Source organism: Pseudocitrobacter sp. RIT415 (assembly GCF_003057695.2).
In the GTDB taxonomy this organism is placed as follows: Bacteria; Pseudomonadota; Gammaproteobacteria; order Enterobacterales; family Enterobacteriaceae; genus Pseudocitrobacter; species Pseudocitrobacter faecalis.
Map to the genome: position 1 here is coordinate 1 of NZ_QBJC02000011.1, position 57671 is coordinate 57671.

General features: G+C 54.1%; 53 protein-coding genes and 1 pseudogene (1 of these 54 running past the window's edge). 40 read left to right on the top strand and 14 right to left on the bottom strand.

Annotated elements, in window-relative coordinates; all coding sequences use genetic code 11:
- The first annotated feature begins 233 nt into the window (after nucleotides 1-233).
- The 6 genes from DBY68_RS12440 to otsA all read left to right on the top strand — a co-directional run bounded on the left by DBY68_RS12440 (nucleotide 234) and on the right by otsA (nucleotide 6998).
- Nucleotides 234-791 carry a DJ-1/PfpI family protein gene (locus DBY68_RS12440; RefSeq protein ID WP_108475261.1) on the top strand — a complete coding sequence of 186 codons (558 nt, stop codon included), beginning with the start codon at nucleotides 234-236 and terminating at the stop codon, nucleotides 789-791.
- Nucleotides 792-1082: 291 nt separating this feature from the next.
- Complete coding sequence (locus DBY68_RS12450) at nucleotides 1083-2063, top strand: arabinose ABC transporter substrate-binding protein (protein WP_108475263.1); 981 nt, start codon at nucleotides 1083-1085, stop codon at nucleotides 2061-2063.
- A 65-nt stretch (nucleotides 2064-2128) separates the two neighbouring features.
- Nucleotides 2129-3643 (top strand): L-arabinose ABC transporter ATP-binding protein AraG, encoded by a 1515-nt coding sequence (gene araG / locus DBY68_RS12455; RefSeq protein ID WP_108475264.1) that lies wholly within the window; start codon nucleotides 2129-2131, stop codon nucleotides 3641-3643.
- 14 nt (nucleotides 3644-3657) lie between these two features.
- Entirely contained in the window at nucleotides 3658-4638 is a 981-nt protein-coding gene (araH, locus tag DBY68_RS12460; protein ID WP_108475265.1) for an L-arabinose ABC transporter permease AraH, read from the top strand.
- A gap of 163 nt (nucleotides 4639-4801) precedes the next feature.
- Nucleotides 4802-5602 (top strand): trehalose-phosphatase, encoded by an 801-nt coding sequence (gene otsB, locus DBY68_RS12465; RefSeq protein ID WP_108475266.1) that lies wholly within the window; start codon nucleotides 4802-4804, stop codon nucleotides 5600-5602.
- The gene (otsA, locus tag DBY68_RS12470) at nucleotides 5577-6998 is read left to right on the top strand and encodes an alpha,alpha-trehalose-phosphate synthase (RefSeq protein WP_108475267.1); all 1422 of its coding nucleotides are present in this window, start codon (nucleotides 5577-5579) and stop codon (nucleotides 6996-6998) included. Before otsB ends, otsA begins: the two co-directional genes overlap by 26 nt.
- A 48-nt stretch (nucleotides 6999-7046) precedes the next feature.
- Here the strand turns inward: otsA and uspC are convergent, their stop codons facing one another.
- The gene (gene uspC / locus DBY68_RS12475) at nucleotides 7047-7466 is read right to left on the bottom strand and encodes a universal stress protein UspC (protein ID WP_108475268.1); all 420 of its coding nucleotides are present in this window, start codon (nucleotides 7464-7466) and stop codon (nucleotides 7047-7049) included.
- A 780-nt stretch (nucleotides 7467-8246) separates the two neighbouring features.
- Here uspC and flhD point away from each other — a divergent pair.
- From flhD to cheW, 6 genes are all read left to right on the top strand, one after another.
- A complete protein-coding gene (gene flhD / locus DBY68_RS12480) occupies nucleotides 8247-8597 on the top strand; it encodes a flagellar transcriptional regulator FlhD (RefSeq protein WP_108475269.1) in 351 nt (116 codons plus the stop codon).
- Nucleotides 8594-9178, top strand: coding sequence for a flagellar transcriptional regulator FlhC (flhC, locus tag DBY68_RS12485; RefSeq protein WP_189623065.1), 585 nt, complete (start codon nucleotides 8594-8596; stop codon nucleotides 9176-9178). Before flhD ends, flhC begins: the two co-directional genes overlap by 4 nt.
- Nucleotides 9179-9296: 118 nt before the next feature.
- Complete coding sequence (gene motA, locus DBY68_RS12490) at nucleotides 9297-10187, top strand: flagellar motor stator protein MotA (protein WP_108475271.1); 891 nt, start codon at nucleotides 9297-9299, stop codon at nucleotides 10185-10187.
- Complete coding sequence (gene motB, locus DBY68_RS12495) at nucleotides 10184-11104, top strand: flagellar motor protein MotB (RefSeq protein WP_108475272.1); 921 nt, start codon at nucleotides 10184-10186, stop codon at nucleotides 11102-11104. Before motA ends, motB begins: the two co-directional genes overlap by 4 nt.
- Nucleotides 11105-11108: 4 nt before the next feature.
- Complete coding sequence (cheA, locus tag DBY68_RS12500; RefSeq protein ID WP_108475273.1) at nucleotides 11109-13055, top strand: chemotaxis protein CheA; 1947 nt, start codon at nucleotides 11109-11111, stop codon at nucleotides 13053-13055.
- Nucleotides 13056-13072: 17 nt separating this feature from the next.
- A complete protein-coding gene (gene cheW / locus DBY68_RS12505) occupies nucleotides 13073-13576 on the top strand; it encodes a chemotaxis protein CheW (RefSeq protein WP_015963995.1) in 504 nt (167 codons plus the stop codon).
- A gap of 294 nt (nucleotides 13577-13870) precedes the next feature.
- On the opposite strand, the gene DBY68_RS12510 is transcribed toward cheW, so the two are convergent.
- The gene (locus DBY68_RS12510) at nucleotides 13871-15142 is read right to left on the bottom strand and encodes a dicarboxylate/amino acid:cation symporter (protein ID WP_108475274.1); all 1272 of its coding nucleotides are present in this window, start codon (nucleotides 15140-15142) and stop codon (nucleotides 13871-13873) included.
- Between the two features lie 243 nt (nucleotides 15143-15385).
- On the opposite strand from DBY68_RS12510, the gene tar reads away from it, so the two are divergent.
- The 11 genes from tar (at nucleotide 15386) to DBY68_RS12565 (ending at nucleotide 28411) form a co-directional block, all read left to right on the top strand.
- Complete coding sequence (gene tar / locus DBY68_RS12515) at nucleotides 15386-17029, top strand: methyl-accepting chemotaxis protein II (RefSeq protein ID WP_108475275.1); 1644 nt, start codon at nucleotides 15386-15388, stop codon at nucleotides 17027-17029.
- A 39-nt stretch (nucleotides 17030-17068) separates the two neighbouring features.
- The gene (locus DBY68_RS12520; RefSeq protein ID WP_108475276.1) at nucleotides 17069-18670 is read left to right on the top strand and encodes a methyl-accepting chemotaxis protein; all 1602 of its coding nucleotides are present in this window, start codon (nucleotides 17069-17071) and stop codon (nucleotides 18668-18670) included.
- Between the two features lie 20 nt (nucleotides 18671-18690).
- Complete coding sequence (gene cheR / locus DBY68_RS12525) at nucleotides 18691-19545, top strand: protein-glutamate O-methyltransferase CheR (protein WP_108475277.1); 855 nt, start codon at nucleotides 18691-18693, stop codon at nucleotides 19543-19545.
- Nucleotides 19542-20591 (top strand): chemotaxis response regulator protein-glutamate methylesterase, encoded by a 1050-nt coding sequence (locus DBY68_RS12530; RefSeq protein WP_108475278.1) that lies wholly within the window; start codon nucleotides 19542-19544, stop codon nucleotides 20589-20591. The genes cheR and DBY68_RS12530 overlap by 4 nt, the downstream gene beginning before the upstream one ends.
- 14 nt (nucleotides 20592-20605) lie before the next feature.
- Nucleotides 20606-20995, top strand: a complete 390-nt coding sequence (cheY, locus tag DBY68_RS12535; RefSeq protein WP_108475279.1) for a chemotaxis response regulator CheY — start codon at nucleotides 20606-20608, stop codon at nucleotides 20993-20995.
- 10 nt (nucleotides 20996-21005) lie between these two features.
- Nucleotides 21006-21650, top strand: coding sequence for a protein phosphatase CheZ (gene cheZ, locus DBY68_RS12540; RefSeq protein ID WP_108475280.1), 645 nt, complete (start codon nucleotides 21006-21008; stop codon nucleotides 21648-21650).
- A gap of 167 nt (nucleotides 21651-21817) precedes the next feature.
- Nucleotides 21818-22966, top strand: coding sequence for a flagellar biosynthesis protein FlhB (gene flhB, locus DBY68_RS12545; RefSeq protein ID WP_015964003.1), 1149 nt, complete (start codon nucleotides 21818-21820; stop codon nucleotides 22964-22966).
- The gene (gene flhA / locus DBY68_RS12550; RefSeq protein WP_108475281.1) at nucleotides 22959-25037 is read left to right on the top strand and encodes a flagellar biosynthesis protein FlhA; all 2079 of its coding nucleotides are present in this window, start codon (nucleotides 22959-22961) and stop codon (nucleotides 25035-25037) included. Before flhB ends, flhA begins: the two co-directional genes overlap by 8 nt.
- Nucleotides 25037-25429 (top strand): flagellar protein FlhE, encoded by a 393-nt coding sequence (locus DBY68_RS12555; RefSeq protein WP_108475384.1) that lies wholly within the window; start codon nucleotides 25037-25039, stop codon nucleotides 25427-25429. Before flhA ends, DBY68_RS12555 begins: the two co-directional genes overlap by 1 nt.
- A gap of 253 nt (nucleotides 25430-25682) precedes the next feature.
- Nucleotides 25683-27266 (top strand): MFS transporter, encoded by a 1584-nt coding sequence (locus tag DBY68_RS12560; protein ID WP_108475282.1) that lies wholly within the window; start codon nucleotides 25683-25685, stop codon nucleotides 27264-27266.
- Between the two features lie 5 nt (nucleotides 27267-27271).
- Entirely contained in the window at nucleotides 27272-28411 is a 1140-nt protein-coding gene (locus tag DBY68_RS12565; protein WP_108475385.1) for a glycoside hydrolase family 105 protein, read from the top strand.
- A gap of 133 nt (nucleotides 28412-28544) precedes the next feature.
- Here DBY68_RS12565 and argS read toward each other — a convergent pair whose 3' ends face one another.
- Nucleotides 28545-30278, bottom strand: a complete 1734-nt coding sequence (argS, locus tag DBY68_RS12570) for an arginine--tRNA ligase (RefSeq protein ID WP_108475283.1) — start codon at nucleotides 30276-30278, stop codon at nucleotides 28545-28547.
- A 232-nt stretch (nucleotides 30279-30510) separates the two neighbouring features.
- Here argS and DBY68_RS12575 point away from each other — a divergent pair, with 232 nt between their 5' ends.
- From DBY68_RS12575 to DBY68_RS12590, 4 genes are all read left to right on the top strand, one after another.
- Nucleotides 30511-31077: a VOC family protein gene (locus DBY68_RS12575; protein ID WP_108475284.1), complete on the top strand. Its 567-nt coding sequence runs from the start codon at nucleotides 30511-30513 to the stop codon at nucleotides 31075-31077.
- Between the two features lie 75 nt (nucleotides 31078-31152).
- Complete coding sequence (cutC, locus tag DBY68_RS12580; protein WP_108475285.1) at nucleotides 31153-31896, top strand: copper homeostasis protein CutC; 744 nt, start codon at nucleotides 31153-31155, stop codon at nucleotides 31894-31896.
- A gap of 195 nt (nucleotides 31897-32091) precedes the next feature.
- Nucleotides 32092-32493: an MbcA/ParS/Xre antitoxin family protein gene (locus DBY68_RS12585; protein WP_108475286.1), complete on the top strand. Its 402-nt coding sequence runs from the start codon at nucleotides 32092-32094 to the stop codon at nucleotides 32491-32493.
- On the top strand, nucleotides 32490-33185 hold the full coding sequence (locus DBY68_RS12590) for an RES family NAD+ phosphorylase (RefSeq protein WP_108475287.1): 696 nt from the start codon (nucleotides 32490-32492) through the stop codon (nucleotides 33183-33185). Before DBY68_RS12585 ends, DBY68_RS12590 begins: the two co-directional genes overlap by 4 nt.
- 258 nt (nucleotides 33186-33443) lie before the next feature.
- On the opposite strand, the gene cmoB is transcribed toward DBY68_RS12590, so the two are convergent.
- The 5 genes from cmoB to DBY68_RS12615 are packed head-to-tail and all read right to left on the bottom strand — an operon-like array spanning nucleotide 33444 to nucleotide 37022.
- Nucleotides 33444-34412 (bottom strand): tRNA 5-methoxyuridine(34)/uridine 5-oxyacetic acid(34) synthase CmoB, encoded by a 969-nt coding sequence (gene cmoB / locus DBY68_RS12595; RefSeq protein ID WP_108475288.1) that lies wholly within the window; start codon nucleotides 34410-34412, stop codon nucleotides 33444-33446.
- The gene (gene cmoA, locus DBY68_RS12600) at nucleotides 34409-35152 is read right to left on the bottom strand and encodes a carboxy-S-adenosyl-L-methionine synthase CmoA (protein WP_108475289.1); all 744 of its coding nucleotides are present in this window, start codon (nucleotides 35150-35152) and stop codon (nucleotides 34409-34411) included. The genes cmoB and cmoA overlap by 4 nt, the downstream gene beginning before the upstream one ends.
- 40 nt (nucleotides 35153-35192) lie before the next feature.
- On the bottom strand, nucleotides 35193-35588 hold the full coding sequence (locus DBY68_RS12605; protein WP_108475290.1) for an MAPEG family protein: 396 nt from the start codon (nucleotides 35586-35588) through the stop codon (nucleotides 35193-35195).
- Between the two features lie 52 nt (nucleotides 35589-35640).
- Nucleotides 35641-36459: a DUF72 domain-containing protein gene (locus DBY68_RS12610; RefSeq protein ID WP_108475291.1), complete on the bottom strand. Its 819-nt coding sequence runs from the start codon at nucleotides 36457-36459 to the stop codon at nucleotides 35641-35643.
- Nucleotides 36456-37022 (bottom strand): hydrolase, encoded by a 567-nt coding sequence (locus DBY68_RS12615; protein WP_108475386.1) that lies wholly within the window; start codon nucleotides 37020-37022, stop codon nucleotides 36456-36458. Before DBY68_RS12615 ends, DBY68_RS12610 begins: the two co-directional genes overlap by 4 nt.
- Nucleotides 37023-37266: 244 nt before the next feature.
- On the opposite strand from DBY68_RS12615, the gene aspS reads away from it, so the two are divergent.
- From aspS to ruvC, 4 genes are read left to right on the top strand one after another with little or no spacing between them, the layout of a single operon-like run.
- Nucleotides 37267-39054, top strand: coding sequence for an aspartate--tRNA ligase (aspS, locus tag DBY68_RS12625; RefSeq protein ID WP_108475293.1), 1788 nt, complete (start codon nucleotides 37267-37269; stop codon nucleotides 39052-39054).
- A gap of 1 nt (nucleotide 39055) precedes the next feature.
- Complete coding sequence (gene nudB, locus DBY68_RS12630) at nucleotides 39056-39499, top strand: dihydroneopterin triphosphate diphosphatase (RefSeq protein ID WP_108475294.1); 444 nt, start codon at nucleotides 39056-39058, stop codon at nucleotides 39497-39499.
- 27 nt (nucleotides 39500-39526) lie between these two features.
- Nucleotides 39527-40267: a YebC/PmpR family DNA-binding transcriptional regulator gene (locus DBY68_RS12635; RefSeq protein WP_108475295.1), complete on the top strand. Its 741-nt coding sequence runs from the start codon at nucleotides 39527-39529 to the stop codon at nucleotides 40265-40267.
- Between the two features lie 33 nt (nucleotides 40268-40300).
- Nucleotides 40301-40822, top strand: a complete 522-nt coding sequence (gene ruvC, locus DBY68_RS12640; RefSeq protein ID WP_006176048.1) for a crossover junction endodeoxyribonuclease RuvC — start codon at nucleotides 40301-40303, stop codon at nucleotides 40820-40822.
- On the opposite strand, the gene DBY68_RS12645 is transcribed toward ruvC, so the two are convergent.
- Nucleotides 40823-41425 carry a YebB family permuted papain-like enzyme gene (locus DBY68_RS12645; protein WP_108475296.1) on the bottom strand — a complete coding sequence of 201 codons (603 nt, stop codon included), beginning with the start codon at nucleotides 41423-41425 and terminating at the stop codon, nucleotides 40823-40825.
- 272 nt (nucleotides 41426-41697) lie between these two features.
- Between DBY68_RS12645 and ruvA the strand changes: the two genes are divergently transcribed.
- Both ruvA and ruvB read left to right on the top strand, forming a co-directional pair.
- Nucleotides 41698-42309 carry a Holliday junction branch migration protein RuvA gene (gene ruvA / locus DBY68_RS12650; RefSeq protein ID WP_108475297.1) on the top strand — a complete coding sequence of 204 codons (612 nt, stop codon included), beginning with the start codon at nucleotides 41698-41700 and terminating at the stop codon, nucleotides 42307-42309.
- Between the two features lie 8 nt (nucleotides 42310-42317).
- Nucleotides 42318-43328 (top strand): Holliday junction branch migration DNA helicase RuvB, encoded by a 1011-nt coding sequence (gene ruvB / locus DBY68_RS12655; RefSeq protein WP_108475298.1) that lies wholly within the window; start codon nucleotides 42318-42320, stop codon nucleotides 43326-43328.
- Between the two features lie 98 nt (nucleotides 43329-43426).
- Here the strand turns inward: ruvB and znuB are convergent, their stop codons facing one another.
- Both znuB and znuC read right to left on the bottom strand, forming a co-directional pair.
- Nucleotides 43427-44212, bottom strand: a complete 786-nt coding sequence (gene znuB, locus DBY68_RS12660) for a zinc ABC transporter permease subunit ZnuB (RefSeq protein WP_108475299.1) — start codon at nucleotides 44210-44212, stop codon at nucleotides 43427-43429.
- Entirely contained in the window at nucleotides 44209-44964 is a 756-nt protein-coding gene (gene znuC, locus DBY68_RS12665; RefSeq protein ID WP_108475387.1) for a zinc ABC transporter ATP-binding protein ZnuC, read from the bottom strand. The genes znuB and znuC overlap by 4 nt, the downstream gene beginning before the upstream one ends.
- A gap of 77 nt (nucleotides 44965-45041) precedes the next feature.
- On the opposite strand from znuC, the gene znuA reads away from it, so the two are divergent.
- The 3 genes from znuA to lpxM all read left to right on the top strand — a co-directional run bounded on the left by znuA (nucleotide 45042) and on the right by lpxM (nucleotide 48421).
- Nucleotides 45042-45998, top strand: coding sequence for a zinc ABC transporter substrate-binding protein ZnuA (gene znuA / locus DBY68_RS12670; protein ID WP_146745458.1), 957 nt, complete (start codon nucleotides 45042-45044; stop codon nucleotides 45996-45998).
- A 15-nt stretch (nucleotides 45999-46013) separates the two neighbouring features.
- Nucleotides 46014-47324 carry a murein DD-endopeptidase MepM gene (gene mepM, locus DBY68_RS12675; protein ID WP_108475300.1) on the top strand — a complete coding sequence of 437 codons (1311 nt, stop codon included), beginning with the start codon at nucleotides 46014-46016 and terminating at the stop codon, nucleotides 47322-47324.
- Nucleotides 47325-47455: 131 nt separating this feature from the next.
- Entirely contained in the window at nucleotides 47456-48421 is a 966-nt protein-coding gene (lpxM, locus tag DBY68_RS12680) for a lauroyl-Kdo(2)-lipid IV(A) myristoyltransferase (RefSeq protein ID WP_108475301.1), read from the top strand.
- Nucleotides 48422-48550: 129 nt separating this feature from the next.
- On the opposite strand, the gene pyk is transcribed toward lpxM, so the two are convergent.
- Nucleotides 48551-49993 carry a pyruvate kinase gene (gene pyk / locus DBY68_RS12685; RefSeq protein ID WP_108475302.1) on the bottom strand — a complete coding sequence of 481 codons (1443 nt, stop codon included), beginning with the start codon at nucleotides 49991-49993 and terminating at the stop codon, nucleotides 48551-48553.
- A 120-nt stretch (nucleotides 49994-50113) separates the two neighbouring features.
- A pseudogene (locus DBY68_RS12690) lies at nucleotides 50114-51018 on the bottom strand (MurR/RpiR family transcriptional regulator).
- A gap of 311 nt (nucleotides 51019-51329) precedes the next feature.
- Between DBY68_RS12690 and zwf the strand changes: the two are divergent.
- The 3 genes from zwf (at nucleotide 51330) to DBY68_RS12710 (ending at nucleotide 55528) form a co-directional block, all read left to right on the top strand.
- Nucleotides 51330-52805, top strand: coding sequence for a glucose-6-phosphate dehydrogenase (zwf, locus tag DBY68_RS12700; protein WP_015964037.1), 1476 nt, complete (start codon nucleotides 51330-51332; stop codon nucleotides 52803-52805).
- 232 nt (nucleotides 52806-53037) lie between these two features.
- A complete protein-coding gene (edd, locus tag DBY68_RS12705; protein WP_108475305.1) occupies nucleotides 53038-54849 on the top strand; it encodes a phosphogluconate dehydratase in 1812 nt (603 codons plus the stop codon).
- A 37-nt stretch (nucleotides 54850-54886) separates the two neighbouring features.
- Entirely contained in the window at nucleotides 54887-55528 is a 642-nt protein-coding gene (locus tag DBY68_RS12710) for a bifunctional 4-hydroxy-2-oxoglutarate aldolase/2-dehydro-3-deoxy-phosphogluconate aldolase (protein ID WP_108475306.1), read from the top strand.
- A 153-nt stretch (nucleotides 55529-55681) separates the two neighbouring features.
- Here DBY68_RS12710 and purT read toward each other — a convergent pair whose 3' ends face one another.
- On the bottom strand, nucleotides 55682-56860 hold the full coding sequence (gene purT, locus DBY68_RS12715; RefSeq protein ID WP_108475307.1) for a formate-dependent phosphoribosylglycinamide formyltransferase: 1179 nt from the start codon (nucleotides 56858-56860) through the stop codon (nucleotides 55682-55684).
- A gap of 180 nt (nucleotides 56861-57040) precedes the next feature.
- Here purT and DBY68_RS12720 point away from each other — a divergent pair, with 180 nt between their 5' ends.
- On the top strand, nucleotides 57041-57671 hold the 5' portion of the coding sequence (locus tag DBY68_RS12720; RefSeq protein WP_108475308.1) for a tellurite resistance TerB family protein. It continues 11 nt past the right edge of the window; 631 of the gene's 642 nt are visible here — the first part of the coding sequence; it begins with the start codon at nucleotides 57041-57043; its stop codon lies beyond the right edge, outside the window.

A 57671-nucleotide genomic window follows, 5' to 3' on the forward strand; every position in this document is an offset into this window, starting at 1 on the left:
GATCGCATTAACATTTTTTGGCGGGATCGCAAAAAACCACTTCACTGTTTGTCAGGCATTACGTACTCTTCACATAATAAAATGAAATAGTGGTTTATTTTTGTTTGGTTTTTGGGTAAACAATTACTTCAATAACCAGGAAATTGTTTTAGATCATTTTTGCCAATATGAGGTCGATCGGTTCACGCGCAATTATTTGGCAAATCCCCGCTTACGATAAAACAGGAGTTATCATGAAACAGGTTGCCGTGCTGTTAGCACCCGGATTCGAAGAAGGTGAAGCGATTGTCACAATTGATATTCTGCGTCGTTTGCATATTCACGTTGAACTGGTGTCCTGCGCTGAATCTCGTGCGGTGGTGAGCTACCACGATATCCCGATGGTAGCAGATGCGACACTTGCAGAACGTAGGGATAAAATCTACGACGCCGTGGTTCTGCCGGGTGGGCCGCAGGGCAGTGTCAATCTGGCTGCGAATAAAGATGTCGTGAAATTTGTCGCCGCGCATGATGAGGCGGGGAAATATCTCTGCCCGATTTGTTCAGCTGCTGCTCGCGTGCTGGCAGGTAATGGTTTGCTTAAAGGGCGCCGCTATGTCTGTTCCGGCGACTTATGGCAGGATATTACTGATGGCGTGTATATCGACGCCCCGGTCGTGGAAGAGGGGAATCTTATCAGCGGTAAAGGTTTTGGTCATGTATTTGATTTTGCCTTTATTGTGGCGGCGCGCTTATTAGGTGACGAAGCGCCAGTACGCGAACACGCAGACCACATTTACTATTCGTGGTAACCCCTGAACAAGGATGAGTTAGCTAACAATATAGATTATCATGCTATTACCGGGGCAAATTGTCAGACAATTCGCCCTTTCTGTATGTCATTTTCTGCTAAATCCATGCATGCAACTACTGTAATTCTGCGGTGTGATGCGGCTCTCTTATGGATAAATATTTTCCCGCTATTAATGTGCTAACAACCGTAATGCCGTTAACGAAACGGCTAATATGTTGTTTTATGTCCTAATTAAAATTTTAAACCGATTATTTCCCTACAAATAAAAGCACTAAGGCTGGAGTATACCATGCACAAATTCACTAAAGCGCTGGCCGCCATCGGCCTGGCAGCGGTTATGTCACAATCAGCTATGGCGGAAAACCTGAAGCTCGGTTTTCTGGTGAAGCAGCCGGAAGAGCCGTGGTTCCAGACCGAATGGAAGTTTGCTGACAAAGCCGGTAAAGATCTGGGTTTTGACGTTATTAAAATTGCCGTGCCCGACGGCGAGAAAACCCTGAACGCCATCGATAGCCTGGCGGCTAACGGCGCGAAAGGGTTTGTTATCTGCACACCGGATCCGAAACTGGGCTCGGCGATTATGGCGAAGGCCCGCGGTTACGACATGAAAGTGATCACCGTCGATGACCAGTTCGTTAACGCTAAGGGCAAGCCGATGGATACCGTTCCGCTGGTGATGATGGCGGCCAGCGAAATCGGCGCGCGTCAAGGGCAGGAGCTCTATAAAGAGATGCAAAAACGCGGCTGGGACGTGAAAGAGACCGCCGTGATGGCGATCACTGCCAATGAGCTGGATACCGCGCGTCGCCGTACCACCGGCTCGCTGCAGGCACTGAAAGCCGCGGGCTTCCCGGAAAAACAGATTTATCAGGTTCCAACCAAATCGAATGATATTCCCGGCGCGTTTGATGCCGGTAACTCCATGTTAGTTCAGCATCCAGGCGTGAAACACTGGCTGATTGTCGGCATGAACGATAACACCGTTCTGGGCGGCGTGCGCGCGACGGAAGGCCAGGGCTTTAAAGCGGCAGACGTCATCGGTATCGGCATTAACGGTGTGGATGCGGTGAACGAACTGTCGAAGGCGCAGGCCACGGGCTTCTATGGTTCTCTGCTGCCAAGCCCGGACATTCACGGCTATAAAACCAGCGAAATGCTCTACAACTGGGTCGAAAAGGGCGTTGAGCCGCCGAAATTTACCGCAGTCACCGACGTGGTACTGATTACCCGCGATAACTTTAAAGAAGAGCTGGCGAAAAAAGGTCTCTAAGTCGTGACGCCTTCCCCCCGACCAGCGTGTCGGGGGAGAAGTGACCCTGCAATTCAGGAGTGGTTATGCAACAGTCAACCCCTTATCTCTCGTTTCGCGGCATTTCCAAAACCTTCCCGGGCGTGAAAGCATTATCCGATATCAGCTTCGACTGCTATGCCGGACAGGTACACGCGCTGATGGGTGAAAACGGTGCCGGGAAATCTACGCTGCTCAAGATCCTAAGCGGCAACTATGCGCCGACGGCGGGCACCCTAACGCTGCGTGGGCAGGATGTCGCCTTTGCTGATACCACCGCCGCGCTGAATGCTGGCGTAGCGATTATCTATCAGGAACTGCATCTGGTGCCGGAAATGACCGTCGCGGAAAACATCTATCTCGGTCAGTTGCCCAGCAAAGGCGGCATTGTGAACCGCTCGCTGCTGAACTACGAAGCCGGGCTGCAATTACAGCATCTGGGGCTCGATATCGACCCCGATACGCCGCTGAAGTACCTTTCAATCGGGCAGTGGCAGATGGTGGAAATTGCTAAAGCACTGGCGCGTAACGCCAAAGTCATCGCCTTCGATGAACCGACCAGCTCACTCTCTGCACGCGAAATCGAAAATCTGTTCCGCGTGATCCGTGAGCTACGCAACGAAGGCCGCGTGATCATCTATGTGTCTCATCGCATGGAGGAAATTTTTGCCCTGAGCGACGCTATCACCGTTTTTAAAGACGGGCGTTATGTCTGCACCTTCAGCGATATGGAAAAAGTGAACCACGACAGCCTGGTGCAGGCGATGGTTGGGCGTGATATTGGCGATATTTATGGCTGGCAGCCACGCGAACACGGCGCGGAACGCCTGCGGCTGGAAAAGGTAAAGGCGCCAGGCGTGCGAACACCCATTTCCCTCACGGTACGCAGCGGCGAAATCGTTGGACTGTTTGGTCTGGTTGGGGCCGGGCGCAGCGAACTGATGAAGGGGTTGTTTGGCGGCAACAAAATATCCAGCGGTCAGGTCTATATCGATGGCGCACCAGTCACCATTGATAAGCCCGCCCATGCCATTCGTGTAGGCATGATGCTGTGCCCGGAAGATCGCAAAGCCGAAGGGATTATTCCGGTTCACTCCGTACGCGACAACATCAACATCAGCGCGCGCCGCAACAATATTCACGCCGGGTGCCTCATCAACAAGGGTTGGGAAGCGCGCAACGCGGATCATCATATTCAATCTTTGAATATTAAAACGCCGGGTGCTGAGCAACTGATTATGAATCTCTCCGGCGGTAACCAGCAGAAGGCGATTCTGGGGCGTTGGCTGTCGGAAGAGATGAAAGTCATTCTGCTTGATGAGCCCACGCGCGGCATCGATGTAGGGGCGAAGCACGAAATTTATAACGTCATTTACGCCCTGGCGGCGTCCGGCGTAGCGGTGCTGTTCGCCTCAAGCGACCTGCCAGAAGTGCTCGGCGTTGCGGATCGTATCGTGGTGATGCGCGAAGGCGAAATTGCCGGTGAACTGCTGCATGGCAGCGCGAATGAACAGCAGGCGTTAAGCCTCGCTATGCCTAAAGTGAGTCAGGCCGTCGCCTGAGAAAGGAGTTTATGATGTCTTCTGTAACGACTTCCGGCGCACGCCGACCATCACTCAGCTTTGGCCGTATCTGGGATCAATACGGCATGCTGGTTGTCTTCGCGGTACTGTTTATCGGCTGCGCGATTTTTGTGCCGAACTTCGCCTCCTTTGTCAACATGAAGGGGCTGGGGCTGGCGATATCCATGTCCGGGATGGTCGCCTGTGGAATGCTGTTCTGTCTGGCTTCCGGCGATTTTGACCTCTCCGTCGCCTCAGTGATTGCCTGCGCTGGCGTCACCACTGCGGTGGTGATCAACCTGACAGAGAGTTTGTGGATTGGCGTCTTCGCTGGGCTGATGCTGGGCGTGCTGAGCGGTCTGGTCAACGGTTTTGTTATTGCCAGACTGAAAATCAACGCGCTGATCACCACGCTTGCCACCATGCAGATTGTGCGTGGCCTTGCCTATATCATCTCTGATGGTAAAGCGGTAGGGATTGAAGATGAGCGTTTCTTTGAACTTGGGTATGCCAACTGGCTCGGTTTACCAGCACCAATCTGGCTAACTGTCGCCTGTTTAATCATTTTCGGATTATTACTGAATAAGACCACTTTTGGGCGCAATACCCTGGCGATTGGTGGGAACGAAGAGGCTGCGCGTCTGGCGGGTGTTCCCGTGGTTCGCACCAAAATTATCATCTTTATTCTTTCAGGCCTGGTGTCGGCGGCCGCGGGGATTATTCTGGCCTCGCGCATGACCAGCGGACAGCCGATGACCTCTATCGGTTATGAGCTGATCGTCATCTCAGCCTGCGTGCTGGGCGGCGTGTCGCTGAAAGGCGGTATCGGAAAAATCTCCTACGTCGTGGCCGGGATCCTGATTCTGGGAACAGTGGAAAACGCCATGAACCTGCTGAATATTTCGCCATTCTCGCAGTATGTGGTTCGCGGTTTAATTCTGCTGGCGGCGGTCATTTTCGACCGTTATAAACAAAAAGCGAAACGGGCCGTTTAAAAAACAGACTCAATTTTTAAGTGTATGTACTGACAACGCCGGTGGCTAATCCCCCCGGCGTTTTCATTTGAAAATGGCGAGCCGTGTCACACTGTCTATACTTAAGTTGCTAACTTTTTGATAACACATTACTGAATCATTCACTGATAAGGAGGAACCCAGGGTGGCTGACCTGATATCTGTACCCCCTGCACCAACTGAAAATGTCGCTTTTTTCTTTGACCTTGATGGCACTCTCGCTGGGATCCAACTGCATCCCGATCATGTTGCTATACCCGAGCCCGTTCGCGATGCGTTGTCACGGTTATCGCAGGCGCATGACGGTGCAGTAGCGTTGATTTCAGGGCGCTCAATGGTAGAGCTTGACAGGCTCGCCAGTCCGTATCGCTTTCCTCTGGCGGGCGTTCACGGGGCGGAACGCCGCGATATCAACGGGAAAACGCATATCGTTGCGCTCGATGATGAAACGGCACGACGCGTGGAACGACGACTGAGTGAGGCGCTGGCGTTATTGCCAGGGGCGGAGCTCGAAGCCAAGGGCATGGCGTTTGCGCTGCATTATCGTCAGGCACCGCAGCATCAGGCGGCGATCGTGACGCTGGCGCAGGAGATTGTCACGCAGTTTCCCGAACTGGCGCTTCAGCCGGGCAAGTGTGTGGTGGAAATTAAACCCAGAGGCATTAACAAAGGTGCGGCAATTGAGGCCTTTATGCAGGAAGCACCGTTTCGCGGCAAGATGCCCGTGTTTATTGGCGATGATTTAACGGATGAGGCGGGCTTTGCCGTCGTAAACAGACTGGGTGGGTTATCGATTAAAGTGGGGATGGGGGACACACAGGCGAAGTCACGTTTGCCTGATGTGGGGGCCGTTCACCAATGGTTGCAAAACGCGGCTGAAAATCAAAAACAAAACGCGCTTACTAACAGGAGAGATGGCTATGAGTCGCTTAGTCGTAGTATCTAACCGTATTGCAGTTCCGGATGACAAAAAGGCCAGCGCCGGTGGGTTGGCCGTGGGGATTATGGGCGCATTGAAGTCGAAGGGCGGGCTCTGGTTTGGCTGGAATGGAGAAATCGGTGATGAAAATGCCCCGCTGCAAAAAGTGACACAGGGCAACATCAGTTGGGCTTCATTTACGCTGAACGAGCAGGATCACGAACATTATTACAATCAATTTTCCAATGCTGTGCTGTGGCCTGCGTTTCACTATCGACTGGATTTAGTGACTTTCCAGCGTGAATGCTGGGACGGATACCTTAGAGTAAACAGTAAACTGGCAGATAAACTGCTGCCGTTGTTGCAAGACGATGATGACATCTGGGTTCACGATTACCATCTGCTGCCTTTCGCCAGCGAACTGCGTAAGCGTAACGTGAATAACCGTATCGGATTCTTCCTGCACATTCCTTTTCCGACGCCGGAAATTTTCAATGCGCTACCGCCGCACGCTGAACTGCTGGAACAACTCTGCGATTATGATCTCCTGGGGTTCCAGACGGAAAACGACAGACTGGCGTTCCTCGATTGTGTCAGTGCGCAAACGCGTCTTACCACGCGCAGTAAAACGCACACGGCCTGGGGAAAAACCTTCCGCACGGAAGTTTATCCGATTGGGATTGAACCAGAAGAAATCGCCAAACAAGCGCGAGGGCCATTGCCGCCGAAACTCGCGCAGTTGAAAGCCGAGCTGAAAAACGTCAAAAACATCTTCTCGGTCGAGCGACTGGATTACTCCAAAGGCCTGCCGGAACGTTTTCAGGCCTATGAAGCGCTGCTGGAAAAATTTCCACAGCATCATGGCAAAATTCGTTACACCCAGATTGCGCCGACATCGCGTGGCGATGTGCAGGCTTATCAGGATATTCGTCATCAACTGGAAACGGCGGCAGGACGGATTAACGGGCAGTACGGCCAGCTTGGCTGGACGCCGCTCTATTACCTGAATCAGCATTTTGACCGTAAATTACTGATGAAAGTTTTCCGTTACTCCGATGTTGGCCTGGTCACGCCGCTGCGAGACGGAATGAATTTGGTGGCCAAAGAGTTTGTTGCCGCGCAGGATCCGGAAAACCCCGGCGTACTGGTGCTCTCGCAATTTGCCGGAGCCGCCAATGAACTGACGTCTGCGCTGATTGTGAATCCATACGATCGCGACGAAGTGGCAACGGCGCTGGACAGAGCGTTGAATATGCCGCTCGCCGAGCGTATCTCACGCCATGCGGAAATGCTGGAGATCATCACGCGTAATGATATTCATCACTGGCAGGCGCAGTTTATGAGCGATCTGAAGCGCATCACGCCACGTAGCGAAGAGAGTCAGATGGAGAGTAAAGTGGCGGCGTTCCCAAAGCTGGCATAAGGAAAGAATGACGCCGGAGCTGACAAAACCGGCGTCGCATAGGGAGTGTTACAACGTCACAAGCAAAACGTCGGCACAACTGCTGCCGACGATATTCTTCGCTGAGCAGGTGGCTCGAGAGAAAAAGCTTTGATTGTGGTTACCGCAGATAACCAAATCGACCTGATAGTGCTGGCACCAGGATTTAATACTTTCGCACAATTCACCGCTGGCAATTTGGGTTTTCCAGATCGGATAGTCGGCTTGTTCAACCAGCGTATCAAGAAACTGTTGGGTCTCCTCCTGCATCAACTCACGCAGATTCTCCATCATCGGCGCGGCCAGCTGGTTATACATTTCCGGATCGGTTGAAAACGTGATCAGACTGACGCGGGCATTGTGTGGGCGCGCAATCGAAACCGCCTTGCGTAACAGGGCGTGACTTTCTGGGGTAGGCGCAACCGCCACTAACAGGTGAGAGTAAGGCATCAAACCTCCTTGCAGGACACTTCACTAACCATATTTAAGCTCATACTCTTTTTGCGGCCTGACTGCAAGGGTGGTTTCAAATGTAACTGTGAGCGACTTCAATATATGCATTAATTATTCTTAAGTCCGGAATAGTGCAAAAAGCGGTGATGTTGCAAATTCTAGTGTGTATGTAACCGCTTTCGGTAAGTAACAATAATCAATTAACAATTATATATAGGTGATTAACAAATTATGAATGATTTACCTTAGGGATTATATGAATTTAAATTTTATTTAATTGTATGAATTTTAAATATAAATTTATATTATTCGGTGCTAAGTCCTTTATCGGCGCTTCTGTCAATCCTCTGTTCACTATCGTTCCCCTCTTAACGAGTCACCGTTCCTTCTTCTGAATGAATATTCGTCCCTGAAGAATAGAAAAAAGAGTCATTTGGATAATAAATGATCAATTAACAACGTAATCTGATGGATTGAGTGTTAACATTCAGGTATGTTATGTGACATAAATCACATAATTCCTAAATTTACCCTAAGGTCAGATTGTATGTGTCATAGCTGGCGGGTAAAGTTGCGTGGATTTAGGAAAATTCTTAGTCATTTGTAAGAAATGTTTAAAATTGTTGCTTTATAACCTAAAGCGAACTTGCCGATATGTCTGTCATCATCGGCGATGCATTTCGGCTTTTTCTTTTTTTATCGGGATTTCCCGACGACATCACGGGGTGTGCGGTCTAACCGCATTAAAACAATAGTTGGTTATTCGGGATGGGGAAAATGTATACATCCGAGTTGCTAAAACATATCTATGACATCAATTTGTCCTATCTACTCCTTGCGCAACGCCTTATCGGTCAGGATAAAGCGTCAGCCATGTTTCGCCTGGGCATAAACGAAGAGATGGCCACAACGCTCGGTGACCTGACGCTTCCGCAGATGGTGAAACTGGCGGAAACCAATCAACTGGTTTGCCAGTTCCGCTTCGACAGTCATCAAACGATCACCCAGCTCACACAGGATTCCCGGGTCGACGACCTGCAGCAGATCCACACCGGCATTCTTCTTTCTACGCGTTTACTGAACGACGCCAGCCAGACCGCTGATTCCGGCCGTAAGAAAAGGGCCTGAGCATGAGCGAAAAAAGTATTGTCCAGGAAGCCCGCGATATTCAGCTTGCGATGGAGCTGATTACGCTGGGCGCGCGTTTACAGATGCTGGAAAGTGAAACGCAGCTAAGCCGTGGTCGCCTGATTAAACTCTATAAAGAGCTGCGCGGTAGCCCGCCGCCGAAAGGGATGCTGCCGTTTTCCACGGACTGGTTTATGACGTGGGAGCAGAATATCCACTCTTCCATGTTCTGCAATGCCTGGCAATTTCTTCTCAGCACCGGGTTATGCTCGGGCGTTGATGCCGTTATTAAGGCATATCGACTCTACCTGGAACAGTGTCCCGCTCAGGATGAAGCCCCGCTTCTGGCGCTGACTCGCGCCTGGACGCTGGTGCGTTTCGTTGAGAGCGGTATGCTGGAACTGTCGCACTGCAACAGTTGCGGCGGTAATTTTATCACTCACGCACATCAACCGGCGGGCAGCTTTGTTTGCAGTCTGTGCCAGCCGCCATCCCGCGCCGTAAAAAGACGTAAACTTTCCGACAACGCTGCCGATAGTAATCCACAACTGCTGGATGAACAGATAGAGCAAGCTGTTTAGCCGGAACGGTGTGGCAAACACTCCAGCAGCGGGGCCCGTGACCGCTGCTTTTTTTTGCCTGTCGTTCGGCGACGCTTTTATCTGTCCTTCAGCCTGGTCAACAGTGGAAGGATGAAACGTGCTTATCTTAATCGGTTACCTGGTCGTCATCGGGACAGTATTCGGCGGTTATGCCATGACCGGCGGGCACCTTGGGGCACTGTATCAACCCGCTGAGTTGATTATTATCGGTGGCGCCGGCGTTGGTGCGTTTATCGTCGGTAACAACGGGAAAGCGATAAAGGGCACACTTAAAGCCCTGCCGCTACTTTTTCGCCGCTCGAAATATACCAAAACCATGTATATGGACCTGCTGGCGCTGCTCTATCGCCTGATGGCCAAATCGCGCCAGCAAGGGATGTTCTCCCTTGAGCGCGACATTGAAAACCCGGGCGAAAGTGAAATCTTCGCCAGCTATCCGCGTATTCTGGCTGACAGCGTCATGCTGGATTTCATCGTCGATTATCTGCGACTCATCATTAGCGGCAATATGAACACCTTCGAAATTGAAGCGCTGATGGATGAGGAAATTGAAACCTTTGAAAGTGAAAGCGAAGTTCCTGCCAACAGCCTGGCCCTGGTAGGCGACTCGTTACCGGCGTTTGGCATTGTGGCGGCGGTGATGGGGGTTGTTCACGCCCTGGGTTCGGCGGATCGCCCGGCGGCAGAGCTGGGGGCATTGATCGCCCACGCGATGGTCGGTACGTTCCTGGGTATTCTTCTGGCGTATGGTTTTGTCTCGCCGCTGGCCAGCGTGCTCAGACAAAAAAGCGCGGAAACCACCAAAATGATGCAGTGCGTCAAAATTACGCTGCTCTCGAATCTCAATGGTTACGCGCCGCCGATCGCGGTCGAATTTGGTCGTAAAACGCTCTACACCAGCGAGCGTCCGTCGTTTGTTGAACTGGAAGAACATGTTCGGGCGGTGCGTAATCCGACGGCGCAGCAAACCACGACCGAGGACGCATGAAAAATCAGCCGCACCCGATTGTCGTTGTCAAAAGACGCAAAGCCAAATCGCATGGCGGAGGCGGCCACGGGTCGTGGAAGATTGCCTACGCCGATTTCATGACCGCCATGATGGCCTTCTTTCTGGTGATGTGGTTGATTTCCATCTCCAGCCCCAAAGAGCTGATTCAAATTGCCGAATACTTCCGTACACCGCTGGCGACGGCAGTGACTGGCGGCCCGCGAATGTCGAACAGCGACAGTCCCATTCCCGGCGGCGGGGATGACGTCACGCAGCAGCAGGGCGAAGTCAATAAACAGCCCAACATGGATGAACTGAAAAAGCGGATGGAAATCAACCGCCTGAAGCGGATCCGCGGCGAGCTGGACCAGTTGATCGAAGCCGATCCCAAACTGAAAGCGCTGCGCCCGCACCTGAAGATCGATCTCGTTCAGGAGGGATTACGCATTCAGATTATCGACAGCCAGAACCGGCCGATGTTTAAAACTGGCAGCGCCGAAGTGGAGCCGTATATGCGCGATATCCTGCGCGGTATCGCCCCGGTGCTGAATGAAATTCCCAATAAAATCAGTCTCTCCGGCCATACGGACGATTATCCCTATGCGGGCGGCGAGCGCGGATACAGCAACTGGGAACTTTCGGCGGATCGCGCCAACGCTTCCCGGCGCGAGCTGGTGATTGGCGGGTTGAGTGAAGGCAAAGTGCTGCGTGTGGTGGGGATGGCAAATACCATGCGCCTCGCAAGCCATGGTGGCGATGACGCTATCAACCGCCGGATCAGTTTGCTGGTGCTCAACAACCAGGCCGAGCAGGCGATTCTCCACGAGAACGCGCAAAGCCAGAATGAACCGATAAGTGCATTACCGTCGCCACCGGCGACACAAAGCCCAACACCGCCACAACCCGATCAGAGGTGATTGCGTGAGCATGGATATCAGCGATTTTTATCAGACTTTCTTTGATGAAGCCGACGAACTGTTGGCCGATATGGAGCAGCACCTGCTGGATCTGGTTCCGTCCGATCCCGATACCGAACAGATGAACGCCATCTTTCGGGCGGCGCACTCCATCAAAGGAGGAGCAGGCACCTTCGGCTTTTCTGTATTGCAGGAAACCACCCATTTAATGGAGAACCTGCTCGACGACGCGCGTCGGGGGGAATTGCCGCTCAATACCGACATTATCAACCTGTTTTTGGAAACCAAAGATATTATGCAGGAACAGCTCGACGCCTATAAAAGCTCGCAGGAGCCGGATGCCGCCAGTTTTGAATACATCTGCCAGGCGCTGCGTCAGCTGGCGCTGGAAGCCAAAGGCGAGAGCGCGCCGCCAGCCACCCGGCTGACCGTGGTCGAAAAAGCGGTTCCACCGCAGGGAACATTACGGATCACACTTTCACGCCTGAAACCGGGCGAGCCAGAGATGTTGCGCGAAGAGTTGGGCAACCTTGCCACGCTCAGCGAGGTCACCATGAGCGTCGATAGTCTGAGCGCGATCCTTGAAGGCGATGTGAATCAGGACGATATCGTGGCGGTGCTCTGCTTTGTTATCGAGGCGGATCAGATAACGTTCAATAGTGAGCCTGCGCAAGAGCCTGAACAGAGTAAACCCGTCGCCACACCAACGTTGGTGCCTGTTGCCGCTGCGCGCACGGAACGTGAAAAACCGGCGCGTGCCAGTGAATCCACCAGTATTCGTGTCGCGGTGGAGAAGGTGGATCAGCTTATCAATCTGGTGGGGGAACTGGTTATCACTCAGTCAATGCTGGCGCAACGCTCGACGGAACTCGACCCGGTGCAGCATGGCGATCTCATCACCAGCATGGGCCAGTTACAGCGCAATGCCCGTGACCTGCAGGAATCGGTGATGTCTATTCGCATGATGCCGATGGAGTATGTGTTTAGCCGCTTCCCGCGTCTGGTACGCGACCTGGCGAGCAAGCTCGGTAAACAGGTTGAGCTTACGTTACAGGGCAGTTCGACGGAACTCGACAAAAGTCTTATCGAACGGATTATCGATCCGCTGACGCATCTGGTGCGTAACAGTCTGGATCACGGGATTGAACTGCCGGAAACGCGCATCGCCGCGGGGAAATCAGAGGTCGGCAATCTAATTCTGTCGGCGGAACATCAGGGCGGCAATATCTGTATCGAGGTCACCGACGATGGCGCGGGTCTGAACCGCGAACGCATTCTGGCGAAAGCGCTTTCGCAGGGGCTGGCGGTTCACGACAACATGACCGATGACGAAGTGGGCATGCTGATCTTTGCACCAGGATTCTCAACCGCCGAGCAGGTGACGGACGTTTCCGGACGCGGTGTTGGCATGGATGTGGTGAAACGTAATATTCAGGAAATGGGCGGCCACGTCGAGATTCAATCGAAACAGGGCACAGGCACCACCATTCGTATTTTATTGCCACTGACGCTGGCAATCCTCGACGGCATGTCCGTGAAGGTGTGTGACGAAGTCTTTATTTTGCCACTCAATGCGGTGATGGAATCGCTCCAGCCGCGTGATGAAGATTTGCATCCGCTGGCGGGCGGGGAGCGCGTGCTGGAAGTGCGCGGTGAATATCTGCCGCTGGTGGAATTGTGGAAAGTGTTTGATGTGCAGGGGGCCAAAACCGAAGCCACCCAGGGCATAGTGGTGATTTTGCAAAGTGCCGGGCGTCGTTATGCGCTGCTGGTCGATCAACTGATTGGTCAGCATCAGGTGGTGGTGAAAAACCTGGAAAGTAACTATCGCAAAGTGCCGGGCATCTCTGCTGCCACCATTCTCGGAGACGGTAGCGTGGCGCTGATTGTGGATGTCGCGGCCCTGCAAAGTCTTAATCGTGAAAAACGTCTGGCGCATGTCGCCGCCTGAATAAAGAAGGAAATAATATGACCGGTATGAACAGCGTAGCAAAACTGGCGGGCGAGCCCTCGGGCCAGGAGTTTTTGGTTTTCACCCTTGGTGACGAAGAGTACGGCATCGATATTCTGAAGGTGCAGGAAATTCGCGGTTACGATCAGGTGACCCGTATCGCCAATACCCCCGCGTTTATTAAAGGCGTAACCAATTTACGCGGCGTGATTGTGCCGATCGTCGATCTGCGTGTGAAATTCAGCCAGCAGGACGTGGAGTACAACGACAATACGGTGGTGATTGTGCTGAATCTCGGCCAGCGGGTGGTGGGCATTGTGGTGGACGGTGTGTCTGATGTGCTGTCGCTTGCGGCGGATCAAATTCGTCCCGCGCCGGAATTTGCCGTGACGCTATCGACGGAATACCTGACCGGGCTTGGCGCGTTGGGCGACCGCATGCTGATTCTGGTGAATATTGAGAAATTGTTGAGTAGCGATGAGATGGCGCTGCTGGACAGTACGGCGACGCAAGCAGCGTAAAAAATGCCGGATAGGTGTGGTTTGTGCATTGCCGGATGCGGCTACGCCTTATCCGGCCTACGGGTTGGGTGCGGTTTGTGCATTGCCGGATGCGCTTCGCTTATCCGGCCTACGGGTTGGGTGCGGTTTGTGCATTGCCGGATACGCTCCGCTTATCCGGCCTACGGGTTGGGAACGGTTTGTGCATTGCCGGATGCGCTTCGCTTATCCGGCCTACGGGTTGGGTGCGGTTTGTAGGCCGGATAAGGCGTAGCCGCATCCGGCAATCTTACAGCCCGCATAATGCCAGATGCGTTAAGCCTGCACTTCCTGCTGTTCCACTTCTTGCGCTTCGCCGTCGCTCAGCATCCCTTCATTCTGTGACAGCATCGCCGCCGCAACGCCGTTACCCAGCACGTTAATCGCGGAACGCCCCATATCCAGGAAGTGGTCAATTCCCATCAGCAGCAGGATCCCGGCTACCGGAATGTTAAAGCTCGGAATGGTGGCGGCCAGCACCACCAGTGCGGAGCGGGGTACCCCGGCAATACCTTTTGACGCCAGCATCAGCGTCAGCATCAACACGGTAATTTCAGAGAAACCCAGATGAATATTGTAGGCCTGGGCGATAAACATGGATGCAAACGAGCAGTACACCATCGAACCGACCAGGTTGAAGGAGTAACCGATAGGCAGAACAAAAGAAACAATATTCGGCGAGCAACCAAATTTCGCCAGTTGTTCCAGCGTTTTTGGGTACGCCGCTTCAGAGCTGCTGGTGGTGAACGCAACCAACACCGGATCTTTAAGCATATTGACCAGGCGGAAAATCTCTTTTTTCAGCACCATGTAGCCAACGCCTATCAATACCAGGCAGGTGAGCAGAATCGCCAGATAATAACCGCCAATGAAAGAAGCGTAATTCAGCAGAATGCCAAGACCTTCTTTGGCAATAACCGAAGAGATGGCGGCGAAAATGGCCAGCGGAGCCACATACATCACATAGCCCGTCACCTTCAACATAATATGTGAAACCACGTCCAGCGCAGCAACCAGCGGCGCGTTGAATTTCTGCCCCAAAGATGCACCGCCAATGCCGAAGAACATGGAGAAGACCACGATTTGCAGGATCTCGTTATCGGCCATTGCCCCTGCGATACTGGTTGGAATGGTGTGCGCCAGGAAGGCTTTCAGCGACATACCACTGGTGGCGAGCCCCGTTTCAATCGTACCGGTTGGGACAGCCAGGTTCATGCCGCTACCCGGCTGTTCCAGGGTGACAATAAACAGCCCCACCAGGATGGACAGCACGGATGAGGTGATAAACCACACCATGGCTTTCCCGCCAACGCGACCAATCGTCGACGTTTCTCCCAGACGCATAATGCCCACGGTCAGCGTACTGAACACTAACGGCGCAATAACCATTTTAATGAGTCGCAGGAAGATATCGGTGAGGAGGGTGATGTTATCAGACCATGCGGTGATGGAGTCTGCTGATGCGTAGGAATGGATCATTGCGCCGGTGAGTATCCCCGCCAGCATGAAAATCACGATAAATACCGTGAGTTTATTTGCGTTTGCCACTTAAAATTTCCCCGTCATATAACGAATAATTAACATGATGATCAATGATTTTTTATTATGTAATTCCATTAATTCATTCGTAGTATAAATTGAATTAAAGCGGACAGATTTACAACTATTTTTTAGGGTTTATCGGAAACGTTGTAATTTTGCGCATTCGTGCGGAGGATTACTGTTTCTCTGCTTAAAGTTTCACTTCTCCTTGCCGATAACAGCGATATCACGTCATCGAGAAGGTGTTGTATGTTAAACCGTATCCGCGTTGTCACCCTGCTGATGTTGGTGCTGGTCGTATTCGCACTTTTGCAACTGCTCTCCGGGGGATTACTCTTTTCATCGCTTTCGCAAAACCAGCATAGTTTTGTGCTCTCTAACACCTTGCGTACCCAACAGGCCGAACTGACGGATGCCTGGGATCTCATGCTGCAAACGCGTATCAACCTCAGTCGTTCATCGGCGCGCATGATGATGGATACCAGCAATCTTCAAAGCAGCGCCAAAACCGATTTACTGAAGAATGCCAAATCGACGCTGGCGCAGGCTCAGGCGCATATCACGCGATTTAATCAGGCGGCGGTTGACCCGGAAATGGCTCAGGTCAGCCAGCGCGTTGCGCAACAAACGCAGGCCTATTTCGCGGCCCTACAGGAGCTGATTGGTTTCCTGGAACAGGGGAATATGGACGCCTATTTTGCCCAACCTACGCAGGGTAAGCAGAACGCCATGGGTGAGGCGATGGGCGTGTACCGCGCGCAGAGTGAGTCTCTTTATCAGCAGGCCTTTACAACCAGCAGCCACGATTATCAGTTTGCCCGTTGGCAACTGATGATACTGGCGCTGGTACTGGCCGCGGTGCTGCTGGCCGTGTGGTTTGGCATTCGCCGTATTTTGCTGACGCCGCTTAATCATGTCATGACCCACATCCGCCATATCGCCAACGGTGACCTGACGCCCGAACTGGTGCTGAAAGGACGCAATGAACTGACCCAACTGGCGGATACCGTGAACCACATGCAGCACGCGTTAATTGACACGGTTACCCGTGTTCGCGAGGGCACCGATGCCATTTACAGCGGCACCAGCGAAATCGCTGCCGGGAATAACGATCTCTCTTCACGTACAGAACAGCAATCCGCCTCACTGGAAGAGACGGCAGCCAGCATGGAACAGCTCACCGCGACGGTAAAACAGAACGCAGATAACGCGCGTCAGGCATCACGTCTGGCGCAAAGCGCATCGGAAACGGCGCGTCGCGGCGGCAACGTGGTGGATGATGTGGTGAGCACCATGCACGACATCGCCGGTAGCTCGCAGAAAATCGCTGACATCACCAGCGTCATCGATGGCATTGCCTTCCAGACCAATATTCTGGCGCTGAACGCCGCCGTGGAAGCCGCGCGAGCCGGTGAGCAGGGGAGAGGCTTCGCCGTGGTCGCCGGGGAAGTGCGAAACCTGGCCAGCCGCAGTGCCCAGGCGGCAAAAGAGATTAAAGCTCTGATCGACGATTCCGTCGAGCGGGTTGATGCGGGTTCCCGGCTGGTGGAAAGCGCCGGGGAAACCATGCATGAGATTGTCAATGCCGTCACCCGTGTGACCGACATTATGGGCGAAATTTCTTCAGCCTCTGATGAACAGAGCCGCGGGATAGATCAGGTCGCGCTGGCGGTGACTGAAATGGACAAAGTGACACAACAAAACGCCGCGCTGGTTGAAGAATCAGCAGCCGCGGCGGCTGCGCTCGAAGAGCAGGCAGGTAAGCTGAGCGAAGCGGTTAGCGCGTTTCGTCTGGCGTCGTCCACGCGCGCGCTCGTCTCGCCAAAAACAGCGTCAGCCCCTGTCGTTCAGCCAGCGGTCTCGCGGTCAGAAGAAAACTGGGAAACCTTTTAATTTGAGTCAGGCGCGATTGCCTGCGTAACAGGAGTGGTGATGTTTACTCGTATTCGCATTTCGACCACGTTGTTTTTGATATTGATACTTTGCGGCCTGTTACAGATTGGCAGCAACGGCCTCTCTTTCTGGGCCTTTCGCGACGGGCAACAAAACCTTGAGCAAATTGAACACAGTGGCCAGCAGCTTAGTTCGCTGATGGCGGCGCGAGCCGCACTGTTGCAGACCAGCCAGGTGTTGAATCGCACGGGCACGCTGACTGCGCTTGGCTATCCGCTTGATGAAATCAAAGCCGGGATGGTGGACGCGCGCCAGGCGCTCAAACTGGCCGACAGCGAATTTGCTGCTTTTAAGTCGATTGAACAACGCTCTACCGAATCGCGCCAGTTGGGCGAGCGGACAGAAGCCAGCTTCAACGCCTGGCGTAACGGCCTTGAGCATCAGGCCACCTGGCTCGAAACCAATCAGCTTGCCGATTTCCTTGGCTCGCCGGTGCAAAAAATGCAGGCCAGATTTGATGCGGATTACCAGGGCTGGCAGCGCCACATCGACGCGTACATTGATGATGCGCGAGCGGAAAGCCAGCGAGATTATCAGCGCTCACAGCTGATGTTTCTCTCCATGGTGGTGCTGGCGGTGCTGATCACCGCGGGTTCTCTGCTGTGGTCGCGGCGCATGATTGTGTCGCCGTTAAAAATTGTCAGCGATCATTTTGACAGCATTGCCAAAGGTGACCTTGCTCGCCCGATTGCGGTGTACGGAAAAAACGAAATCAGCGCGATTTTTGCCGGGCTGAAGGCGATGCAGGATGCGTTGCGCAACACCGTCAGTCAGGTTCGTCAAAGTAGCTACGCCATGCATACGGGCATTTCCGAAATTGCCGCAGGCAATAACGATCTCTCATCGCGTACCGAACAGCAGGCGGCATCACTGGCGGAAACGGCGGCCAGCATGGAACAGCTTACCGCGACTGTCGGGCAGAACGCTGATAACGCGCGTCAGGCATCCCTCCTTGCCAGCAACGCGGCGCATACCGCGCGGCAGGGGGGCGATCAGGCATTAAACGTCGCCCATACCATGCAAAGCATTGCCACCAGTTCACAGAAGATTGGCGACATCATCAGCGTGATTGATGGCATCGCCTTCCAGACCAACATTCTGGCTCTTAACGCGGCGGTAGAGGCGGCACGCGCGGGTGAACAGGGGCGCGGGTTTGCGGTGGTGGCGGGTGAGGTGCGCAACCTGGCAAGCCGCAGCGCCCAGGCGGCGAAAGAGATCAAAGTATTGATTGAAGAGTCGGTGGCCCGCGTACAGGAAGGATCGGCTCTGGTGGATACTGCCGCCAAAACGATGGGCGAAATTGTTCACTCGGTTACCCAGGTCAACGACATCATGGGCGAAATTGCCTCGGCGTCGGACGAGCAGCGTCGCGGCATTGAACAGGTAGCGCTTGCCGTCAGCCAGATGGATCAGGTGACGCAGCAAAACGCCGCGCTGGTGGAAGAAGGTGCCGCTGCAACGGAACAATTAACCGGGCAGGCCGATACACTCACTTCCCTGGTATCCGTATTTAAGATTGAAGAACTGAATACCGTTTCTCCTGAGCGAGTTGTGCCGAACGCACAGCCTGCGGTTTCCTGAACGTAATGAAAGAAGGCGCTATGACATCACTTCCCTCGTCGTTAACAACATCGATGACGCAGCGTCTCGAACTCTCCGACGCGCAGTTTCGTCGGATAAGCCAATTGATCCACCAGCGCGCGGGTATTGTGCTGGCCGATCATAAACGCGATATGGTTTACAACCGCCTGGTGCGGCGTTTACGCACGCTTGGGCTGGATGACTTTGGTCACTATTTATCGTTGCTGGAAGGGAATACCGAAAGCACCGAATGGCAGGCGTTTATTAACTCCCTGACTACCAACCTTACGGCTTTCTTTCGTGAGGCGCACCATTTCCCGACGCTTGCGGAGCATGCCGCAAAACGGCGTGGCGAATATCGTGTCTGGAGCGCCGCGGCTTCTACCGGCGAGGAACCTTATTCCATCGCTATGACGCTCGCCCAGACGCTCGGCAACGCGCCAGGGCGATGGAGGGTGTATGCCAGTGATATTGATACAGAAGTCCTTAATAAAGCGCAGGCTGGTATCTACCGACAGGAAGAGCTGAAAACCCTGACGCAACAGCAGCTACAAAACTGGTTCATGCGCGGCACTGGCCCGCATGCCGGGCTGGTAAAGGTGCGCCCGGAACTGAGCAATTTTGTTGATTTTTCCAGCGTCAATTTGCTGGAAAGGCATTACAACGTACCGGGGCCATTCGATGCGATTTTCTGTCGTAACGTAATGATCTATTTCGATAAAGCGACCCAGCAGGCAATCCTCCGCCGCTTTATTCCGCTGCTGAAACCGGGCGGATTACTGTTTGCCGGGCATTCGGAGAACTTCAGCCACCTCGTGCATGAATTCAGCCTGCGGGGGCAAACGGTTTACGCGCTGGGTAAGGAAAACGGATGAGTAAAATCAGGGTGCTGTCGGTGGATGATTCCGCATTGATGCGGCAAATCATGACCGAGATTATCAACAGCCACAGCGATATGGAAATGGTTGCCACTGCGCCAGACCCACTGGTGGCGCGCGATCTGATCAAAAAATTTAACCCCGATGTCCTGACGCTTGACGTCGAGATGCCACGCATGGATGGACTCGACTTTCTTGAGAAGCTGATGCGCCTGCGTCCGATGCCGGTGGTGATGGTTTCCTCACTGACGGGGAAAGGATCGGAAGTGACGCTGCGTGCGCTGGAGCTGGGGGCGGTGGATTTTGTCACCAAACCGCAGTTGGGTATTCGCGAAGGGATGCTTGCCTACAGCGAAATGATTGCCGACAAAGTGCGCGCGGCAGCGCGGGCGCAGATTTCCGCGCATAAAACGTTAATCGCGCCGGCGACCTTAAAAAGTGGCCCCTTGCTGAGCTCGGAAAAGCTGATTGCGATTGGCGCATCGACCGGCGGAACAGAGGCCATTCGGCACGTGTTGCAGCCGCTGCCGGTGACCAGCCCGGCGTTGTTGATTACCCAACATATGCCGCCAGGATTTACGCGATCGTTTGCCGATCGACTCAATAAGCTATGCCAGATTGGTGTGAAAGAAGCGGAAGACGGCGAACGCGTCCTGCCTGGACACGCCTATATTGCCCCCGGCGATCGCCATCTTGAACTGGCGCGTAGCGGGGCGAACTATCAAATCAAAATTCACGATGGGCCGGCGGTAAATCGCCATCGCCCGTCGGTGGATGTGTTGTTTCATTCTGTCGCTCAGCATGCGGGGCGTAATGCCGTTGGCGTCATCCTTACCGGGATGGGCAACGACGGGGCGGCAGGAATGCGGGCGATGCACCAGGCGGGTGCCTGGACCATCGCCCAGAACGAGGCGAGTTGTGTGGTGTTCGGCATGCCGCGCGAAGCCATCAATATGGGTGGCGTCAGCGAAGTGGTCGATCTCAGTCAGATAAGCCAGCAAATGCTGGCGAAAATCAGTGCCGGACAGGCAATACGTATATAACAGGAGAGAAGTGAATGGCGGATAAAGAGCTTAAGTTTTTGGTTGTGGATGACTTTTCCACCATGCGCCGCATTGTGCGTAACCTGCTAAAGGAGCTGGGATTTAATAATGTTGAAGAAGCGGAAGACGGTGTTGATGCGCTGAATAAACTGCAGGCGGGCGGCTTTGGCTTCGTGATTTCTGACTGGAACATGCCGAATATGGACGGACTGGAGCTGCTGAAAACTATTCGTAGCGATGGTGCAATGGCCGCGATGCCGGTGCTGATGGTGACCGCAGAAGCTAAAAAAGAGAATATCATTGCCGCCGCACAGGCCGGTGCCAGCGGCTATGTGGTGAAGCCGTTTACCGCCGCGACGCTTGAAGAGAAGCTGAATAAGATTTTCGAGAAGCTGGGCATCTGAGGAGATGACGATGATACACCCCCCCATTAAGCCCGATGACGAACACTCTGCTGCTGATATCATTGCGCGTATCGGCAGCCTGACCCGCATGCTGCGCGACAGCCTGCGCGAACTGGGGCTTGATCAAGCGATAGCTGAAGCGGCGGAAGCGATCCCGGATGCGCGCGATCGTCTGGACTATGTGGTGCAGATGACTGCGCAGGCCGCCGAACGCGCGCTGAACAGCGTCGAGGCATCGCAGCCGCACCAGGATACGCTTGAGAAAAACGCTAACGCCCTGAGTACGCGCTGGGATGTCTGGTTTGAAAACCCCATCGCGCTATCGGACGCGCGTGAGCTGGTCACCGACACGCGCCAGTATCTGCGAGACGTACCAGAGCACACCCGTTTTACCAATGCCCAACTGCTGGAAATTATGATGGCTCAGGATTTCCAGGATCTCACCGGTCAGGTTATCAAGCGGATGATGGATGTCATTCAGGAGATTGAGCGCCAGCTGTTAATGGTGTTGCTGGAAAACATGCCGGAACCGGCGTCACGCACTAAGCGTGAAAACGAAAGCCTGCTCAATGGCCCACAGGTGGACACCTCGAAAGCGGGCGTGGTCGCAAGCCAGGATCAGGTTGATGATTTGCTGGACAGTTTAGGATTCTGATTGATGCTGGGGGCGCTGGGCTCTGGCCGTTATACCTTTACGTATCTGCTGGCGTAATCCCTGCGGCGTAAACGGGGGAGTTCCCCCCGTTTTACGCCGCTTTTCCTCCGATTGTTCTTTCCCTCTCGCGTAATAATGACCGTGGATGAGTCTGTGAGAGCCACTGCGTGTCAGAAGAAAACGACGACAAAACAGAAGACCCCACACCCCAACGGTTAGAAAAGGCTCGGGAAGAGGGGCAAATTCCGCGTTCCCGCGAATTAACCTCGCTGTTGATCCTGCTGGTGGGTGTCTGCGTCATCTGGCTTGGCGGGGAGTCCCTCGCCCGGCGGTTAGCCAGTTTGCTCTCCTCCGGCCTGCGTTTTGATCATTCGATTATCAACGATCCCAATCTGATTCTGGGGCAGATAATCCTGCTACTGAAAGAGGCAATGCTGGCGCTGATGCCGCTGATTGTTGGCGTGGTGGTGGTGGCGCTGGTGGCTCCGGTGATGCTCGGCGGGCTGGTGTTCAGCACTAAATCGCTGGCGTTCAAACTCGACAAACTTAACCCGTTGCCGGGGATTAAGCGCATGTTCTCGGCGCAAACGGCGGCGGAACTGATGAAAGCGGTGATGAAATCGCTGCTGATGGGCAGCATGGCCGGGCTGTTCTTGTGGCTGCACTGGCCGGATATGATGCGGCTTATCAGTGAATCACCGCTGGTGGCGATGGGCAACGCGCTGAATATGGTCGGTTTTTGTGCCCTGCTGGTGGTGCTGGCGATTATCCCAATGGTGGGATTTGACGTCTTCTGGCAGATCTACAGCCACCTTAAAAAGCTGCGCATGTCGCGCCAGGACATTCGCGATGAATTTAAGCAGAGCGAAGGCGACCCGCACGTGAAGGGGCGCATTCGCCAGATGCAGCGCGCAGCGGCGCGGCGGCGAATGATGGCGGACGTCCCGAAGGCGGATGTCATCGTTAATAACCCGACGCACTATTCGGTGGCGTTGCAGTACGACGAAAACAAAATGAGCGCCCCGCGCGTGGTGGCAAAAGGTGCCGGGCTGGTGGCGCTGCGCATTCGTGAACTGGGCGAAGAAAACCGCGTACCGATGTTAGAAGCCCCACCGCTGGCACGTGCGCTCTATCGTCACGCGGAAGTAGGGCAGCAAATTCCCGGTCAGCTGTATGCCGCCGTGGCGGAAGTACTGGCCTGGGTCTGGCAGCTAAAACGCTGGCGTCTGGCGGGCGGAACACCGCCGAAAAAACCTGATAACCTGCCGGTGCCCGAGGCGCTGGATTTTTTGAATGAGAAGGACTCTGATGGCTAATCTGGCTGCAATGCTGCGTCTGCCCGACAATTTTAAATCGACCCAGTGGCAGGTTCTCGCCGGGCCGGTGTTGATCCTGCTGATTTTGTCGATGATGGTGCTGCCGCTGCCCGCATTCGTTCTCGACCTGCTGTTTACCTTCAACATCGCGCTGTCGATTATGGTGCTGCTGGTGGCAATGTTCACCCAGCGGACGCTGGAGTTTGCCGCCTTCCCAACTATCCTTCTCTTTACTACGCTGCTGCGTCTGGCGCTCAACGTGGCATCAACACGTATCATCCTGATGGAAGGGCATACTGGCGGCGCGGCGGCGGGGAAAGTCGTGGAAGCCTTCGGGCACTTCCTGGTCGGTGGTAACTTTGCTATCGGTATCGTGGTGTTCATCATTCTGGTGATTATCAACTTTATGGTGATCACCAAAGGTGCCGGGCGTATCGCCGAAGTGGGGGCGCGCTTTGTGCTGGACGGCATGCCCGGCAAACAGATGGCGATTGACGCGGATCTCAATGCCGGGATTATCGGCGAAGAAGAGGCCAAAAAGCGCCGTAGCGAAGTGACGCAAGAAGCTGATTTCTACGGCTCGATGGACGGGGCAAGTAAGTTTGTGCGCGGCGATGCCATCGCCGGGATCCTGATCATGGTCATTAATATTATCGGTGGCCTGCTGGTGGGGGTTTTACAGCACGGGCTGCCGATGGGCAAAGCGGCGGAATCCTACACCCTGCTGACAATCGGTGATGGCCTTGTGGCGCAGATCCCGGCGCTGGTTATCTCTACCGCAGCGGGCGTGATTGTGACCCGCGTCAGCACCGAGCAGGATGTGGGCCAGCAGATGGTCGGCCAGCTGTTCAGCAATCCGCGCGTGATGATGCTCAGTGCCGCGGTGTTAGGCCTGCTTGGGCTGGTGCCAGGGATGCCAAACTTTGTCTTCCTGCTGTTTACTGCTGCACTGCTCGGGCTCGCCTGGTGGCTGCGTGGACGCGAAATGAAAGCACCGGAACCGGCACCGCAAACCAAACCCGTGGAGAACACGCAGGCGGTCGAGGCTACCTGGAATGATGTACAGCTGGAAGACACGCTGGGCATGGAGGTGGGCTATCGCCTGATCCCAATGGTGGATTTCCAGCAGGATGGCGAACTGCTGGGGCGTATTCGCAGCATTCGTAAAAAATTCGCCCAGGAAATGGGCTTCCTGCCGCCGGTGGTGCACATCCGTGACAATATGGATCTGCCGCCTGCGCGCTATCGCATTATGCTTAAAGGTGTTGAGATTGGCAGCGGTGAGGCTTATCCGGGGCGCTGGCTGGCGATTAACCCCGGCACGGCGGCGGGTACGCTGCCCGGCGAGGTGACGGTCGATCCCGCATTCGGGCTGGCGGCGATTTGGATTGAGAATGCGTTAAAAGAGCAGGCGCAAATTCAGGGCTTTACAGTGGTAGAGGCCAGTACCGTGGTCGCCACACATCTTAACCATTTGATAAGTCAGCACTCTGCGGAGCTGTTTGGGCGTCAGGAAGCACAGCAACTGCTGGATCGCGTCACCCAGGAGATGCCTAAACTGACGGAAGATCTGGTACCGGGCGTGGTCACGCTCACCACGCTGCACAAGGTGCTGCAGAATCTGCTTGATGAAAAAGTGCCGATTCGCGATATGCGCACCATTCTGGAGACACTGGCGGAACACGCGCCGGTGCAGCACGATCCGAATGAGCTGACGGCGGTGGTGCGCGTAGCGCTGGGGCGGGCTATCACTCAGCGCTGGTTCCCTGGCAGCGATGAAGTGCAGGTGATTGGCCTGGATGTGCCGCTGGAACGTCTGTTGCTGCAGGCATTACAGAGCGGCGGCGGCCTGGAGCCGGGGCTGGCGGATAGATTACTGGCGCAAACCCAGGAGGCGCTGGCGCGTCAGGAGATGCTCGGCGCACCGCCGGTGCTGCTGGTGAATCATGCATTGCGTCCGCTGTTGTCGCGCTTCTTACGCCGCAGCCTGCCGCAACTGGTGGTGCTCTCAAGCCTGGAACTCTCGGACAACCGTAATATCCGCATGACCGCGACGATTGGCGGTAAATGATGATGAAGTCGCTGCTGTTATTGTGTTTGCCCCTCACCGTTCACGCAGCGGGAGAGGGGGCCTGGCAGGCCAGCCGCGCGGGAATGACGCTGAACTATCGCGGTGAAGCGGCATCCTCTCTACCGCTGAGTGCGACTCAGCCTGTCGCGGGCAAAATGACGCTGGTCGCGTGGCGCTATGAGCTTATCGGGCCAACGCCTGCTGGTTTACAAACGCGCCTGTGCTCATCAACGCGCTGTGTCGAGCTGGACGGTCAGAGTGGAACGACACACGCGTTCAATAGCGTGACTGCAATGGAATCACTGCGCTTTATCTGGCAAGTGCCCGGAGGCGGTAGGTTGATTCCGCCACTGAAAATTCGTCGTTACGAGGTGATTGTGAATTATCGCTAGTTGTGCTTTCTTTCGCCATCTGCCTCGCCAATCTGTAGCGCGTCTCGCATTTCTGGTCCCTTCTTTTGATTGAAAAGAAACGTTGTTTTATAAATCAGTGAAGCACGTGCCACCACTCTTTGCATTTTTGCCAGTGAATGGATTCCGCTGGCAATAATGGAAAGGTATCAAGCTTTGCATGATTTTACTGTAGCCGTGTCAGTCCTCCCTTTGCATGTCAGGGGGGCTTTTAAAAAGCACAGGATCCACGGCGATGAAAACACGAAAAATTGGATTAGCTAACTACCTTGCCTACGGGTCAGGGGATTTTCTCGGCGCAGGCACCACTGCGTTAACGGCAGCCTGGCTGCTCTATTTCTACACCACCTTTTGCGGCTTGACGCCGATTGAAGCCACGTTCATTTTTGCGACGGCACGCGTGCTTGATGCCGTTGTCAGTCCGCTGATGGGCTTCTTAACCGATAACTTTGGCTCGACCTGGCTTGGAAAACGCTTTGGTCGTCGTAAGTTCTTTATTCTGCTCGGCATTCCCTGCGTCTTCAGCTACTCCTTCATGTGGGTCGGCGATATGGGATTCTGGTATTACCTGCTGACGTATCTGATCTTCGATATTGTCTACACCATGATTCTGGTGCCGTATGAAACGCTGGTGCCGGAAATGACCGACGACTTCAAACAGAAAACCAAGTTCTCCGGCGCGCGTATTTCTATGGCGCAGATGTCGGCGATTCTGGCCTCTTTCCTGCCGGGTATTCTGCTGACCACCTTCGGCAAAGACAACGCCATCTCCTTCTTCTACGCAAGTCTGGTCTTCTCGGTGCTGTGCGCGATGATGCTGACATTTGTCTGGTTCTTTACCTGGGAGCGCCCGCGTGAAGAGTGGACGGAAGCTGCGCTGCGTGCGGAAGAGGAGAAAAAACACCTGACGTTTGCGCAGAGCATGAGCCGGTTGATCACCGAACTGACCTCTACGCTGCGGATAAAAATTTTCCGCCAGCACCTGGGCATGTACCTCGGTGGCTATATCGCGCAGGACGTTTTTAACGCGGTGTTTACCTACTACGTCGTCTTTGTGCTGATGCAGGAAGCCTCCGTGGCCTCTAATCTGCTGGGCACCATGGCTATCTTCCAGTTTATTGCGGTTATCGCCATGATCCCGCTGTGCATCCGCTTCGGGCCTGCGCCGTCTTACCGCATGGTGGTGGTGCTGTTTGGTCTGGGTTCACTCTCTTACGCGATGCTTTATTACGCGGGTATGAGCGACGTCTATTCTCTGTTGCTGCTGATCTCAGCGATTGCCGGGTTGGGACGCGGTGGTATCAACTATGTGCCGTGGAACACTTATACCTACATTTCTGACGTTGATGAGGTAATTACCGGCCAGCGCCGTGAAGGGATCTTCGCGGGCATCATGACGCTGACGCGTAAAGCATCTCAGGCGGGCGCGGTAATGCTGGTGGGTATCATCATGCAGATGTCGGGTTTCGTCTCCGGGCAAAAAGTTCAGCCGCCGGAAGTGAGCCACACCATCCTGATGATCTTAAGCTTCGGCACCATTCTGGTACTGGCCTGTGGCTTCCTTGTCTCCTTGCGTTTCAAACTGAATCTGAAAACGCACAGCGTGCTGCGTGAAGAGACGGCGAAAATGCGTGAGTCTGGACGCGTGATGCCGGAAAGCATCACTCCGGATGCTCGCGCTACGGTCGAAATGCTGGCAGGGATGCCCTATGAATCCCTGTGGGGCAACAACAATATTGGTTATTTGAATCGTAACAAGCCTGCTGCGCCATCGCTTAAGCAGGGTGTCACATTGAATTCGACTTATCACAGAGGTTAATGGATATGAAAGTTTGGCCGGTAAAACACAGCGCGTTATTACGTCAACCTGAGCGTTTTATCTCCCGGGAAGAACTGAAGGCTTTGATCCAGACGGTGACCAACAATCTGGTCAGCATTAAGGATGAAACCGGTCAGTTCCTGCTGCGCCTCGACGATGGCCGCGTGATCGATACCAAAGGTTGGGCAGGTTGGGAGTGGACGCACGGCGTCGGTCTGTACGGTATTCATCAGTACTTCCAGCAGACCGGCGATGTGGCGATGCGTGACATCATCGACAACTGGTTCGCCGATCGCTTTGCCGAGGGGGCAACCACCAAAAACGTCAACACTATGGCACCGTTCCTGACGCTGGCGTATCGCTATGAAGAGACCGGTAACCCGGCGTATTTGCCGTGGCTCGATAGCTGGGCTGAGTGGGCGATGAACGAAATGCCGCGCACCAATCACGGCGGCATGCAGCACATTACGCTGGCGGAGGAAAACCATCAACAGATGTGGGATGACACGCTGATGATGACCGTACTGCCGCTGGCGAAAATTGGTAAATTGCTCAATCGACCGGAATATGTTGAAGAGGCGGTCTATCAGTTCCTGCTGCATGTACAGAATCTGATGGACCGTGAGACGGGTCTCTGGTTCCATGGCTGGACATACGAAGGTCAGCATAACTTCGCCAACGCTCGTTGGGCGCGCGGCAATAGCTGGCTGACGATTGTGATCCCTGACTTCCTGGAACTGGTGGATTTGCCGGAAAACAACGCCGTGCGTCGTTATCTGGTGCAGGTGCTGAATGCGCAGATTGAGGCGCTGGCGAAATGCCAGGACGAAAGCGGGCTGTGGCACACGCTGCTCGACGATCCGAACTCTTATCTGGAGGCGTCTGCAACGGCGGGGTTTGCCTACGGGATCCTCAAAGCCGTGCGTAAGCGCTACGTGGGGGCAGAGTATGCGGACGTGGCGGAAAAAGCGATTAAAGGGATTGTGAAACACATTTCGCCGGAAGGGGAACTGCTGCAAACCTCATTTGGCACCGGGATGGGTTCGAATCTCGATTTCTATCGCGAGATCCCGCTGACCTCTATGCCTTACGGCCAGGCGATGGCGATTTTGTGTCTGACGGAGTATCTGCGCAAGTATTTTTGATTGTGTAACGTGCCGGATGCGCTTTGCTTATCCGGCCTACCGGGACGGTGCCTATTTTGTCGCCCACATCAGGCAAGAATAACGCGCACCAGGGCTGCAATTAAAAAACCCGGCTTTCGCCGGGTTTTTTTTGTTACATCCGTTCTACCGTCTCAATACCCAACGTATCCAGACCGGTTTTCAGCGTTTTCGCCGTCAGCAACGCCAGTTTCAGACGGCTGTTACGAATAGATTCGCTTTCAGCGGTCAGGATCGGGCAGTGCTCGTAGAAACCAGAGAACAGACCTGCCAGGTCGTACAGGTAGGCACACATGACGTGCGGTGTACCTTCACGCGCGACCACATTGAGGGTTTCTTCGAATTGCAGAAGGCGTGCGGCCAGCTGGGCTTCACGATCTTCTTTAATCTCAACCGTTGCGTTCAGCAGCTCGCGCTCTTCCATTCCTGCTTTACGGAACACGGAAAGCACGCGAGTGTAGGCATACTGCATATACGGCGCAGTGTTCCCTTCGAACGCCAGCATGTTGTCCCAGTCGAAGATGTAATCGGTGGTACGGTTTTTAGAGAGATCCGCATATTTCACCGCGCCGATGCCGACTGCATTGGCCAGTTTTTCCAGCTCTTCAGCTGGCATATCCGGGTTCTTCTCGGCGACCAGACGACGGGCACGTTCCAGCGCTTCGTCCAGCAGATCTGCCAGTTTAACGGTACCACCTGCGCGGGTTTTGAACGGCTTACCGTCTTTACCCAGCATCATACCGAACATGTGGTGTTCCAGCGGTACGGACTCCGGTACATAACCGGCTTTACGTACGATGGTCCATGCCTGCATCAGGTGCTGATGCTGACGGGAGTCGATGTAGTACAGCACGCGGTCGGCATGCAGGGTTTCATAACGGTATTTCGCGCAGGCGATATCGGTGGTGGTGTAGAGGTAGCCGCCATCCTTTTTCTGGATGATGACGCCCATAGGTTCACCTTCTTTGTTCTTGAACTCGTCAAGGAACACCACGGTTGCGCCTTCGCTCTCAACGGCCATGCCTTTCGCTTTAAGGTCAGCTACGACGCCCGGCAGCATTGGGTTGTAGAGGCTTTCACCCATCACGTCATCGCGGGTGAGTGTCACGTTCAGACGGTTATAGGTGATCTGGTTTTGGGTCATGGTGATATCGACCAGCTTGCGCCACATCTCGCGGAAGTATTCATCGCCGCTCTGCAGTTTCACCACGTAGCTACGCGCGCGCTCGGCAAACGCTTCGTCTTCGTCGTAGTGTTTTTTCGCATCACGATAGAAACCTTCGAGGTCAGCCAGTTCCATTTCACCGGCGTTTTCCTGCTGCTGTTTTTCAAGCCACGCGATCAGCATGCCGAACTGGGTACCCCAGTCGCCGACGTGGTTTGCGCGGATCACTTTGTGGCCCAGCAGTTCCAGGGTACGCACCGAGGCATCACCGATAATGGTGGAGCGCAGGTGACCCACGTGCATCTCTTTCGCCACGTTAGGCGCAGAGTAGTCAACCACGATGGTTTGTGGTGCAGGCTGGGTAATGCCCAGACGATCGGAAGCCAGCGCGTTGTTGACGTGCTCGGCCAGGAAGGCCGGATCGAGGAAAATATTGATAAACCCCGGGCCTGCGATTTCAACTTTGCTGGCGATGCCGGTAAGGTCGAGGTGAGACAGGACCTGCTCTGCCAGTTGTCGCGGCGCCATGCCCAGTTTTTTCGCAACCGCCATCACGCCGTTAGCCTGATAGTCGCCGAACTGTACTTTTGCTGACTGACGAACCTGTGGTTCGCAATCGGCAGGCGCGCCTGCCGCAATCAGGGCCTGGCTAACCTTTTCTGAGAGAAGAGCCTGAATATTCACCGAAATACCTTACATTGAAAGACGTGGCATCCCGTTAAGAGCCGCGTCGGGTGTGGATAAATTAAGGCGGGAGTATACTGCATTTGCCTGATGGCGTCAGCATCAGGGACGCGTTACAAACCGTCAGATGCGCCTGCACGATTAATGAATAACCACTCATGTCGCCGCCGATCTTGGTTCACCGCGAACAACAGGGTAGATTAGCGCCTTTATTGCAAACGGGAGTGGGAAAATGGCTAACTGGCAGACAATTGAAGAACTGAATGATATTTCCGCGGATCTCCCGCGTTTCGTTCAGGCATTAACAGAACTTTCCACTCGCCTGGGTTTAAACATCACCCCGCTCGATGCTGACCATATTTCGCTACGCTGTCATCAAAATGCCACCGCTGAGCGCTGGCGTCGCGGGCTGGAGCAGTGCGGTGAACTGCTTTCAGAGAATATCATCAATGGCCGCCCCATCTGCCTGTTTAAACTGCGAGAACCTGTGTGCGTGGCGCACTGGCAATTCAGCGTGGTCGAGCTTCCCTGGCCGGGCGAAAAGCGCTATCCCCACGAGGGTTGGGAGCATATTGAAATTGTGCTGCCGGGAGAACCGGAAACCTTAAATGCCCGCGCGTTAGCGCTAATGAGCGATGAAGGGCTAAGCCAGCCGGGGATTGTTGTAAAAACCAGCTCGCCGAAAGGGGAGAAGGAGCGCCTGCCCAATCCGACCCTGGCCGTGACCGACGGTAAAGTCACCCTCAAATTTCATCCCTGGACGATTGAAGCGATCGTGGCCAGCGAACAGGCAGTGTAACAATGTGAAGTGACGCGGGGTCTGGATCCGCGAACCGTGTCATGATCCGCCCGGTTTTGAGTTATGGAGAATCGAATGACAGTGCTGGAGATATGCTGTTACAGCATGGAGTGCGCGCTGAGCGCAGAAAAAAACGGTGCCGATCGCATCGAATTGTGTGCCGCGCCGCTGGAGGGCGGGCTGACGCCTTCTTATGGTGTGTTGAAATCCACGCGAGAGCAGGTGTCGATTCCGGTACATCCGATCATTCGCCCGCGCGGCGGGGATTTTTGCTACACCGACGGTGAGTTTCAGGCGATGCTCAATGATGTGCGTACCGTTCGCGAGCTGGGTTTCCCCGGCCTGGTGATTGGCGTGCTGGATGAAGACGGTCACGTTGATAGCGCGCGGATGCAGCAAATTATGGCGGCGGCGGGGCCATTAGCGGTGACTTTTCATCGCGCGTTTGATATGTGCGCAGATCCCCTGCAAGCCATTGATACGCTGGCAGAACTGGGTGTGGCAAGAGTGCTTACCTCCGGGCAAAAAGCGTCAGCGGAAAAAGGTCTTGCATTAATTCGGGAACTTATTGCCCGTGCCGATGCTCCAATCATTATGGCGGGGGCAGGAGTCAGGGCCAGCAACCTTGAACTGTTTCTTGAGGCGGGCGTGAAAGAAGTTCACAGCTCTGCCGGGCAGTGGATCCCCTCGGCAATGCGTTATCGTAATCCGGGGCTCTCCATGTCAACAGACCCGGACGCGGATGAGTACTCACGCTATGCTGTCGACGCCGCCGCCGTTGCGCAAATGAAGGCGATTATCGCTCACCACGCCGGCTAACCGATTTTTACCGCGCATCATGTCGCCCAATATGATGTTTGCTTGTACCAGGCCCCTGCCCATTCAACAGGGGCCTTTTTTTATCTGCCAATCCGCGCGACGCGGCAATATTTGACAGTGTACATAAATGTACAAATGCACTAATATTGTTCGTATATTAATAGTGATTAATGCCACGAGGTCGCAGGAGGATATATGGCAAGCGTGCACAAGCAGCATGAAAAAAGTGCAATTGATACCAGCAGGGCGCTGCCCGTGGTGTTTCGTATCCTCGATAAATGGCAATGCACCACCGATGAACAGTTAAAACTGCTGGGGGTGAGCTCACGTTCAACATTGAACAAATATAAAGAAGTGAGCGGGGGCATTCGTTTAAGTGCGGACACGCTTGAGCGGATGAGCTACATCCTCAATATTCATAAGTGCCTGCGCGTGTTGTTCACCGCGGAAGACAGTGTTTATGGCTGGGTGCGTAAACCCAATAATCATCCTTTCTTCGCCGGGCGTTCGGCAATGGAGGTGATGAGCGGAGGTCGGGTTGCCGACCTTTACGAAGTTGCCACACGCCTTCAGGCCTGGCGAGGGGGAATGGCTTGATTAATGACGCCCCCATCTTCACCACCTTCAAAAGCGCAACGGCGTATCGCATTATCCCCAGCCGTTATCCCACTATCGATTTATTTGAAGATGTTGCCAGTAATGATGAATTAGAAGCCGTATGGGCGGTCGAAGCCATTACCAACGAGCGGTTGCAGGAACAAGTGGGCACGTTATCAAGAGTGCCAAAACAAGACTGGCTTGTTGGCGTCCATGGCTGTAGCTATGTTATGGCGGCGTTTACGCATGTGAACCCGGAAGGCGCACGTTTCACCACCGGGGATTTCGGCGGGTATTACTGCGCGCCGCAGCTTGATACGGCGGTGAAAGAGACGGTGTACCATCAGGAGCGTATTTTTGGTTACACCAATGAGCCGGCGCAGAAAGTTCAGATGCGGGTGCTTTACACGGAGTTTGATGCCACGCTGGTGGATATCACCCAGGAGCCTTACCTCTCATCTTCGATTTATCATGCCACTGATTACAGCCAGTCGAAGGCCTTTGCGCAGCAACAGAAGGCGCAAAATGTGGACGGCATTCACTATTGTTCCGTCCGCCATGCCGGACACAGCTGTTATGTGCTGTATCGGCCTTGTCTGGTAACGAAGATCCTTCAGACCGAGCACCTGGAATATCACTGGAACGGCAGATCGATTTCCAACATTCTCAGCATCCGGTTGTACGGGGATTAGTGGTGCGGTATTGCGGTGGGTGAAATGTCGGATGCGGCTTCGCCTTATCCGACCTACGATGCTTTGTAGGCCTGATAAGCGCAGCGCATCAGGCATGGTGCAGGCGGTGGAATTGTCGGATGCGGCTTCGCCTTATCCGACCTACGATACTTTGTAGGCCTGATAAGCGCAGCGCATCAGGCGTGTTACGCCCGGCGAAATTATCGGATACCTTCCGTAGGCCTGATAAGCGAAGCGCCATCAGGCGTTGCGAAGGAGTTAAGGTTTTTTGGCAATCAACACCGCGCGGAGCGGGGCCGGGTAACCTTCAACGGTTTTTGTCGGATCGTTCGGGTCAAGGAAGTCGGCCAGTGACTCGGTTACCATCCACTCGGTACGACGCTGTTCTTCCGTGGACGTTACAGACATATCCACAATACGCACATCAACAAAGCCGCATTTCTCCAGCCAGTTTTTTAATGCCGGGGCAGAGGGAATGAAATAAACGTTACGCATCTGCGCGTAGCGATCGCCGGGCACCAGCACCGTATTTTCGTCACCTTCTACCACCAGCGTTTCCAGCACCAGTTCACCTTCGCTCACCAGTTGATCTTTCAGCTGCCAAAGGTGTTCCAGCGGCGAGCGGCGATGATACAGCACGCCCATTGAGAACACGGTATCAAAGGCTTTCAGCGCCGGAAGTTGCTCAATGCCGAGCGGCAACAGGTGCGCGCGTTGGTCATTTCCCAGCAGTTTGCGTACGGCTTCAAACTGACACAGGAATAACTGGGTAGGGTCGATTCCCACCGCCAGATGCGCACCCGCGCCAATCATGCGCCACATGTGATAACCGCTGCCGCAGCCGACGTCCAGAATGGTGCGCCCGGTCAGGTCGGAAAGATGCGGCAGTACGCGTTCCCATTTCCAGTCAGAGCGCCATTCGGTATCAATATTCACGCCATAAAGTGAATACGGGCCTTTGCGCCACGGCATTAGGTTGCGCATCAGCGTATCAATACGTTTGATTTGCCCATCGCTGAGTGGCGTTTCACTCTCGGCGGTCACGCTGTGCAGCAGATCCAGTTTCCACGGGGTGATTTCGGGCAGGAACTCAACGGCGTTTGACCACTGCTTAAACAACCCGTGCTGATCGCGCTGCCAGGCGGCAATCTGCGCAGGGAGGGTTTCCAGCCAGTGGGAGAGGTGATTTTTCGCAATCAGCTGGTAAAAATTGCCGAACTCAATCATGCCGCCGCTCCCGCTTTCAACGCCACCAGTGAACCGAAGTTGAAACACTGGAACCACAATTCGCTATGTTCAAACCCGGCCTGGCTCAGACGTGCTTTATGGGTTTCGACGGAATCGGTGAGCATCACGTTTTCCAGCATGCTACGTTTCTGGCTGATCTCCAGTTCACTGTAGCCATTGGCGCGTTTGAAATCGTGGTGCATGTTGAACAACAGTTCACCGACGGTCGCATCTTCGAAGCTGAATTTTTCCGACAGCACCAGCGCGCCACCCGGATTCAACCCTTTGTAGATTTTGTTCAGTAGCGCCTGACGTTCAGCGGGTTCAAGGAATTGCAGAGTGAAGTTGAGCACCACCATCGAAGCGTTCTCAATCTCGATATCACGAATATCACCCTCAATCACCTCAACCGGCGTTGGCGCTTTATAGGCATCAATATGGCGACGGCAACGTTCCACCATCGCCGGCGAGTTATCCACCGCGATAATCTTGCTGCTCTCATGGGCAATGTTTCGGCGAATGGAGAGCGTTGCCGCACCCAACGAGCAGCCGAGATCGTAGACATTCGTTGCCGGCTGCACAAAGCGTTCCGCCAGCATGCCGATCATTGAGATGATATTGGAGTAGCCAGGGACGGAGCGTTGGATCATATCCGGGAAGACTTCGGCTACCCGTTCATCAAAGGTCCAGTCGCCGAGACGGGCAATTGGCGCAGAAAAAAGCGTGTCGCGGTGAGACATAACGTAAAATCCGAAAAAAACGAAAACGGCGTATTGTGCGCTAACGGAGTGAGAAAACCAACTCCCACGGCAGATACCACAGATTTGCCAGTACCATAAGCAGAAGCGAAATGTACGTCGCGCTCATGCCAGAGCGACGCCAGCGGAAAAGGCGATGGTGAAAACCATAATAATGCATTAAACGACCTGTCAGCAGCAGAATTCCGCACAGGTGAACCATCCAGGTTTCCGCACCGTTCATTTCCATAAACAGCAACAGAATCACGCCGATGGGGATATATTCCACCGCATTTCCGTGGATCCGAATTGCGCTTTGTAGTTCGCTAAAGCCGCCGTCACCGTAGGCGACGCGGTATTGCATACGCAGGCGAACGACATCGAAGGAAAACTTGATCAACAACAGTGCGGCCAGTACGGCATAAAGCGCACTTACCATACAAACTCCCTTTCTCGCTGGCAGATGGCATTCACTATGATAGGTAGGATTATCAAAAAAGAGAAGATTGTTGTGGGATCGCGGGTGCAGAACCAATTTCCGGCAAGGCCGTTTGCAGGTCATGCCAGAGCGCGTCAACCAGCTCCAGCGCCTGGGCAATATCGGGTGTATGTAAAAACAGATAAGGTGTGGTGGCGGTTGTCCATTCGGGAAGTTTCTTCAACCATGCGGCAAAAAATGCCTGATTCTGCGCCATATCATCGCTACCGATAAACCGGACCATCGGATTTTGGGCGGTGACAATGGCGTGCACCGGCACTTTCGGCTTCTTACGCTGGGCGTCAATAATAGCCTCGCTGTGCGGCACGGCGGCATGCACCGGGCGACTGTCGAGAACAGTGCGATTGACGCCGCGTTCTATCAACCCGCGATTCAGTTGCTGCTCGGCGTCGCCTTTATCGAAAAACTGTGGATGGCGCACCTCTATGCCGTAGGTGAAATTTTTCGGCAGGCTATCGAGGAAAGCCCACAAAACCGGGAGATCCTGTGGGCCAAACGTGGCGGGCAACTGGAGCCAGTATTGCCCAATCCTGTCTTCCAGCGGCGACATCCGCTGGAAAAATTCTGTCGTCAGGTCACCGCAGTGGCGGAGTTTTGCTTCGTGGGAAATGGTCGCCGGAAATTTAAAACAGAAGCGAAAATCGTCGCGCGTTTGCTCGCGCCAGCGGGTGACGATTTCCGCTTTCGGTAGGGCATAGAGCGTGGTATTGCCCTCGACGCAGTTAAAGTAGCGGGCATAATCCTCCAGCCCGCTGATGCCCAGGCGTCCCCATTTGGGATGTGACCACTGCGGCAGACCGATGTAAATCATAGTGCCTGAACTATCTCCTCAGTGCTGCGCACGCGGGCGATGCGCGGGAAAATATGCGTCATGCTGCCCTGGTGTTGCTCCGAACTGGCGGCGCTGCAGGCGTCTTCAGCGATGATCAGATTAAAGCCCAGTTCCCAGGCGTTGCGCGCGGTGGATTCCACGCCAATATTGGTGGAAATGCCGCACAGAATAATGGTGTCGATACCGCGACGGCGCAGCTGTAATTCCAGGTCGGTGCCATAAAATGCGCCCCACTGGCGTTTTGTCACTTCGATATCGCTCTCGTGTTTGCCAAGCGCCTGCGGATAGGCCCACCAGTTGTCTGGCAAAGCATGCGCGCCCGCCTGTGCATCAACCGGTTGTTTCAGCGCCTCAGCAAAATCAGCAGACCAGCCCACGCGCACCATCACTACCGGCGCACCGGCTGCGCGGCTCTTTTCCGCCAGTCTAGCCGCGCGGGTGACGACATCACTCGCAGAATGGGGGCCACCAGCAAAAGGCAAAATGCCTTCCTGGAGGTCAATAATCACCAGCGCGGTTTTTTTCGCATCAATATTCAACATCACGTTTCTCATCTAAACAGGCAAACAGAGCAATACCTTACGACGCCTGAGCGGTTATCAGCGGGTTCTATTTTGTTAATTTTTGTGAGTCTGCGCAATAAGCGTTCAGCAAACGTGCGTATAAAGCGCGCCGGGCTTATCGCCAGCGAGAATTTCCAGTATAATAGCCCCCTTTTTTCATCCAGTAGTGACATTCAGCTAAAGCTGCGACAGTTGTGCCTGCGGCTAAGTTAAGGGATATCTCATGCGTACAGAATATTGCGGACAGCTTCGACCGTCCCACGTTGGGCAGCAGGTGACTCTGTGTGGTTGGGTCAACCGTCGTCGTGATCTCGGTAGCCTTATCTTCATTGATATGCGTGACCGCGAAGGCATCGTGCAGGTGTTTTTCGATCCGGATCGTGCCGATGCATTAAAGCTGGCCTCCGAACTGCGTAATGAGTTCTGCATTCAGGTCACCGGCACCGTGCGTGCGCGTGACGAGAAAAACGTCAACGCCGACATGGCCACCGGTGAAATCGAAGTGCTGGCGTCTGATCTGACCATCATCAACCGTTCAGACTCACTGCCGCTGGATTCAAACCACGTTAACACCGAAGAAGCGCGTCTGAAGTACCGCTATCTCGACCTGCGTCGCCCGGAAATGGCGCAACGCCTGAAAACCCGCGCGAAAATCACCAGCTTCGTACGTCGCTTTATGGACGACCACGGTTTCCTCGATATCGAAACCCCGATGCTGACCAAAGCGACCCCGGAAGGCGCGCGCGATTACCTGGTACCTTCTCGCGTACACAAAGGTAAATTCTACGCGCTGCCGCAGTCTCCGCAGCTGTTCAAACAGTTGCTGATGATGTCCGGTTTCGACCGCTACTATCAGATTGTAAAATGCTTCCGTGACGAAGACCTGCGTGCTGACCGTCAGCCGGAGTTCACCCAGATCGACGTTGAGACCTCCTTCATGACGGCACCGCAGGTGCGTGAAGTGATGGAAGCGATGGTGCGTCAGTTATGGCTGGAAATCAAAGGCGTGGATCTGGGTGATTTCCCGATCATGACCTTTGCCGAAGCTGAACGCCGTTACGGTTCCGATAAACCGGATCTGCGTAACCCGATGGAGCTGGTCGACGTGGCTGACCTGCTGAAAGACGTTGAGTTTGCAGTCTTCGCCGGCCCGGCAAACGACCCGAAAGGCCGCGTTGCTGCGCTGCGTGTACCGGGCGGTGCTGCACTGACCCGTAAGCTCATCGACGAATACGGCAACTTCGTGAAGATCTACGGCGCGAAAGGTCTGGCTTATATTAAAGTCAACGAACGTGCTAAAGGTCTCGAAGGCATCAACAGCCCGGTGGCGAAATTCCTGAATGCGGAAATCGTAGAAGCGATTCTTGAGCGCACCGGCGCACAAGATGGCGACATGATCTTCTTCGGCGCGGACAACAAAAAAGTGGTTGCCGATGCGCTGGGCGCACTGCGTCTGAAACTGGGTAAAGATCTTAACCTGACCGACGAGTCCAAATGGGCACCGCTGTGGGTTATCGACTTCCCGATGTTCGAAGACGACGGTGAAGGCGGCCTGACGGCGATGCACCACCCGTTCACCTCGCCGAAAGACATGACCGCTGACGAACTGAAAGCGGCGCCGGAAGACGCGGTAGCCAACGCGTACGACATGGTTATCAACGGCTATGAAGTGGGTGGCGGTTCCGTGCGTATCCACCGCGGCGAAATGCAGCAGACTGTATTCGGCATTCTGGGGATCAACGAACAGGAACAGCGCGAAAAATTCGGCTTCCTGCTCGACGCCCTGAAATACGGTACGCCGCCGCACGCGGGTCTGGCATTCGGTCTTGACCGTTTGACCATGCTGCTGACCGGCACCGATAACATCCGTGACGTTATCGCCTTCCCGAAAACCACGGCAGCCGCTTGTCTGATGACCGAAGCCCCAAGCTTCGCGAATCCGGCTTCTCTGGCGGAACTGAACATTCAGGTCGTGGCGAAGGAAGCAAAAGAGTCTGCGGAGAACAAGTAATATGTCATTCAAGCGTCCCGTTTCGATTCTCGTGGTGATTTATGCCGAGGACACGAAGCGGGTGCTGATGCTACAGCGGCGCGATGATCCTGATTTCTGGCAGTCGGTTACCGGCAGCGTGGAAGAGGGGGAAACCGCGTCGCAGGCCGCCGCGCGTGAAGTAAAGGAAGAGGTCTCTGTCGATATTTTCGCGGAGCGTCTGAATCTTATGGATTGTCAGCGTACGGTGGAGTTTGAAATTTTCAGTCATTTACGTCATCGCTATGCACCGGGTGTCATGCGCAATACCGAATCCTGGTTTTGCCTTGCGCTCCCTCACGAACGGGAGATCGTGTTCACTGAACATTTGACCTACCGCTGGGTTAATGCTGTGGACGCCGCGGCATTAACCAAGTCGTGGAGCAACCGGCAGGCGATTGAAGAGTTTGTAATTAACGCCGCCTGATAGGGCGCGCTTTTTGAGGAAATATTTATGGCAGGTCATAGTAAATGGGCCAACACCAAACACCGCAAAGCGGCACAGGATGCCAAGCGCGGTAAAATCTTCACCAAAATCATTCGTGAGCTGGTAACGGCTGCGCGTCTGGGCGGCGGCGATCCGGGTTCCAACCCGCGTCTGCGTGCGGCAATCGATAAAGCGCTGTCTAATAACATGACGCGTGATACCCTGAACCGTGCTATCGCACGTGGCGTGGGCGGTGATGATGATGCGAACATGGAAACCATCATTTATGAAGGTTATGGCCCTGGCGGTACTGCGGTTATGGTTGAATGTCTGTCTGACAACCGTAACCGTACCGTTGCGGAAGTGCGTCACGCATTCACCAAAACCGGTGGCAACCTGGGCACTGATGGTTCCGTTGCTTACCTGTTCAGCAAAAAAGGCGTGATCTCCTTCGAGAAAGGCGACGAAGATGCGATCATGGAAGCGGCGCTGGAAGCCGGTGCAGAAGACGTTGTGACCTTCGACGATGGCGCAATCGACGTCTACACCGCGTGGGAAGAGATGGGCGCAGTCCGTGATGCGCTGGAAGCCGCTGGCCTGAAAGCCGATGAAGCCGAAGTCTCCATGATCCCATCCACCAAAGCAGACATGGACGCAGAAACGGCGCCAAAACTGCTGCGTCTGATCGACATGCTGGAAGATTGTGATGACGTGCAGGAAGTCTACCATAACGGTGAAATCTCTGATGAGGTAGCAGCGACTCTGTAATGGAGCCGTTCACTCAACAACCGGAGGTGCGTGTTGTCGATAATTCTCGGGATTGACCCCGGCTCACGCATCACCGGTTACGGCGTCATCCGCCAGGTTGGCAGGCAGCTTACCTATCTCGGTAGCGGCTGCATTCGAACCAAAGTGGATGACCTGCCATCCCGCCTGAAGCTTATTTACGCTGGCGTCAGCGAAATTATCACCCAGTTTCAGCCTGATTATTTTGCCATTGAGCAGGTCTTTATGGCGAAGAACGCCGACTCCGCGTTAAAGCTGGGGCAGGCGCGCGGCGTGGCGATTGTCGCGGCGGTGAATCAGGATCTCCCGGTGTTTGAGTACGCTGCCCGTCAGGTTAAGCAAACCGTCGTGGGTATCGGTAGTGCGGAAAAAAGCCAGGTGCAGCACATGGTGCGCACCTTGCTGAAACTGCCCGCGAATCCTCAGGCTGATGCCGCCGATGCGCTGGCGATTGCCATCACCCACTGCCATGTCAGCCAGAATGCGATGCAAATGAGCGAATCGCGGCTGAATCTGGCGCGTGGGCGACTGCGTTAGTTATATCGTCTCAGCCAGTTCTGGCTGAGACGTTTCTATCCCTTTTGCATCAATCAGCACTAAATTCGGATGATGCCACAAGCTGGCTGGCGTCACGGTTTTTCGCTCCCATGGAATTGAACCCAGAAACCAGAATTTCCAGAAGGTGAGTTTGGCGTTCGGGTAAACAGATAATAATTTACTGAATGATTCAATATCTCCGACATTTATCGATAAGGCATGTTTATAAATATCAAACACAAACTTTGAGCAAAATTGGCGGGAAGAGTCGTAATTAAAGCCAGTATGATAAAGTTTATGTAATCGGGAGGGGACTTGCTCAATAAGCGCTTTTTTTTGTGATTCGTCCAGGCCTCCTTTTAGGCGTTTTATCGCAAAACGATGGCAGGCTGAACGTGCAATAAATCGGGTTAAGGTGGTCGTGGTGGAGAGTGGAACGCGGCTTTCAGCAACCAGATAGTCACTTCCATCGTGACCAATTATTATTCCGACGTGATTACACCAACACTGCGAGGCTTCTGATATTTGACCAAACAGACGTGTTCCTATTGTTGTAAAAACAATATCGCCTACTTCATATTTATCAGATTTATAAAATTCCATTGTACAAGTCCCTTATTTTCACAAACGATATAGTGAATAACACAAATTGCAATGAGCAGAAAGGCTTGTGCACGTTTTTTATTAATACATAATTTTGTTAAATGGTAATAGTAAGAAGATTTTATTTCCTGATGAATATTTTATCGCCGGAGGTTCAGACAATGGCGGTGGTGATGCTAGTTTCTGCTTTTTCTTCATCCCTCGCTGGATATCTATCCAGCATTTTTTTATGATACACCTTTGTATCAGAGCCATTAACGCAGGAGCGTCATGTGATAGGCAGACTCAGAGGCATCATCATTGAAAAACAACCCCCGTTAGTACTGCTGGAAACGGGCGGCGTCGGCTATGAAGTCCATATGCCGATGACCTGCTTCTATGAGCTGCCGGAAGCGGGGCAGGAAGCCATCATCTTCACCCACTTCGTGGTGCGTGAAGATGCCCAACTGCTGTACGGCTTTAACAACAAACAGGAACGTACCCTGTTTAAAGAATTGATTAAGACCAATGGCGTAGGGCCTAAACTGGCGCTGGCCATCCTCTCCGGTATGTCGGCGCAGCAGTTCGTCAATGCCGTTGAGCGCGAAGAACTTGGCGCACTGGTGAAACTGCCGGGCATTGGTAAAAAAACCGCCGAGCGTTTGATTGTCGAAATGAAAGACCGCTTCAAAGGTCTGCACGGTGACCTGTTTACCCCTGCCGCTGACCTGGTGCTCACCTCTCCGGCAAGCCCGGCGACGGATGATGCAGAGCAGGAAGCGGTTGCCGCGCTGGTGGCACTGGGCTATAAACCTCAGGAAGCCAGCCGGATGATCAGCAAAATTGCGCGTCCGGATGCCAATAGCGAAACATTGATCCGCGAAGCGTTACGCGCTGCGCTGTGAGGTAGAGGATGATTGAAGCAGACCGTCTGATTAGTGCAGAAAGCACGCTGCCGGAAGATTTAGTAGACCGCGCAATCAGGCCAAAATTACTGGAAGAGTATATTGGCCAGCCGCAGGTGCGATCGCAGATGGAAATTTTCATTCAGGCCGCGAAACTGCGTGGCGACGCGCTCGACCATCTGCTGATTTTTGGCCCACCGGGGCTGGGTAAAACCACGTTGGCTAATATTGTCGCCAATGAAATGGGCGTGAATTTGCGTACGACCTCCGGCCCGGTGCTGGAGAAAGCAGGCGATTTGGCGGCGATGCTAACGAATCTCGAACCGCATGATGTGCTGTTTATCGATGAAATCCATCGACTGTCACCCGTGGTGGAAGAGGTGCTCTATCCGGCGATGGAGGATTATCAGCTCGATATCATGATTGGCGAAGGCCCGGCGGCGCGCTCGATTAAAATTGATTTGCCGCCCTTTACGCTGATTGGTGCGACCACACGGGCGGGGTCATTAACATCACCGCTGCGCGACCGTTTCGGTATCGTTCAACGTCTTGAGTTTTACCAGGTGCCTGACCTGCAACATATTGTTGGTCGTAGCGCTCGCTTTATGGGGCTTGAGATGAGCGAAGAGGGCGCGCTGGAAGTGGCGCGCCGCGCGCGTGGTACGCCGCGAATCGCCAACCGCCTGCTGCGTCGCGTTCGCGACTTCGCGGAAGTGAAGCATGATGGCACCATTTCAGCGGATATCGCCGCGCAGGCGCTGGATATGCTCAATGTCGATGCGGAAGGCTTTGATTATATGGACCGCAAGCTGCTGCTGGCGGTGATCGATAAATTCTTCGGCGGCCCGGTAGGGTTAGATAACCTGGCGGCGGCAATTGGCGAAGAGCGGGAAACCATTGAAGATGTGCTGGAGCCCTACCTGATTCAGCAGGGCTTTCTGCAACGTACGCCGCGAGGACGTATGGCGACGGTGCGCGCCTGGAATCACTTTGGCATTACGCCACCGGAAATGCCCTGAGAACCGTGTCGGATAGCGATGCTCGCGCATCTTATCCGACCTGCACAACCGTATTCCCAGGCCGGATAAGGCGAAGCCGCATCCGGCGTCTCAACGGCTCACTGAGCCTGCTTTTTCATCATACTGAAAATAAACAGCACTGCTGCACACAGGACGACTGACGGGCCAGCCGGTGTATCATAAAACGCCGAGAAGGTCAGGCCACCGGTAACCGCAATCATCCCTACGCCAACGGCGATGCTCGCCATTTGCTCCGGCGTTCGTGCAAAACGACGCGCCGTCGCGGCAGGGATAATCAACAATGACGTGATAATCAATGCGCCGACAAACTTCATTGCCACGCCGATGGTTAACGCCGTCACCAGCATCAACAGCAGCTTCACGCGCTGAAGCTTGACGCCATCAACAAACGCCAGGTCCGGGCTGATAGTCAGCGACAGCAGGTTACGCCACTGCCAGAAGAGGATTGCGAGCACTATAACGACGCCAATGGCAATGGAAATCAGATCTTCTGGCGTCACCGCCAGCAAATCACCAAACAAATACGCCATCAGATCCACGCGGATATTCGACATCAGGCTGACAACCACCAGACCCAGCGACAGCGCACTGTGGGCCATAATCCCCAACAAGGTATCGACCGCAAGGTGAGGGCGTTTTTCCAGCCATACCAGCCCGCCGGCTAAAAACAGCGTCACGGCGATAACAGCATAGAAGGGATTCACATCCAACAGTAACCCAAACGCCACACCTAATAATGACGCATGGGCGAGCGTGTCACCGAAATAGGACATGCGGCGCCAGACCACAAACGAACCCAGCGGGCCAGCGGCGCACGCCAGCATCATCCCGGCCAGCCAGCCGGGCAGTAACAATTCAATCATGAGTGACCATTTCCCCGACGCAAAACGATACGACCCTGTAAATCGTGGCGATGGTTATGCTGATGACGGTAGATACCCAGTTGTTCTGCGCCTCGCGGGCCGAACATGGAGATAAATTCAGGGTGCATAGACACCACGTCCGGCGTGCCGGAACAGCAAATGTGATGATTCAGGCATAAAACTTCGTCAGTTTTTGCCATCACCAGATGCAGATCGTGCGAAACCATCAGCACCGCACAGTCCAGTTCCTGACGCAGCTGGTTAATCAGATCATACAGCGCGACCTGACCGTTAACGTCGACGCCCTGCGTCGGTTCATCCAGTACCAGCAATTGCGGGCTGTTGAGCAGCGCACGCGCCAGCAGAACGCGTTGCGTCTCGCCACCGGAGAGTTTCTGCATCGGGGCGTTAAGTAAATGACCGGCCTGTACACGCTTCAGCGCCGGAAGGATATCCGCTTTTTTAGTTGCCGGGTGCAGGCGTAAAAAACGCTCTACGGTTAATGGCAGTGTGGCATCAAGGTGTAATTTCTGCGGCACGTAACCGATGCGCAATTTGCTTTCGCGCTTGATCACGCCTTCATTGGGTGCTACCAGCCCTAATACCACGCGTACCAGTGTCGACTTACCCGCTCCGTTCGGTCCGAGCAACGTCAAAATGCGTCCTGGCCTGAGAGCCAGTGAAATGTCAGACAGCACGCGGCGCTGGCCGAATGAGACCGAAACATTTTCCAGTGTTACAAGATTCGTCATAGCAATTAAGGGTTGCACAAGTGAGTGAATGTTATAATATCACATTCCACTTATTCATTACGATTATCAGACGCATTATGTTACAGAAAAATACGCTTCTTTTCGCTGCTTTATCGATTGCGTTGAGCGGTGCCGCCGTTCAGCGTGCTGACGCGGCTGTTGTCGCTTCCCTCAAACCGCTTGGATTTATCGCTTCAGCTATCACCGATGGCGTCACCGAAACGCAGGTTTTACTCCCTGACGGCGCGTCTGAGCATGATTATTCGTTGCGTCCTTCAGATGTAAAACGCTTACAGAACGCGGACTTAGTCGTGTGGATTGGGCCGGAAATGGAAGCTTTCATGAATAAGTCAGCGCAAAGCATTTCCGATAAAAATAAAGTCACCGTTGCCCAGCTTGATGGTGTGAAACCGTTGCTCATGAAAGGCGGTGATGACGACGATCATGACCATGAGGGTGACCACGATCACGCAGCCCATGAGAATGAAAAAGGTGACGCACATCACCATCACGGCGACTACAACATGCATCTGTGGCTCTCGCCAGAGATAGCGCGGCTGTCAGCGGTTGCAATCCATGACAAATTAGTGGAACTTATGCCGCAGAGTCGAGCCAAACTCGACGCCAACCTGAAGGATTTTGAGGCACAATTAGCCGCAGCCGATAAAGAGGTTGGCAACGAGCTGGCACCGCTGAAAGGGAAGGGGTATTTCGTTTTTCATGATGCCTATGGCTATTATGAAAAACAGTACGGTTTAACGCCGCTTGGCCACTTTACCGTAAACCCTGAAATCCAACCCGGTGCGCAGCGTTTACATCAAATCAGAACACAGTTGGTTGAGCAAAAAGCAACCTGCGTTTTTGCTGAGCCACAGTTCAGGCCAGCGGTCGTTGAAGCGGTGGCCCGGGGAACTTCTGTGCGTATGGGCACGTTAGATCCTCTGGGTACGAACATTCAATTGAGCAAAGAGAGTTACGCGACGTTTCTTCGTCAACTCGCGAACCAATATTCGAGCTGCCTGAAAGGAGATTAATGAGGAAGTGAATACGTGCAACAGATAGCCCGCTCTGTCGCCCTGGCGTTTAACAATTTGCCGCGACCCCACCGCGTTATGCTGGGGTCGTTGACAGTCCTGACTTTAGCGGTCGCCGTATGGCGACCATACGTTTATCACCCAACATCCAGCCCGATCGTGCGCACCATCGAGCTGGAACAGAAAGAAATCCGTTCTTTATTGCCGGAAGCGAGCGAGCCTATCGACCAGGCTGCACAGGAAGATGAAGCTATTCCGCAGGATGAACTGGATGAAAAAACGGATAACCAGCATGAGTATGTTGTCTCCACAGGCGACACTCTCAGCAGCATCCTCAATCAGTATGGTATTGATATGGGTGATATCAGTCGTCTTGCGGCGGCGGATAAAGACCTACGTAATATGAAAATCGGCCAGCAGCTCTCCTGGACGCTGACGGCGGATGGCGATTTACAACAGCTCACCTGGGAAATGTCCCGTCGCGAAACCCGTACCTACGACCGCGTGGCTAACGGCTTTAAAATGAGTGCCGAGACGCAGCAGGGTGAGTGGGTGAACAGTCTGCTGAAAGGCTCTGTAGGCAGCAGCTTTGTGACCAGTGCACGTAACGCAGGCCTGACCAGCACCGAAGTGAGTGCGGTCATCAAAGCGATGCAGTGGCAGATGGACTTCCGTAAACTGAAAAAAGATGACCAGTTTGCCGTGTTGATGTCGCGAGAAATGCTTGACGGTAAGCGCGAGCAGAGCCAACTGGTCGGCGTGCGCATTCGTTCTGAAGGCAAAGACTACTACGCGATCCGCTCCGAAGACGGTAAATATTACGACCGTAACGGTACCGGGCTGGCAAAAGGATTCTTACGTTTCCCGACCGCGCGTCAGTTCCGTGTCTCTTCCAACTTTAATCCGCGGCGCCTGAACCCGGTTACTGGTCGCGTTGCACCGCACCGTGGCGTCGATTTCGCTATGCCGCAAGGCACACCAGTTCTGGCCGTGGGTGACGGTGAAGTGGTGATGGCGAAGCGTAGCGGTGCTGCGGGCTACTACGTGGCGATTCGTCATGGCCGTACTTATACCACCCGTTACATGCACCTGCGTAAAATCCTCGTGAAACCTGGGCAGAAAATTAAGCGTGGCGATCGTATAGCGCTTTCCGGTAATACCGGACGTTCTACCGGCCCACACCTGCACTACGAAGTGTGGATCAACCAGCAGGCGGTGAACCCGCTGACAGCGAAACTGCCGCGTACGGAAGGTCTGACCGGCTCCGATCGTACGGATTATCTGGCGCAGGTTAAACAGGTACTTCCGCAACTGCGTTTTGATTAATTTCGCTTGATTTATAGGCAATTAAAGCCGGTGTACTCAGCGTCACCGGCTTTTTCTTTTGTGTGAAACAGAGCGCCTCGCTAAACTATCGGTAATCGTTTCGCACCAGAAGCGCTCTTCATGGAATAAGCATGGAAACAACCAAAAAGAACAGTGAATACATTCCTGAATTTGAAAAAGAGTTTCGTCATCCCAAGAACTGGGGGGCGTGGCTGGGCGTGTTCGCCTTTGCGGGTGCCGCGTGTTTACCCGCGAAAGTTCGCGACCCCTTACTGGGTACGCTTGGCCGGTTAGCCGGGCGTCTGGGTAAAAGCGCTCGTCGCCGCGCGCAAATCAACCTGCGTTACTGCTTCCCGGATAAAAGCGACGCGGAAGTCGAAGCTATCATTGATGGTATGTATACCACTGCCCCGCAGGCAATGGCGATGATGGCTGAACTGGCGATGCGCGGCCCAGAAAAAATTCTGCCGCGTGTCGACTGGCAGGGCAAAGAGATCATCGATGAGATGCACGTGAAGGGCGAGAACGTCATTTTCCTCGTGCCGCACGGCTGGGGTGTAGATATCCCGGCGATGTTGATGGCGTCACAGGGGCAGAAAATGGCCGCCATGTTCCACAATCAGGGCAACAAAGTTTTTGATTACGTGTGGAATACCGTGCGCCGTCGTTTTGGTGGCCGTCTGCATGCGCGTAATGACGGTATTAAGCCGTTTATTCAGTCGGTGCGTCAGGGCTACTGGGGATACTATCTGCCGGATCAGGATCATGGCCCGGAGCACAGCGAATTTGTCGATTTCTTCGCAACCTATAAAGCCACACTGCCGGCGATTGGTCGTCTGATGAAGGTATGCCGTGCGCGCGTTGTCCCGCTATTCCCGGTCTATGATGGCAAAACGCATCGTTTAACTATTCTGGTGCGCCCGCCGATGGACGATCTACTGGAAGCAGACGATCGCACTATTGCGCGCCGCATGAATGAAGAAGTGGAGATTTTTGTCGGCCCGCATCCTGAGCAGTACACGTGGATTCTGAAACTGCTGAAAACGCGCAAGCCTGGCGATATTAAGCCCTATAAACCGAGCGAGAGATATCCGTAGTAGTTTTAGACACGTAACCTATCCCGTAGGCCTGATAAGCGAAGCGCCATCAGGCAATTTACAGCCAGCTCGTTGCCAAAAAAAGGCCTCTTCCTATGAAGAGGCCTTTGTTCTGGTAAAAGATAATTTTTATTCGACGGTCAAAATACGCGTGGTGTTGGTGGAACCCACGGTATCCATCACGTCGCCCTGAGTCACAATCACCAGATCACCGGCAACCAGATAGCCTTTGTCGCGCAGCAGATTAACGGCTTCATGGGCCGCCGCAACGCCGTCGCTTTCGCTATCGAAATGAACCGGAGTCACGCCGCGATACAGCGCGGTCAGGTTCAGGGTGCGCTCATGGCGAGACATGGCGAAAATCGGCAGACCGGAGGTGATACGTGACGTCATCAGCGCGGTACGGCCAGATTCGGTCATGGTGATGATAGCGCTGACGCCTTTCAGGTGGTTTGCCGCGTACATGGCAGACATCGCAATCGCTTCTTCCACATTGTCGAACTGTACGTCCAGGCGGTGCTTAGAAACGTTGATGCTGGGGATTTTTTCCGCACCCAGGCACACGCGCGCCATTGCCGCGACAGTTTCAGACGGATACTGGCCGGCTGCGGTTTCTGCAGAGAGCATCACCGCATCGGTACCATCCAGCACGGCGTTCGCCACGTCCATGACTTCCGCACGAGTTGGCATCGGGTTGGTGATCATCGATTCCATCATCTGGGTGGCGGTGATCACGGCACGGTTCAGCTGACGTGCGCGACGAATCAATGCTTTCTGAATACCCACCAGTTCCGGGTCGCCGATTTCAACGCCCAGATCGCCACGCGCCACCATCACCACGTCGGAGGCCAGAATGATGTCATCCATCGCGTCCTGGCTGCACACGGCTTCCGCACGTTCGACTTTCGCCACAATTTTCGCATCGCAGCCTGCTTCGCGTGCCAGACGACGAGCGTAGTTCAGATCTTCGCCACAGCGCGGGAAGGAGACCGCAAGATAGTCGACCGCGATTTTTGCCGCTGTGACGATATCTGCTTTGTCTTTGTCTGTCAGGGCTTCGGCAGAGAGGCCACCGCCCAGTTTGTTGATACCTTTGTTATTGGAAAGCGGGCCGCCGACGGTTACTTCGGTGAACACTTTCATGCCCTGAACTTCCAGCACTTTCAGCTGCACGCGACCATCGTCGAGCAGCAGAATGTCGCCCGGAACCACGTCCGCAGGCAGACCTTTATAGTCGATACCGACTTTTTCTTTATCGCCTTCACCTTTACCCAGGTTAGCGTCGAGCAGGAATTTATCGCCGATGTTGAGGAAAACTTTACCTTCTTTGAAGGTTGATACACGAATTTTTGGCCCCTGAAGATCGCCTAAAATAGCCACATGACGACCCAGTTTCGCCGCGATTTCGCGTACTTTATCTGCGCGAAGTTTATGATCTTCCGGCGTGCCGTGAGAGAAGTTCATTCGTACAACGTTGGCGCCTGCGGCAATCACTTTCTCAAGATTATTGTCGCGGTCAGTGGCCGGCCCTAACGTGGTAACGATTTTGGTTCTGCGAAGCCTTCTGGACATGTAATACTCCGTTAACTTAAACAACCAGGTGTTGCGTGAACATGGATTCGGCTCCTGAAAGGTAGCACTGCGAATGCAGTGTTAACGCCGAATGACTAATCAGTAGTGCCTTTACGATTTTTAATGGTTATCGCTGTGTGTCATACGTTCTTTATCAAACCGCGATTCCTTTAACGCTTCTTTGACTCGCTTCAAGTTATCCCTGAATTTCGCGCCCCGGCGTAGCGTAAAACCGGTGGCCAGCACGTCGATAACCGTCAGTTGCGCCAGCCTGGAAACCATAGGCATATAAACATCAGTGTCTTCAGGAACGTCGAGCGTAATGGCAAGGGTGGCTTCGCGCGCGAGCGGCGTGTTTGCCGACGTCAGCGCAATCACCATGGCATCGTTTTCACGCGCCAGTTGTGCCAGCTCCACCAGACTTTTCGTTCTGCCAGTATGTGAAATGAGCACCACAACGTCATCTTCGCCGCAATTCATACAGCTCATGCGTTGCAGGACGATGTCATCGGAATAGACCACCGGAACGTTGAATCGGAAAAATTTGTTCATGGCGTCGTGGGCGACGGCGGCGGAAGAGCCCAGCCCGAAGAAGGCGATACGTTTGGCCTGGGTAAGCAGATCGACCGCCCGATTTACTGCCGACATCTCCAGCGACTGACGCACGTGCGCCAGGCTTGCCATCGCAGATTCAAATATTTTCCCGGTGTAGGCTTCTACGCTGTCATCTTCATCCACATTACGATTAACATACGGTGTACCGTTGGCAAGGCTTTGGGCAAGATGAAGCTTAAAATCAGGGAAGCCGCGCGTTTCCAGGCTGCGGCAAAAACGGTTAACCGTCGGCTCGCTGACCTCGGCTTCCAGCGCCAGCGCTGCGATACTCGAATGGATAGCCTGCTCTGGCGCGGCAAGGATCACCTCCGCCACTTTACGTTCGGATTTGCTAAGGTTTTCCAGTTGCGACTGAATTTTTTCCAGCATGTTCATCGTGATGGGGCGCTCATTGATTGAAACGATTCCATTAATGGGTGAAATCTGCAGGCGTTTTAGCAAGAATATACCCCTCAAGGTTGATGAAAGGGGATAAACAACAGCAAAAAATGTTGTTTTTTTTCATAACATGATCAACGTCGAATTTTTGCATTCTAGAACAGGGCGAAAGAACGAACAAAATTAGGGCTTTGCCCAGATGCCAGGCCGCAGATATTTCCATTTGTGCGGTCTAAGGCGGTAAAAGGTTTCGGTAAGTTAGTAAACACAGTACAGTGCGGTGTAATAAAATTACAACTGTAGCCTGGCATAAGAACCAGGAAATACAACTGAGGAGAATGACATGGCGGTAACGCAAACGGCCCAGGCATGCGATCTGGTCATTTTCGGCGCGAAAGGTGACCTGGCGCGTCGTAAATTGTTGCCTTCCCTGTATCAGCTTGAAAAAGCCGGTCAGATCAATCCTGAAACCCGCATTATCGGTGTAGGGCGCGCGGATTGGGACAAAGAGGCGTACACCAAAGTAGTACGCGAGGCGCTCGAAACCTTCATGAAGGAGAAAATTGATGAAGGTTTGTGGGAGACCCTGAGTGGCCGCCTGGATTTCTGCAATCTGGATGTCAACGATACCAGCGCCTTCAGCCGCCTTGGCGCGATGCTGGATCAGAAAAACCGTGTCACCATTAACTATTTCGCGATGCCGCCAAATACGTTCGGCGCGATTTGCAAAGGGTTAGGTGAAGCGAAGCTGAACGCCAAGCCTGCGCGTGTGGTGATGGAAAAACCATTGGGTACTTCGCTTGCCACTTCGCGTGAAATCAACGACCAGGTGGGCGAATACTTTGAAGAGTGCCAGGTTTACCGTATCGACCACTACCTGGGTAAAGAAACGGTTCTGAACCTGCTGGCGCTGCGCTTTGCGAACTCTCTGTTTGTGAATAACTGGGATAACCGCACCATCGATCACGTGGAAATCACCGTAGCGGAAGAAGTCGGTATCGAAGGCCGTTGGGGTTACTTCGACCAGGCCGGTCAGATGCGCGATATGATTCAGAACCACCTGCTGCAGATTCTGTGCATGATTGCGATGTCGCCGCCGTCCGATCTGACTGCTGACAGCATTCGCGATGCCAAAGTAAAAGTACTGAAATCCCTGCGTCGTATCGACCGTTCTAACGTGCGTGAAAAAACCGTACGCGGTCAGTACACCTCAGGCTTTGCTCAGGGCAAAAAAGTGCCGGGCTATCTGGAAGAAGAGGGTGCCAACAAGCAGAGCAATACAGAAACGTTTGTCGCTATTCGCGTTGATATCGACAACTGGCGCTGGGCAGGCGTGCCGTTCTACCTGCGCACCGGTAAACGACTGCCGACAAAATGCTCTGAAGTCGTGGTGTACTTTAAAAACCCGGAACTCAATCTGTTTAAAGAGTCCTGGCAGGAGCTGCCGCAGAATAAACTGACGATTCGTCTGCAACCAGATGAAGGTGTGGATATTCAGGTGCTGAACAAGGTGCCGGGTCTGGACCACAAACATAATCTGCAGATCACCAAGCTGGATCTGAGCTACTCCGAAACCTTCAATCAAACGCACCTGGCGGATGCCTACGAGCGCCTGCTGCTGGAAACCATGCGCGGGATTCAGGCGCTGTTCGTGCGTCGCGATGAAGTGGAAGAGGCGTGGAAGTGGGTCGACTCCATCACTGAAGCGTGGGCAGCCGATCAGGATCCGCCGAAACCGTATCAGGCTGGCACCTGGGGGCCGGTGGCGTCCGTGGCCATGATCACCCGCGATGGCCGTTCCTGGAACGAGTTTGAGTGAGGAAATCCGGTAATCCCATTGGGGTATTTTACCGGTAACATGATCTAACACAGCATGTAGTGCTATTTTTATGCATTTAAGCCCCGGGTGGATTCACCCCCGGGGCTTTTTTTATTACACTATCTTCAGATGTTTGCCCCTGAGCTACAGAATACGGGGGTTTTGTGGCAGAAAGTGCTAATCAAAACCTTATGTCGCTGGAGCCTGGACAGAAAAATTTTGAGGAGCTTTTATGAATCCTGTGTTGTTACGCGTAACAAATCGCATTATCGACCGCTCGCGCGATACCCGTTCTGCCTACCTTGAACGCATCAAGCGTGCGAAGACAGAAACCGTTCATCGCTCCCAGCTGGCCTGCGGTAACCTGGCACACGGTTTTGCGGCTTGCGGCGCAGAGGATAAAGCCTCGCTGAAAAGCATGCTGCGTAACAATATTGCGATCATCACCTCCTATAACGACATGCTCTCTGCGCACCAGCCGTATGAGCATTATCCGGATATCATTCGTAAAGCGCTGCACAGCGTTAGCGCTGTCGGTCAGGTTGCGGGCGGCGTGCCGGCGATGTGCGATGGCGTAACCCAGGGCCAGGATGGGATGGAGCTTTCCCTGCTGAGCCGCGAAGTGATTGCGATGTCTGCGGCGGTGGGCCTGTCCCACAATATGTTTGACGGCGCCCTGTATCTCGGCGTTTGCGATAAAATCGTCCCAGGGCTTGTTATGGCGGCGCTCTCGTTCGGTCACCTGCCGTCCGTCTTCATTCCGTCAGGCCCGATGGCCAGCGGCCTGCCGAATAAAGAAAAAGTCCGTATTCGTCAGCTCTATGCGGAAGGCAAAGTTGATCGTAACGCGCTGCTGGAATCCGAAGCGGCTTCCTACCATGCGCCGGGTACCTGTACGTTCTACGGCACCGCGAACACTAACCAGATGGTTATTGAGTTCATGGGGATGCAGCTACCAGGTTCTTCATTTGTCCACCCGGACGCACCGCTGCGTGAAGAACTGACTGCGGCTGCTGCCCGTCAGGTGACCCGCATGACCGGTAACGGTAACGAATGGATGCCGCTTGGTCAGATGATCGACGAAAAAGTGGTGGTCAACGGTATCGTTGCGCTGCTGGCAACCGGTGGCTCCACCAACCACACCATGCACCTGGTCGCCATGGCGCGTGCTGCCGGCATCATCATCAACTGGGATGACTTCTCTGAAATCTCCGACGTTGTGCCGCTGATGGCGCGTCTGTATCCGAACGGCCCGGCGGATATTAACCACTTCCAGGCGGCGGGCGGTGTGCCGGTGCTGGTGCGTGAACTGCTGAAAGGCGGCTTGCTGCACGAAGACGTAAATACCGTGGCGGGCTTCGGTCTGTCTCACTACACCATGGAGCCGTGGCTGAACAACGGTAAGCTGGACTGGCGTGAAGGCGCGACCGCGTCTCTGGATGAAAACATCATCGCCTCCTTCGACAAACCGTTCTCCAAACATGGCGGTACTAAAGTACTGAGCGGCAACCTTGGCCGTGCGGTGATGAAAACCTCCGCTGTCCCGGTAGAAAACCAGGTTATTGAAGCGCCAGCCGTGGTCTTTGAGAGCCAGCATGACGTACTGCCTGCCTTCGAAGCGGGTCTTTTGGATAAAGATTGCGTGGTTGTTGTGCGTCATCAGGGGCCAAAAGCGAACGGAATGCCAGAATTACATAAACTCATGCCGCCACTTGGTGTATTATTGGACCGCTGTTTCAAAATTGCGTTAGTAACCGATGGACGACTCTCTGGTGCATCAGGTAAAGTGCCGTCAGCAATTCATGTCACCCCGGAAGCCTACGATGGTGGCTTGCTGGCAAAAGTACGTGACGGCGATATGATCCGTGTCAACGGGCAGACCGGCGAATTAACGCTGCTGGTCGATGAGGCCGAACTGACCGCACGTCAACCGCACATTCCTGACATGAGCGCCTCCCGTATCGGTACTGGCCGCGAAATGTTCAGCGCGCTGCGCGAGAATCTTTCCGGCGCAGAGCAGGGCGCAACCTGCATCACATTTTAAGATGATACGTTTTTAGATCTGGCGAGAGAATAATCTGATGAAAAACTGGAAAACCACTGCAGAAGCAATCCTGACGACTGGCCCTGTTGTACCGGTTATCGTAGTGAACAAGCTGGAACACGCTGTGCCGATGGCAAAAGCGCTGGTTGCAGGCGGTGTACGCGTGCTGGAAGTGACTCTGCGTACCGCGTGTGCAATGGACGCTATCTGCGCGATTGCTAAAGAAGTGCCGGACGCTATCGTGGGTGCGGGTACTGTCACTAACCCACAGCAGTTGAAAGAAGTCACCGAAGCAGGTGCGCAGTTCGCTATCAGCCCGGGCCTGACTGACTCTCTGCTGAAAGCAGCAACCGAAGGTACTATCCCGCTGATCCCGGGTATTAGTTCTGTTTCTGAACTGATGCTGGGTATGGATCACGGTCTGAAAGAGTTCAAATTCTTCCCGGCCGAAGCAAACGGCGGCGTGAAAGCGCTGCAGGCGATTGCAGGTCCGTTCTCTCAGGTTCGTTTCTGCCCGACTGGCGGTATCTCGCTGAAAAACTGCCGCGACTACCTGGCGCTGAAAAGCGTTCTGTGCGTCGGGGGTTCCTGGCTGGTTCCGGCGGATGCGCTGGAAGCAGGCGACTACGATCGCATTACCAAACTGGCTCGTGAAGCCGTAGAGACTGCAACGCTGTAATCGCGTGACCATGCCGGGTGGCACTGCGTTTACCCGGCCTGCAATATCTTGAATGTGCAACACTTTGTAGGCCGGATAAGGCTTTACGCCGTATCCGGCAAGAACAAAGCGCACGTTGCAAGCAACCAGAAGCGGGCCCAATGGCCCGCTTTTTTATCCCTTCACTATCACTGCTGCGGCGGCCGTTTTAGCCCGCTCGATGGCGTCATCAACCGAATCGCCTGTCGCCAGCGCCACGCCCATTCGACGCGTACCGTCGATTTCAGGTTTAGCAAACAGTCGAACCTGCAGGCCCGCACCTACCGCACTATTAACGTTATCAAAGGTAATGTTCTGGCTCTGTAAACGCGGCAAAATAACCGCTGAGGCCGACGGGCCGTACTGGCGAATCGCGCCAACCGGAAGGCCCAGGAATGCGCGGACATGCAGGGCGAACTCGGAGAGGTCTTGTGAAATCAGCGTCACCATCCCGGTGTCATGCGGGCGTGGGGACACCTCGCTGAAAATAACCTCATCGCCACAGACAAACAGCTCCACACCAAACAAGCCATGGCCGCCCAGCGCCAGCACGACGTCGCGAGCGATAGCCTGCGCACGTTCCAGCGCGAGTGGACTCATCTGCTGCGGCTGCCATGACTCACGATAATCGCCCTCTTCCTGACGGTGACCGACCGGCGCACAGAAGTGAACGCCATCAACCGCGCTCACCGTCAGCAGGGTGATTTCAAAATCAAAATTCACCACGCCTTCGACGATGACACGCCCCGCGCCCGCACGGCCACCCTGCTGGGCATACTGCCAGGCGTCGGCGAGCTGCGCTTCGCTGCGGATAAAACTCTGACCCTTGCCGGATGAACTCATCACCGGTTTGATGATGCAGGGCAGGCCAATTTCCGTGACGGCATCACGGAACGCAGCTTCGCTATCGGCGAAGCGATATGCCGACGTGGGAAGCTTGAGTTCTTCGGCAGCCAGGCGGCGAATGCCTTCACGGTTCATGGTCAGCTGCGTGGCGCGCGCACAGGGCACAACGTTCTGGCCCTGACGTTCCAGCTCAACCAGCATGTCGGTCGCGATGGCTTCGATTTCCGGCACGATGAAATGCGGTTTTTCAGCGTCGACCAGCGCTTTCAGCGCCTGGCCATCCAACATGTTAATCACGTGCGAGCGGTGAGCGACATGCATGGCTGGCGCATCGGCATAGCGATCGACAGCAATCACTTCGATTCCCAGTCGCTGGCACTCAATGGCAACCTCTTTTCCGAGTTCGCCAGAACCTAATAGCATTACGCGCGTCGCCGCAGGACGCAGGGCTGTGCCTAGTAAAGTCATTGCATCTTCCATCGTCTGTCAAAATTTCGCGCATTATAAACGAAAACGTTTGCGTCTGTCTTGCTGTCGGCGTTAACCCGGCGCTATCGCCTTAAATTTGCGCATCTTTATGCGCAGCAGACATATCCTGACAAGCGCTCACTTACGCTGGAAGCGTCGCAAAATATTACTGGAGGTCATATGTCTGGCTGGCTTAATCAACTGCAATCGCTGCTAGGGCAAAAATCGGGTGAGGGAAAGAAAGATCTCAGCCAAATGTTGGTGCCTGGCGCACTGGGCGGGCTGGCGGGGTTGCTGGTCGCCAGTAAATCCTCGCGCAAAATGCTGGCGAAATACGGCACCGGGGCGCTGCTCGTTGGCGGTGGCGCGGTGGCTGGCAGCGTGTTATGGAACAAATATAAAGATAAGTTAAAGGGCAACCCGCAAACAGAGCAGAAATACGGTGAACCTGCCGCGCCGCTGGATGTCCGTACCGAGCGGCTGATTCTGGCGCTGGTGTTCGCTGCCAAAAGCGACGGGCATATCGATGCCAAAGAACAGGCGGCTATCGAACAGCAACTGCGCGAAGCCGGTGTTGAAGAGCAGGGGCGCGTGCTAATCGCCCAGGCTATCGAGCAGCCGCTCGACCCGCAGCGTCTGGCGCGCGATGTGCATAACGAAGAGGAAGCTTTAGAGCTTTACTTTGTAAGCTGTGCGGCGATAGATATTGATCACTTTATGGAGCGCAGTTATCTGAATGCGCTGGGTGACGCGCTGAAGCTGCCGCCAGAAGTGCGAGAAGGCATCGAGCAGGATTTGCAGCAACAAAAAC

Bases quoted from the DNA above. Each gene is read 5' to 3' on its own strand.
- DBY68_RS12440 (WP_108475261.1), top strand. From the start codon at position 234: ATGAAACAGGTTGCCGTGCTGTTAGCACCCGGATTCGAAGAAGGTGAA.
- DBY68_RS12450 (WP_108475263.1), top strand. From the start codon at position 1,083: ATGCACAAATTCACTAAAGCGCTGGCCGCCATCGGCCTGGCAGCGGTT.
- araG (WP_108475264.1), top strand. From the start codon at position 2,129: ATGCAACAGTCAACCCCTTATCTCTCGTTTCGCGGCATTTCCAAAACC.
- araH (WP_108475265.1), top strand. From the start codon at position 3,658: ATGTCTTCTGTAACGACTTCCGGCGCACGCCGACCATCACTCAGCTTT.
- otsA (WP_108475267.1), top strand. From the start codon at position 5,577: ATGAGTCGCTTAGTCGTAGTATCTAACCGTATTGCAGTTCCGGATGAC.
- uspC (WP_108475268.1), bottom strand. From the start codon at position 7,466: ATGCCTTACTCTCACCTGTTAGTGGCGGTTGCGCCTACCCCAGAAAGT.
- flhD (WP_108475269.1), top strand. From the start codon at position 8,247: ATGTATACATCCGAGTTGCTAAAACATATCTATGACATCAATTTGTCC.
- motB (WP_108475272.1), top strand. From the start codon at position 10,184: ATGAAAAATCAGCCGCACCCGATTGTCGTTGTCAAAAGACGCAAAGCC.
- cheW (WP_015963995.1), top strand. From the start codon at position 13,073: ATGACCGGTATGAACAGCGTAGCAAAACTGGCGGGCGAGCCCTCGGGC.
- tar (WP_108475275.1), top strand. From the start codon at position 15,386: ATGTTAAACCGTATCCGCGTTGTCACCCTGCTGATGTTGGTGCTGGTC.
- DBY68_RS12520 (WP_108475276.1), top strand. From the start codon at position 17,069: ATGTTTACTCGTATTCGCATTTCGACCACGTTGTTTTTGATATTGATA.
- cheR (WP_108475277.1), top strand. From the start codon at position 18,691: ATGACATCACTTCCCTCGTCGTTAACAACATCGATGACGCAGCGTCTC.
- DBY68_RS12530 (WP_108475278.1), top strand. From the start codon at position 19,542: ATGAGTAAAATCAGGGTGCTGTCGGTGGATGATTCCGCATTGATGCGG.
- cheY (WP_108475279.1), top strand. From the start codon at position 20,606: ATGGCGGATAAAGAGCTTAAGTTTTTGGTTGTGGATGACTTTTCCACC.
- cheZ (WP_108475280.1), top strand. From the start codon at position 21,006: ATGATACACCCCCCCATTAAGCCCGATGACGAACACTCTGCTGCTGAT.
- flhA (WP_108475281.1), top strand. From the start codon at position 22,959: ATGGCTAATCTGGCTGCAATGCTGCGTCTGCCCGACAATTTTAAATCG.
- DBY68_RS12555 (WP_108475384.1), top strand. From the start codon at position 25,037: ATGATGAAGTCGCTGCTGTTATTGTGTTTGCCCCTCACCGTTCACGCA.
- DBY68_RS12560 (WP_108475282.1), top strand. From the start codon at position 25,683: ATGAAAACACGAAAAATTGGATTAGCTAACTACCTTGCCTACGGGTCA.
- DBY68_RS12565 (WP_108475385.1), top strand. From the start codon at position 27,272: ATGAAAGTTTGGCCGGTAAAACACAGCGCGTTATTACGTCAACCTGAG.
- DBY68_RS12575 (WP_108475284.1), top strand. From the start codon at position 30,511: ATGGCTAACTGGCAGACAATTGAAGAACTGAATGATATTTCCGCGGAT.
- cutC (WP_108475285.1), top strand. From the start codon at position 31,153: ATGACAGTGCTGGAGATATGCTGTTACAGCATGGAGTGCGCGCTGAGC.
- DBY68_RS12585 (WP_108475286.1), top strand. From the start codon at position 32,092: ATGGCAAGCGTGCACAAGCAGCATGAAAAAAGTGCAATTGATACCAGC.
- cmoB (WP_108475288.1), bottom strand. From the start codon at position 34,412: ATGATTGAGTTCGGCAATTTTTACCAGCTGATTGCGAAAAATCACCTC.
- cmoA (WP_108475289.1), bottom strand. From the start codon at position 35,152: ATGTCTCACCGCGACACGCTTTTTTCTGCGCCAATTGCCCGTCTCGGC.
- DBY68_RS12605 (WP_108475290.1), bottom strand. From the start codon at position 35,588: ATGGTAAGTGCGCTTTATGCCGTACTGGCCGCACTGTTGTTGATCAAG.
- DBY68_RS12610 (WP_108475291.1), bottom strand. From the start codon at position 36,459: ATGATTTACATCGGTCTGCCGCAGTGGTCACATCCCAAATGGGGACGC.
- DBY68_RS12615 (WP_108475386.1), bottom strand. From the start codon at position 37,022: ATGTTGAATATTGATGCGAAAAAAACCGCGCTGGTGATTATTGACCTC.
- aspS (WP_108475293.1), top strand. From the start codon at position 37,267: ATGCGTACAGAATATTGCGGACAGCTTCGACCGTCCCACGTTGGGCAG.
- nudB (WP_108475294.1), top strand. From the start codon at position 39,056: ATGTCATTCAAGCGTCCCGTTTCGATTCTCGTGGTGATTTATGCCGAG.
- DBY68_RS12635 (WP_108475295.1), top strand. From the start codon at position 39,527: ATGGCAGGTCATAGTAAATGGGCCAACACCAAACACCGCAAAGCGGCA.
- DBY68_RS12645 (WP_108475296.1), bottom strand. From the start codon at position 41,425: ATGGAATTTTATAAATCTGATAAATATGAAGTAGGCGATATTGTTTTT.
- ruvB (WP_108475298.1), top strand. From the start codon at position 42,318: ATGATTGAAGCAGACCGTCTGATTAGTGCAGAAAGCACGCTGCCGGAA.
- znuB (WP_108475299.1), bottom strand. From the start codon at position 44,212: ATGATTGAATTGTTACTGCCCGGCTGGCTGGCCGGGATGATGCTGGCG.
- znuC (WP_108475387.1), bottom strand. From the start codon at position 44,964: ATGACGAATCTTGTAACACTGGAAAATGTTTCGGTCTCATTCGGCCAG.
- znuA (WP_146745458.1), top strand. From the start codon at position 45,042: ATGTTACAGAAAAATACGCTTCTTTTCGCTGCTTTATCGATTGCGTTG.
- lpxM (WP_108475301.1), top strand. From the start codon at position 47,456: ATGGAAACAACCAAAAAGAACAGTGAATACATTCCTGAATTTGAAAAA.
- pyk (WP_108475302.1), bottom strand. From the start codon at position 49,993: ATGTCCAGAAGGCTTCGCAGAACCAAAATCGTTACCACGTTAGGGCCG.
- zwf (WP_015964037.1), top strand. From the start codon at position 51,330: ATGGCGGTAACGCAAACGGCCCAGGCATGCGATCTGGTCATTTTCGGC.
- edd (WP_108475305.1), top strand. From the start codon at position 53,038: ATGAATCCTGTGTTGTTACGCGTAACAAATCGCATTATCGACCGCTCG.
- DBY68_RS12710 (WP_108475306.1), top strand. From the start codon at position 54,887: ATGAAAAACTGGAAAACCACTGCAGAAGCAATCCTGACGACTGGCCCT.
- purT (WP_108475307.1), bottom strand. From the start codon at position 56,860: ATGACTTTACTAGGCACAGCCCTGCGTCCTGCGGCGACGCGCGTAATG.